Genomic DNA, 57,671 nt, shown 5'->3' with positions numbered 1-57,671 from the left:
GGTACATTATGGGTTCGATTCCTATACGCTCTACCAAATACTTCAAAACTGTTGTTTTGAAGTATTTTTTTTATTTAAAAGTTAAGAGTTTTTAAATAAATATACATAGAAATTGTGGTATAACTTAAAATAGGTGAATTGATATCTTTAAAATGTGATATAATTTAGCTAGTTAACGATACATAACCTTATGTTATTTAGAAAATTAAATAGAAGGTGAATTTAGAAGGAGAAGACTTATGAATTTCTTAGAAAGCTTAAAATTAGTATGGCGTGAGCATATATGCAATTATAAGCAAATATTCCAAATGGCTCAAAAAGATCTTAAGAAGCAGTTTTCTGGAACTGCCCTTGGAATAGCATGGCCTATTATTAAAAACCTAATATTTGTTTTTGCTTATTGGTTTACAATTCAAGTTGGATTAAAGGGTGGAAAAAGTACAGAGCATGTACCTTATATGGCATGGCTTGTAGTAGGACTACTACCTTGGTTCTTTATAAGAGATACTTTAGTTCCGGCTGCAAGTTCAATAAGAAAAAATAAATATTTAGTTACTAAGATGGTTTTTCCAGTGTCTACAATACCAACTTTTAAAGTATTGTCAGCATTCATTAGTAGTTTTATGTTTGTAGGGATAGGATTTTTAGTATGTTTTGCATATGGTATATTTCCGAATATCTACTGGATTCAAATAATTTATTATGCAGTAGCTGCGGGAATTTTATTAGTTGCGATATCTTTAACTACGTCAGCATTGGTTGTTGTAAGTAGAGATTTAGAGTTTCTATTAAACTCTATAATCGTATTAATATTCTGGGTGAGTCCAATTTTATGGCCAATCGAGAATTTACATGGAACTATAAAAATGATAGTAAAATTAAACCCATTTTTTTATATTATAGAAGGATTTAGAGAATCTATGCTTTATGGAAAATGGTTCTTCGAGAGTCCAGTTTTAACAGCTTACTTCTGGGTAGTTGTAATAATTTTATTTGTAATTGGTGTATTTTTCCATGGTAAATTAAGAGATTACTTTGCAGACATTTTATAATGTTTATAGAAGGAGATTATAATTATGTACGCTATTAAATTAAATAATATATGTAAAACATATAGAATATATCAAAAACCATTTAAGAGGGTTATGGATTTAATATTCAATCAAAAAAATTATATTGAATATAACGCTCTTACAAATATAGATGTGAATATTGAAAAAGGAGAAGCTGTCGGAGTTTTAGGTAAAAATGGGGCAGGTAAATCTACTCTTTTAAAAATAATAACAGGTGTTGTAGCACCAACTTCAGGAAGTTGTGAAATTGAAGGTAAAATATCGGCTATACTTGAGTTAAACTCAGGATTCGATGATGAACTAACAGGATATGAGAACATATTTGTTAAAGGGGCTATACTAGGGTATACGAAAAGCGAGATAGAAGCTAAAGTAGAAGATATTATAGACTTTGCTGATATCGGAGACTATATATACCAACCAGTTAGAACTTATTCAAGCGGAATGAAGTCAAGATTAGGGTTTGCAATTTCTGTAAATGTTGACCCTGATGTTTTGATAGTTGACGAAGCACTAGCTGTTGGAGACGATATTTTTAAAACAAAATGTTTAAGAAAAATGAGTGAATTTAGAAAATCTGGTAAAACAATATTTTTCGTAAGTCACTCTCTTTATACAGTATCATCTTTCTGTACTAAATGTATGTGGATTAAAGATGGTCACTTAATAGATTATGGAGATACTTGTGATATACTCCCTAAATACGAAACGTTTTTAAAAGAAGAAAAAGCAAAAGAAACTAAAAAGAAAAAGGCAGTAAAGAAGGTTGCTATAGATAAAAAAGACTTTATAGAAGTTAAGAACTTTAAATTTAAAGATGGTTCTAAATTCAAATATAAAGATTATATAGAATATTCATTTGATTACATCATAAAGCAAGAAATGCCAGGATTAAAATGGTCATTTACTATAAGAGATGCAGATACAAATGAAATATATAGCAGTGATAAAATGGAAGAATCATATTTAGTTCAAAATGATTTGGGGGAACATTCTATCAAAATAAGATTAAAGCCTGATTTATTACCTGGAAAGTATATGCTTTCAGGAGAACTTAGAGAAGGAACAGGTATTTTCTTTGTAGGATATTCAAATAAGAGAAGTTTTGAAGTCACAGGAAAAGAAGATACTTCCGGTAAGGGAATAATATATGTTGAACACGAAGTAATTTCTAATAATTAGGAGAGTTAATTATGAAAAGAGTTCTTGGATATATAGACGAATTAGAGTGGGTCGATGAAACAGGTCGACTGTATCTTGGCGGGTACGCCTTCGTTGAGGGAGAATCTATAAATTTAGACCATAGAGTTAAAAAATCGCTTATTATAAAAAATAAAGATAAAAAGTATTATATACCTGCGCAAAATGTTTTTAGAAGTGATATAACAGAGCAATGTGGAGAAGGTAAACATAATTACGATTACTCAGGTTTTTACGGGTTTATAGATTTAGAATTTATTGATAATATGGGACCTTTATCACAAGGTACATGGGAGATATCAATATATATAAATGCTAACGGTGAAGAAATAGAGCACCCTTTAAATTATTTAGGAGACCCTAAAGTTAAAAAGCAAAAATTCTTGGCTTTAAATAGTTATAAAAGAGCTAAAAGTTTAAGAATAAAGGGATCTAAAGGAAGACTTGTTGTAGAATCTATAAATAAAAAGGTTTCTTTAAAAGAATATTTCAAGCTTGTAAAAAGTCAAAGTAAAACAGTTAAAAAGTTTAAAAAATACATTAAAAAACAAAAAAGAAAGCTCGGAAATAAATCTCTACAATTTGTATACTTCTTTACTAAAAGAATGAAAATAAGAAATAATAGAGTAGTATTTTTATCAGATAGTAGGGTTGATTTTTCAGGTAACTTTGAATTCATTCATAAAGAACTTTTAAGTAGGGGTGGATATGAGATAAATCATATACTAAAACCTAGTATAACAGCACCTAGAAGCTTAAAAGATATGTATTCTTTAGTTTATTATATTTCAACTAGCAGATACATCTTACTTGATGATTATTATCCTCAAATATACAAATTCAAAATCAGAGAAGGCGTTGATGTTATCCAATTATGGCATGCAACAGGAGCTTTTAAAACTTTTGGATTTAGTAGACTTGGTAAAAAAGGTGGTCCAAAAGCAAGGTCTAAAAACCACAGAAACTACACTAAGGCTATAGTTAGTTCTGAATCAATAAGATCTCACTACGCTGAAGCTTTTGGAATTTCAGAAAATTCAGTAGTTTCAACTGGTGTGCCTAGAACAGATATATTCTTTGATGAAGAATATAAAGATAAAACTATAGAAACTTTATATAGCAAATATCCTAGTTTAAAGGATAAAAAAGTTATATTATTTGCACCAACCTTTAGAGGGAATGGACAAAAGTCAGCTTATTATGATTTTGATAAATTTGATTTAGAAAAATTAAGGAAAGAATTTGGAGAAGACTATAAAGTAATAGTTAAATTACATCCATTTATAAATACTCCATTTGTTATTCCTGAAAGCTCAAAAGATTTCGTTATAGATTTATCATCTGAAAGAGAAATAAATGATTTACTATTTATAACAGATATTTTAATAACAGATTATTCTTCAGTATGTTTTGAATGTTCATTACTTAAAAAGCCTATGATATTCTTTGCATACGATTTAGATGAATATATAGCAAGTAGAGATTTCTACTATCCTTATGAAACTTTCGTACCAGGACCTATTGTAAAAAATATAGATGGTATGATAAAAGTAATAAAAGAAGAAAATTTTGAACTTGATAAGTTAGATAAATTTAGAAAAACATTCTTTGATCAATTTGACGGAAAATCTACTCAAAGAGTTGTTGATCAATTATTAAAGATAGAAGAGTAAAAATACTTTTAAGGAGTGAAATTATGATTTACGCAGAGATTTTAGCTGGTGGAAAAGGAACACGTATGGGAAATACGGAGATGCCAAAACAATTTTTAAAAATAGGAGAAAAACCTATAATAATTCATACTTTAGAGACTTTTTTAGTTAACACTAAAATAAACAAAGTAATAGTAACTACACCTAGTCAATGGATTCAACACACAAATGATTTAATTAATAAATATATCCCAAAAGATATGAGAGAGAGATTAAAGGTTTGTGCTGGAGGTTCTGATAGAAACGAATCAATAATGAACGGAATAAAATTTATTGAATCAAATTATGGAATAAATGAAGAAGATATTATAGTAACACACGATGCTGTAAGACCTTTCTTAACTCATAGAATAATAGAAGATAACATAAAAGCTGCACTTGAGTTTGGTGCTTGTGATACTGTAGTGCCAGCTTTTGATACTATAGTAGAATCAGTAGATTCAGAAAATATAAGTAGTATACCTAGAAGAGATTTTATGTATCAAGGTCAAACTCCTCAAAGTTTCAACATAACTAAATTAGTAGGAATGTATAATGCATTAACTAAAGAAGAAAAAGAAATTTTAACTGATGCTGCTAAGATATTTGTTGTTAAAGGTGAAAAAGTAAAATTAGTTAACGGGGAAGTTTATAACATGAAAATAACTACTCCATACGATTTAAAATTAGCTAATGCCTTAATAAAGGAAGACTTATAAGATGATTAATAAAGTATATAGATTAATAGCAGCGAAACAAATAACAGTTGAGTTTGAAGATAGATCTTTAGGTGGCAATGGAATAATTGTAAGACCTACAAGACTTTCAGTTTGTGCAGCAGACCAAAGATACTACACAGGAACTAGAGGAAAAGAAGCTATGAAGAAAAAGCTTCCAATGGCTTTAATTCATGAGGGAGTTGGAGAAGTTGTTTACGATCCAGAAGGAGAATTTAAACCTGGTGATACAGTAGTAATGATTCCAAACACTCCAACAGAAGACGATAATATAATTGCAGAAAACTATCTAAGAAGTAGTAAATTTAGAGCTAGTGGATTTGATGGATTTATGCAACAATACGTATTCATGGGAAGAGACAGAATAATAAAATACGATAAGATAAATCACGATGTTGCATCATTTTTAGAACTTATAAGTGTGTCAATGCACTCTATAGATAGATTTGATAAAAAATCACATTCAAGAAGAGATGTTTTAGGAGTTTGGGGAGATGGTAATGTTGGGTTCATCACAGCATTAATACTTAAAAAGAAATTTCCAGATTCTAAAATCGTAGTATTCGGTAAGAACGAAGAAAAGCTTAACTTCTTCTCATTTGTAGATGGAACTTACCAAATAGATAATATACCAGACGACTTAAAAATAGATCACGCATTTGAAGCTGTTGGTGGAAAAGCAAGTGAATATGCAATAGATCAAATAATAGATTATATAAATCCAGAAGGAACAATAGCTATACTTGGAGTTTCAGAAAATCCTGTTCCTATAAATACTAGAATGGTATTAGAAAAAGGGTTAAGTATCGTAGGTAGCAGTAGAAGTGGTAGAGTAGATTTTAAAGCTGCAGTTGATTTCTTAGAAGAGCATGAAGATGCACAAAATCAACTTGAAAAACTTATATCAGCAGTTATAGATGTAAACGGAATTGAAGATATAGTTAAAGGTTTTGAGCATGATCTAACAACGCCATTTAAAACAGTTTTAAACTGGAGAATATAATTGTAAGCTAATATACTTTGGGCCCTTTATTAAAAGGGTCCTTATTTTTGATTTATAGCGGGAGGAAGTTTATGAAAACTTTAGAAAGATTAATATTAAAATACCTTCTTAGAATAGTTTATTATGTTTCATATATAGTTCCAGTTAAAAAGAGGATTGTATTTGCAACATATAGAAAAGGTACTATGAATGGTAATTACCAATATATATATTCTGAGATACAAGAAAGTCAAATAGATTATAAATGTGTATTCTTATTTCAAAAATACCAAGGTGGATTAAGTGGAACTATAAAGTATTTTCTTCATATGATGAGAGCAACTTTCTATTTAGCTACATCAGAGTTTTTCTTAATAGATGATTTCTATTTTCCAGTTTACGTAGTAAACAATCTTAGAAAAGGGACAGAAGTAGTTCAAGTGTGGCATGCATGTGGGGCATTTAAAAAATTCGGATTTAGCATTTTAGACAAAAACTATGGTGCGGATAACAATTACGTAAAATATATTCCTATCCATAGTAACTACACTCACGTATTAGTAAGTTCTGATGAAGTTAAAAAATACTATGCAGAAGCTTTTAATATGAAAGAAGAAAATATAGACCCTATAGGAATTCCAAGAACTGATATTTTCTTTAATGAAGGATTAAAGAAGATTGCAAAAGAAAAAGTTTATTCAAGATATCCAAAGCTTAGAGATAAAAAGCTAGTTCTTTATGCGCCAACTTTCAGAGGAACAAGTCAATCAGATGCGAAGATGAGTATAAACTTCGATATTTCAAGATTAGTTAATTCTCTTCCAGAAGATTATATATTAGGTTTTAAAATGCATCCATTTGTGAAAGATACAGGGAATGTAGATAACGATAGAGTTATAAACTTATCAGACTATGAAGCTATAAATGACATACTAGTCATGACTGATATGCTAATAACTGATTATTCATCTATAGTATTTGAATATTCATTACTTGAAAGACCTATGATTTTCTATGCTGATGATTTAGATACTTATATTGATGAAAGAGATTTTTATTATGATTATGAAAGCTTTGTTCCAGGTCCTATAGTGAAAAATACAGATGAACTTTTAGATGTTTTAGAAAAAGATTGCGACTATGAAAAGATTAGAGAATTTAAAAATAAATTTTTCGATTATACAGATGGAAAAGCTTCAAAGAGATTTGTGGATAGGATTATATTAAAGAAAGATAAGTAGGTGATTTTATGAAGAAGGTTTTATTTATTTCTTCAACTGGGGGACATTTATCAGAGCTTATGCAATTAAAACCTATTTTTTCAAATTTTGATTATCATATAATAACTGAAAAGACAGATACAACTATAAAATTAAAAAAAGAATACGGAAAAAGAATAGATTATTTAGTTTATGGTGCTAGAAATTATATGCTTAGCTATATGTTTAAGTTCCCATACAACATATTAAAATCTGTTTATCTGTATTTTAAAATAAAACCAGACGTTATAGTTACGACAGGGGCACACACAGCTGTTCCTATGTGTTATATAGCTAAGTTTTTCAAAAAGAAGGTAATATTTATAGAGACGTTTGCTAGAGTAAAGTCTACAAGTATGTCAGGTAGAATGATAACTAAAATAGCTGATAAATTTTTAGTGCAGCACGAAGAAATGCTAGATGTGTATGATAACTCTATATATGAAGGAGATTTATATTAATGATATTTGTTATATTAGGAACTCATGAGTTATCTTTTGTTAGATTATTAAATTATCTTGAAAAGATGGATATAAAAGAAGACGTAGTGATTCAATCAGGTAATACACCTTTTACTTCAAAAAAATATAAAGTTATTCCTTTTTTAGCTCAAGGAGAGTTTGATGAATATATAAATAAAAGTGATTTAGTTATTACTCACGGGGGAGTAGGCTCTATATTTACTGCATTTAAATATAATAAAAAAGTTATAACTATGCCAAGGTTATCAAAATATAATGAGCATAATGATGACCACCAATTAGAGATATGCGAAAAATTTGATAGGGAAGGCTATACTAAAAATTGTACAGACTATGATACGTTAGAAAAATCAATAAAAACTTATAAGGACATAGAATTTAAAAAATATAAGTTTGATAATAGTAGGATTTTAAACTATTTAAATAAAATAATTTTAGAGTAATAGGTTTAAAATTATTTTATAAGGTTAATCTAATAATATATTTAAGAGTAAGGAGACATGCTTATGTACGATACCTTAATAACATTATTAGATAAACATAACGAAAGCATTATAATAATTTCAAAAAAGTATAATATAAAAAATATTAAAGTTCTAGAGAGGCATCCTCAAAATACTCAATTTAAAGAATCTATAAATGAAATGTTTACTAATAACTTAGATGCAAATATTGAATTTATAAAGATATCTGATTTGAGTGAAGACTTAAAAGGTTTATTAAAGGGAAAAGTTTTAATAAATCTCACAGGTGGTAAAAGGATAGACTCTTTAGAACTTTTTAAATTATCCTTAGAATTAAACATAGATAGAGTTTATTTAGATATATTGGAGAAAAAAGAATATTTCTTGGGAAATGGAGAAAAAAATATTTTAAAAGATATTGATTTAAATATAGAAGATATATTAAATAGTGGGGGAAATGATTTGATTTATGATTCTTCTAACCTTTCATACAAAGAAGATATAAAAAGATATACAAAATTAATATTTAATAATATAGAACTTTGGCACAAATATAAACAACGAGTTTCTGATACTAGTATATTTGAACACCTTTATAAAGATCCAAGGTACGTTATAATCCATAAAGAAAAATTAGAAAAAGAAGAGTTAAAATTATTAAACAAAATACTTTTAAGTCTAAAAGAAGAAGGAAAGATAAAATTAAGAGATGAAAAAGACACTATAAAAGTAGAATTTTTAAATGATTATTTAAAAGGGTTTATCTTTAAGAGTGGAACTTGGCTTGAAGTATTTACTGAAAATACAATAAAAGAAATAGAAGATGTAGACGATGTTAAAAGTGGGCTTATATTTTTGTGGAACAAATACGACGATGTTGTTAGAAATGAGCTAGATGTAGTTGCAGTTAAAGATTCAAATATGATATGTATATCTTGTAAAGACAGTGAAAAATACGATGAGAATGCATTAAACGAGCTTAGTATTTATAGTGAAAGGCTTGGAGGAAACAAAACAAAAAAGATTTTGGTCTCAACTAAAAATCCTTCAAAGCAAACTATAGAAAAACGAGCTAAAGAGATGGGAATATCTTTAGTTATACTAAATAAAGATAGAGAAAAATTTAAAAATGAACTTAAAAGTATTATAAATAAATAAAAGAAGCTAATAATTAAATTAGCTTCTTTTTGTTCCGATTTTTTCTCCAAATAATACTCTAGTTTCGTATCCAAGAAGAGATTGCTCAACTATATCTTTATCGATTTTAACTACACCCTTTTTAAAGAAAAGGATAGTAGTAGAACCTCCAAATTTAAAATAACCTTTTTCTTCGCCACGGTTTACACGTTTAAAAGGTGTATAGCTTTGAATTATAGTTCCAACACAGGTTGCTCCAACTTCTACATATATTATATCTCCGAAATTATCTGATTTAAATAAAGACCATTCACGTTTGTTTTGACAGAATAATTTAGGTATCCTATCTAATGCGATAGGATTAACAGAATAGTAGCTACCAGGGATTTTTGTTATGTTACCTGGAATTCCAGAATCTATAAAGTGATATCTATGATAATCAGTCGGACAAAGCCTACAGATTAAACAAGTTCCACCTTCGTATTCTTTAGCTATTTCATCATTTTTTAAAAGTTCTTTTAGGCTGTATTTAAAGCCTTTTACTTGAACTATATTATTCATATCAATATCTTCATAAGCTAAAAGTCTACAATCAACTGGAGAAATTAAGACATTTTTATCTTCGGGAATAGGTCTAGAAGTAGATTTTAATTTTCTTGCAAAGAATTCATTGAAGTTTTTAAACTCACCTGCATCTTTAGCATATAAATCCATATCTATATTAAAATCATATATAAATTCAGGGATTTTTTTTCTACTTAATTTAGTATTACAGAAAGAACCGTAAAGCTTAGATGGTAATTTCTTTTTTATTATCATCTTAGTTACTTTTTTACCTACAGGTGATTCGTAGCACCAAGCAAGGTACTTTTTACCTGCAACTTTTTCTTCTTCATATTTTTTAGTATCTCTATTATAAACAAGTATCATAGTATACTCCTTTAGATTTATTAAGACTTTTTTTCGAAATATATAATAAAGTATAGAATAAAGTATATACATATGCAAGGAATAAAAAAATGGATTTGAAAAAATAGGGAGATTAATGTAAACTTAATAAGTATGTATTTAATTTACATTAAAAAAATAATGTAAATTAAAGGTGTTTATGATAGAATGGATATAGTTAAAAATATAACAAAGGCATAAAAATTTAAAATTACAGAGGTTTTAAGTTTAAGATAAATGGAGGTCTTTATTAGAATGAAAAAGTTATTTATTAATGAAAAAGAGATAGAAGTAGCAGAAGGTACATCGATATTAGATGCTGCAAGAGCAAATGGTATAGACGATATTGCAACACTTTGTTACTTAAAAGAATGTGGAAATGTTGGAAAATGCGGGGTATGTGCCGTAGAGATAGAAGGAAAACCAAACTTAGCTTTAGCTTGTTTAACTAAAGTAGAAGATGGAATGGTTGTTAGAACTAATACAGAAAAAGTTCAAGAAAGAGTTAAGATGAGAGTTTCAACTTTACTTAACAAACATGAATTTAAATGTGGACCTTGTCCAAGAAGAGAAAACTGTGAGTTCTTAAAATTAGTTATAAAAACTAAAGCAAGAGCAACAACACCTTTCTTACCAACACCAGAAGAAAAAGAAAAATTAGTTGATGAAAGAAGTAAATCAATTGTTATAGATAGATCTAAATGTGTTTTATGTGGAAGATGTCAAGCTAGCTGTAAAACTAAGTCAGGTACAGAAGTTATAAAAGTAGCTAACTTTAACGGAGTAAGACAAGTAGCACCAGATGCTGAAAAATGTTTTGATGATACAGATTGTATATTATGTGGTCAATGTGTAACTGCATGTCCAGTTGCAGCATTAAAAGAAAAAAGCCACATAGAAAGAGTTGAAGAAGCTCTTCAAGATCCTGAAAAGCACGTATTAGTTGCTATGGCACCTTCAGTAAGAACTGCCTTAGGTGAGTTATTTAAGATGGGTTACGGAGTAGATGTAACAGGTAAAATCTATACTGCATTAAGAGAATTAGGTTTTGATAAAGTATTTGATATTAACTTTGGAGCAGATATGACTATAATGGAAGAAGCTACAGAGCTTATTCAAAGAATAAAGAATGGCGGACCATTCCCAATGCTAACTTCATGTTGCCCAGGATGGGTTAGACAAGTAGAAAACTACTACCCAGAATTAATAGAAAACTTATCATCAGCAAAATCACCACAACAAATATTTGGTGCAGCTACTAAGACTTATTATCCAAAAATTTCAGGTGTAGAGCCTAAAAACGTATATACAGTAACAGTTATGCCTTGTACTGCTAAAAAATACGAAGCTGATAGAGAAGAGATGGAAGTTAACGGTTTAAGAGAAATCGATGCTGTTATAACTACTAGAGAATTAGCTAAAATGATTAAAGATAGAAAAATAAACTTCGCTGGATTAGAAGATAGCGATGCAGACCCAGCTATGGGAGAATACACAGGAGCTGCAACAATATTTGGAGCAACTGGTGGAGTTATGGAAGCTGCTCTTAGAACAGCTAAAGACTTCGTTGAAAATACTAACTTAGCTGAAATTGACTACGAAGAAGTTAGAGGATTAAAAGGAATAAAAGATGCGACTGTATCTATAGATGGAGTAGAGTACAATGTTGCTGTTATAAATGGTTCTTCTAATCTTTTTGAATTTATTGAAAGTGGAAGAATGAAAGAAAAAGACTACCACTTTATAGAAGTTATGGCATGTCCAGGTGGATGTGTAGATGGTGGTGGACAGCCACATGTAAGTGCAGAAGAGAGAGAAAAACATAACATAAGAGCTTTAAGAGCATCTGTACTTTACAACCAAGATAAGAAATTAAACAAGAGAAAATCACACGAAAACGAAGCTTTATTAAAAATGTATAAAGAGTTTATGGGAGAGCCAGGACACGGTGTAGCACATGAACTATTACACAGAAAATATAAGAAAAAAGATAAAAAATCAGAAGAAATAGTTTAAAATTAATGATATAATAACTTTAAACATGCGCCTCATATTTTATATGTGGCGCTTTTTTTCTAAGGAGGAAGGGAATACATATGAAAATTTTAGCAAGTGATTTAGATGGAACTCTAATGATTGATCAAAAAATTTCACCGAAGGATTTAGAGGGAATTCAAAAGTTAAGGGAACAAGGACATAAATTTGTAGTATCTACAGGAAGAACTGTAAATGGAATGAAGGAAGTTTTTGATAACTATGATTTAGAATGTGATTATATGGTTTTAAATAATGGAGCAGTTGTTTTAGATGGCGATGGAAAAAAGATTATAAGCAAAACTATAGATAAAGATATTCTAATAAAAATAGTAGAAGAATTTCACGACAAAGAAGAAACTTTAATTTATTTCGATTACGGACAAGCTATAGGATTAATAAATAATCCTAATGTAGATATAAAAAACTCTGAGTTTTTATCATTTATTCCAGCAAATGTTATGGAAGTTTCAGAAGTTAAGGATTTAAATAAAGATGCATCTATAATAGGAGTTTTTGCAAGTGATAAGTCAGTTGAGAGAGCAGAAAAAATTAAAGAGAGATTATATGAACTATTAGGTGATGATTTAGCTATGTTTAGAAATCAATATTTTATTGATATAATGCCTAAAGGATGTTCTAAAGGAAATGGATTAAGAGAAGTTTTAAGACTTGAAAATAAAGAGTTAAAAGATTTATATACAGTTGGAGACTCTTTAAATGATATATCAATGCTTGAAATTACAGAAAATAGTTATACCTTTAATAGAGCAGAAGAAATAATAAAAGATATTGCAAATAATCATATAGATTTCGTTCATGAAATAGTAGATGAAATCATATAAATAGTTTAATGATATTTAATAATTATTTGTGAATAATACTTGTTTTTAAACAGTGTATGAACAACTGTTTAAAACAAGTATTTTTTATTATTAATGTGATAAAATTTTATAAATAAGATAAAAATGAGTAGTAAAACTTATTTTAGAAAACAATAAATATAAGAAATATTTTTTGGGAGGAAGTTTATGAAAGGGAAAGTATATAAATTGCTTGAACGAATAAACTACCCTATTTTAGCAGTTATATTAGTTATAGTTATTGGAAGTTTAACATTATTTTTTAAACCATATGTTGGTATGGCAAATAACGGTGATTTTTATAGGATAATGATAAATAATAATTTGTATTATCCAGACAAAGAACAAACAGATAAAGATTATTTTAATTATTTTGAAAAGGATTATGGTATAAGCGAATTTTATAATGATAACCCTAAGATGCTTGTATCAACTCAATCGCTCGTAATAAAACCTGCAATATTTTTAGATAAAGTTTTCACGGGAAACGATAACTTATTTGATATAAGGTTTTTAGGAGCGATTCTTTTAGTTATCCATGCTATAGCAGCATATCTTATCATAAAAGGGCTTACATTTGATTTAAAAAGTCCCTTTAAAAAATTGATACTCACTCTTTTATATGTTTTGATTTTTATGGATACAGGTTATATAGCTTACTTTAATTCATTCTTTGGAGAAGGTGTAAATATACCTTTCTTTTTGCTTAGTATAGGCATAATGATATGTATGATTAAATTTAACAAAGTAACTTGGTATAATATTATTTTATTTTCAGTAATAACCTATATATTTATAGGATCAAAGCAACAATTAGCACCTACAGGAATTCTTGTAGCCATTTTGATTTTTAGGATGATAAGATTTGATAAAAAAAATAGTGTCGCAATTATAGGCTTTTTTACTATAATTGCACTAATACTAGGATCCTTATTTTTATATAAGAAAATCGAAGGAGATTTTGATTATATAAATAGGTATCATGCTTTAAATAGAGGGATTTTATTATATGAAAGTGATCCAGAAAAAATATTAGAAGAGATGGGTATAAATAAACAATATGCACTTCTTCAAGGAACAAATTATTTTGAAACTATTTCTCAAATAAATTTAAAAGATGAAAATTTAAAAAAAGATTATTATGATCATTTTACAATGGGAAAAATAGTAGCATATTATGTAAAACATCCATCAAAAATTTATAAAATGGCGAAGATTGGGTTTAAAAATGCCTATTATATAAGACCAGCTGTTTTAGGTAACTATGAAAGAAGTGCGGGAAAAGAGCCAGGTGAGAAAAGCTATTTCTTTGCAGCATGGAGTTCATTTAAAACTTATCTTTTACCGAAGAATTTAAATCTTTCTATAGTATATATAATAATTTTATCTTGGCCTGTAATGAAGATATATTTTAGAGAAAGAAAAGATAAAAATGGAATAGAGAGCCTTATGGGAGAAATTTTTATTTATATATTCTTAGTTGGACTTTTGCAGATAATTGCATCTTTAGTAGGTGCAGGAGATGCAGATTTAACTAAACATGAATTTATGTATAATATGAGTTTTGATATGATGGCAATTCTATTTACCTACTCATACTTTAAACTAAAAGAAGAAAGGGAGGCGAAATAAGTGAATTCTTTAGATATAAGAAAAAAAGTAGACCTTAGTATAACAACGCTTATTGCATTTTTCTTTGCACTTGGACTTAGCTTTAGTATTTTAAATTTTAAACAAGGGTATGAAAACTATACTTTGTTTCTAGTTGCAATGCTAGTAACTATAGTTAGCTATTATACAAATGTAACATTTGCATTACTAACTGTATTAGTAGTTGATTTCGGTTATATAACATTTAAACTATACCAATATATAATTCATGGAATAGAGATAGATTTCAATACTTACTTTTGGCTTGCATTTATTTTTATAGCAGCATTAGTTACATCTATTTTGTCAGTTAATATAAACAAATTACAAAAGGAAGTAAAAGATTTAGATATAAAAAATAAAAACTTAGTTATGATAGATGAAGAAACTAACCTTAGAAACTTAAAATCATTTATGAATGAGATGCCTATTTATATTAGTATGACAAAAAGGCATAAGGAGCTTCCATTAACATTAATGATTACTAAATTAAAGTATAGTGAAAACATCAAAAATATATTAGGCAAAGAAGAGTATAGAAAAGTTATGAAGAAAATCACAGCAGCAATAGAAGAAGTATTAAGAGATGAAGATAGAAAATATGTCTTAAACGAAGACTCATTTGCTTTTATTTTAATCACAAATAACGAAGGTGCAAAAGTAGTAAAAGGCAGAATAAAGAAGAGAATAGATGAAATTGCAATAAGTGAAAGTGAGGTTACAGGAAGGCTTGTAAAACTAGAATTGCAAACAGGATTTTTAGAATGGAACCCTGAAATAAAGAATACGTTAGAGTTTTTAGAACGTGCGGAGTCTCAATTAGAATATGATGTTTAAAAAGAAAAATATTTTTATGATTTTTTGCTTTTTTGCAATAATATTTAGTTTTAAACCTGTTTACGCAATAGAAAAGAGTGAAAGTACGTTAATTTTATTTGATACTTACAATAGATATGGAATAGATGAAGATATATTAAATGAAGTTAATATAATTGCTATGAAAGCAAGCGATGAAGTAGCTTTTAAAAATTACAAGTTTTATAAAGAAGGAGATATATTTAAATATAAAAATATAATAATTCTAAACAATAACAGTGATGATATAGGAAAAAATCTGAAATCTGATTTAATTAAATACAAAGGCAAGAAGATCGGGATAGGTCAAAAGGTTGATGGGCTTAATATAAGTTTAGATGATTTTTCAAATAGTAAAATAAAATCAGAAAGTCAAATTATAAAATATATAAACGGTAAAGGTGCTTTAGATAAAGAAAAGTTTTTAGTTCTAGAGGATGTGGATGCATTTATGGATTTAAATTCCTTGATAGAAAAGATAGATTTTTTAAATAATAGAGGTATTCCGTTTATCTTAGATGTAAGACCAGTTTATTTAAATACTGATTTATCTTCTATGGGTAAGTTTTGTGAATCGTTAAGGTATGCTCAGTCTAAGGGTGGATTTATTATATTAGATACACCTTACATAGAATTAAAAGATAAAGTTACTTCAAAAGAAGTGATAGACTCTATGAGTTTAGGGTATAGCAAATTAGTCGATTATAAGGTTTATCCTATAGCAGTAACTATTCCAGATTGGCTAATGTATAGAGGAGAATTAAATGATTTTTTAGAATCAAGTAATACACTTTTTATTAAAAATGATGAAAAATCACCTTTAGAGATAAGTGAATTTAATAATCCTAAGATAGAAAATATAATTACTTATTTTAATTATTCTAAAGATAAAAACATAGAAGAATTAAAACTTGGCAGTGATTTTGCAGTTGCTATTAAAGCTAATATAGATAATAAAGAGTTTGAAAAAAATATAAATAATATTTCTGATATTGTTAATTTCAAAAATCCTGAGGATCTAAAAACAAGTATAAAAATAGATGGCAAAGAAATTAAATCAAGCGAACTTGGAATTTATCTAAATGGAAGTGATGTTACTCAAAATAGGTTTATAAATAATGAAGAATTCAAAAAAACTATATCAAACACAGAGAATAAAAAAGAGGATACAGGAATTGATATTAGTAAGTTTAGTAAAGTTGTAATTATGTTTGCAATAGTAGCGTGCGGTATTTTTATAATTATAGCTATATTAAGCAAAAAAATGGATAGGAAGAAGTACTTTAAATAAGGAGAAAGATAATGAATATTTTTGATTATTTAGCTATTTATTCATTAATAGTTATTTGGATAATCATATTTATAAATGTGCTTTTAGTTATAGGAGGGTATATTTATTATACAAAGATAGAAAAACTAAAGTTAAAAGAAGAATTAGATGAATATCCTTTTGTAACTATAATGGTACCAGCTCACAACGAATCAAAAGTAATAAGAAAAACTGTAGAGGCATTATTAGATTTTGATTACCCGAGTGATAGATATGAAGTAATAGTTATAAATGATAACTCAAGTGATAATTCCCATGAAATATTAACTAATATTCAAAAAGAAAAACCAGATAAAAATTTAATAGTTATAAGTACAGATAGTATAACTGGGGGAAAAGGAAAATCAACAGCATTAAATATTGGATTTAAAGAGAGCAAAGGGGAATATATCGCAATTTATGATGCTGACAATACTCCGGAAAAATCAGCACTTAAATACTTAGTTCAAACTCTACAAGAAGATGATAGCTTAGGGGCTGTTATAGGAAAATTCAGATGTAGAAATAAAAGAAAAAATTTATTAACTAAATTTATAAATATAGAAACGTTAACATTCCAATGGATGGCTCAAGCTGGAAGATGGCAGTTTTTAAATCTATGCACCATTCCAGGAACTAATTTTATAATGAGAAGAAGCATTGTAGAAGAAATAGGTGGATGGGATACTAAAGCCGTCACAGAAGATACAGAACTTAGCTTTAGAATATATAGGATGGGATATAAAATAAAATTTATGCCAAAGGCAGTAACTTGGGAACAAGAGCCTCAAACACTTAAAGTATGGATAAAGCAAAGAACAAGATGGGCTGAAGGAAACACATATGTAGTAATTAAGAATTTCAAATATTTATTTAGAAAAGATGCAGGGGTAACAAGGTTTGATATTTTGTATTACTCTATGATTTACTTCTTATTTTTATCAGCTAGTATAATCTCTGATGGATTATTTATATTAGGAGGTCTTAGTTTAATTACCTTACACTTAAGCGGATATAGCCTTTTCTTTTGGATTTTAGCTATTTTAGTATTTATTCTTTCTATAATGGTGGCGATATCTACAGAAAAAGGGGAACTGACAATAAAAAATACTTTTATAATCTTTCTAATGTACTTTTTTTATTGCAAGCTTTGGGCAGTTGTAGCTATTTTGGGATTTTATAGATATATAAAATTTACACTATTAAAAAGAGAAGTAAAATGGTATAAAACAGAAAGGTTTTAGAAGGGAGGAGATCCTATGATAATAAAAAGAAATAAAATTTTTAAATTTATTATAGCTTTATTTATATTTACAATAGGAATCATGAGTTTTGGATATAAGGAAGCAGATGCAATCATAAACCCTAAAAATATAACAAAACAAACGGGGCAAAAAACATTTCCGATAGGAAATGATGTAGTATTTAGAGGTGTATTTTCATCTCATAGTTGGTTTTTTAATACCGAAAAGGAAAACTTCTGGAGTATAAATTCTGCAGAACTTGAGTTTAACTATAGTATAAATCAAATACTGGATAAAAGTGCTAAGGCATATTTAACTTTTTCGGTAAATGGAATTCCGTTTAAATCTCAAGAAGTTAAATATAAAAAGGATACTACAAATCAAACTATAAAATTAACTGTACCAAAAAAATTAATAAAACAAGGCAGTAATGAAATAAAGGTTGAATCTTACTCTAGAATTTCAGATTTACCTTGCGTTGATGATGTAAATAATGCAAACTGGTTAACGATAGACAAAAGTACAAAGATAGTAGTTAATTTTAATAAATTAAGAGCAGATAATATGATATCTAATTTTCCATATCCTTTTATTGAGGTTTCAGATGAGAAAGAAGATAATACACAAATATTAATACCAGATAAAAATAATAATAGTGAAGTTGCGGATTCACTTATGTTAAACACATATCTTGGAGGTCTTATAAAAGATCAAAAATATAATGGAACTATATCTAAATATAGTGACATGTCAAAAGATAAAAACACTATTTTTATAGGACTTTATGATAATCTTCCAAAGGAACTTAAAAAAGAAGTTAATGGTGGAAAAGATATCTCGGATAGTGAAGGAATATTAAAGCTTATAGATTCACCATACACAAAAAATGATAATACTAAAGTACTTATAATAACTGCAAAAAATGATAAATATTTAGAAAAAGCAGTTAAAACTATGATGAATGAAAGTATAGTAAAGCAGCTAAATATAAGCGAATACAAAGTAACAGAAAATGTAGATGAACTAGATAAATTAGATAAAGACGTAGATAAGGTTAAGTTTAGCAAACTTGCAGGAGATAATATCCTTTTAAAAGGACCTTTTAGAAGAAGCGTTAATTTAGGTTATGCTATACCTAAAAATAAAACATTAGCAGTTGGAGGGCAAGTTTCATTAAACTTTAGATATTCAGAAAACCTTGATTTTGATAGATCGTTAGTAACTGTTTATATAAATAAAGTACCTATAGGAAGTAAGAAGCTTACGCAAGATAAGGCAAATGGAGATTCAGTAGTATTTAATATACCAAATGATATTAAAGATACAAGTTACCTAGATATAGAAGTTGCCTTTGACTTAGAGATGAAAAATACTTGGTGCGAAAAAAGGCAAGAAGAAACACCTTGGGCTTACGTAACTGGGGATTCAAATATTTATATTCCAACAGCAGATAATACAAATTATTACTTTAAGCAATACCCTAATCCATTTATAAAAGATGATAATTTAAATGATATTTTATTAGTAGTTCCAAAAGATATTAATTCAAGCGATTTAAATGCTCTTGGAAATATGTTCTCCTATATAGGAAATGATGTTCACTATAATAGAGGAAGTTTAACTGTAGCATCTGGAGATAACGTAGGAGATCTAAAAAATGATAAAAATATAATAGTTTACGGAACTCCAAAAAATAATGAGTTTATCAAAGAGATAAATAATAACTTATGGTTTAAATACAAAGATAACTTTACTGCATTTGACTCAAATGCAAAAGAATTCTTAACAGACCCTTACAGTAAAGAGATATCAACATTCCAATTAGATGTTTCACCATTTAATGCACAAAGAGGAATGCTTGTTATGACAGCACCAAACGAAAATATATTAAAAGATTCACTAGAATATATATCAACAGATAAAGTGTATAAATTAAATGGTGATTCAGCTATTATAGATTCTTATGGTAATGTTAAAAACTTTAAGATGAAAGAAGAAAAGGATACAAAGCCTGTTTTTGATAAATTTAAAGAAGCAAGCACCTTAACAAAAGGACTTATAGGAGTCTTTGGATTATTCTTTATTTTAATAGTTGTTGCAGCTTTACTATATATAAACAAATACAAAAAAGATAGTGAAGAAGACACAACAAAATCACATAAAAAAACAATAAAAAAATTATTTAAAAAATAAAAAAATACCTAGGCTAATAAAGCCTAGGTATTTTTAATTACTTAGTTTCTAAGTATTCGTCGTAAGACATTTGTTTATCTATTATAGTTCCATCTTCTTTAATTTCAATAATTCTGTTTGCCACAGTTTGGATAAACTCGTGGTCGTGAGAAGAGAATAAAACTACGCTATTAAAATCTTTAAGACCGTTATTTACAGCCGTTATTGATTCTAAGTCTAAGTGGTTAGTAGGTTGGTCTAACATAAGAACGTTAGCGTTTGAAAGCATCATTCTTGAAAGCATACATCTAACCTTTTCTCCTCCTGAAAGTACAGAAGCTTCTTTAAGTGCTTCCTCTCCTGAGAATAACATTCTTCCAAGGAAACCTCTTATGTAACTTTCTGACTTCTCTTCTGAGTATTGTCTAAGCCAATCAACTAATGAAAGGTTACAGTCATTAAAGAACTCTGAGTTATCTTTAGGGAAGTAAGAAGTTGTTATAGTTACACCCCATTTGAAATCTCCAGAATCTGCTTCCATTTCGTTGTTTAATATTTTAAATAATGATGTTATAGCTCTTTCGTTTGAACCAACTAAAGCTATTTTATCTTCTTTATTAACTCTTAAGTTTACATCTTTAAGTACAACTTCTCCATCAATAGTTTTATTTAAGCCTTGAATAACTAGTATGTCGTTACCAACTTCTCTTTCAGGCTTGAAACCAACGAAAGGATATCTTCTAGTTGAAGGTTGAATGTCGTCTAAAGTTATTTTATCTAAAAGTTTCTTTCTTGATGTAGCTTGCTTAGATTTAGAAGCGTTAGCACTAAATCTTGCGATAAAGTCTTGAAGTTCTTTAATTTTCTCTTCTTTTTTCTTATTTTGGTCTTTAGCCATTTGAAGAGCTAATTGACTTGACTCGTACCAGAAGTCGTAGTTACCAACATAGATTTTTATCTTTCCAAAATCAACGTCAGCAATATTAGTACAAACTTTGTTTAAGAAGTGTCTATCATGTGATACTACGATAACAGTTCCTTCAAAGTTTATTAAGAATTCTTCAAGCCAGTTTATAGATTTTATATCTAAGTGGTTTGTAGGCTCATCAAGGATAAGTATACCTGGGTTACCGAATAAGGCTTGAGCTAAAAGTACTTTAACCTTCTCTGCACCTGTTAATTCAGAAACATTTTTAAAGTGTAATTCAGTACCAATTCCAAGTCCTTGTAGTAATGATGAAGCTTCTGATTCTGCTTCCCATCCATTCATATCAGCGAACTCACCTTCAAGTTCTGAAGCTTTTATTCCGTCTTCATCTGAGAAATCAGGTTTTGCATATAGGGCATCTTTTTCTTGCATGATTTGGTATAATCTAGCGTTACCCATAATAACAGTTTGAAGTACTTCAAACTCATCATATTCAAAGTGGTCTTGTTTTAAAACAGACATTCTAGCATTTGGAGCTATAGATACATCTCCAGTATTTGGTTCAACTTCTCCTGAAAGTATCTTAAGGAATGTACTTTTTCCAGCACCATTAGCACCAATTACGCCGTAGCAGTTTCCTGGAGTAAACTTTAAATTAACATCTTCGAAAAGTTTACGTCCACCATATCTTAAACTAACATTTGATACAGTAATCAATCTTATTCTACCTCATTTCATAATATATTCATCTGCATATTATAACATATAACTCGAAAAAATGCCTGTTTCAAAAAAAGAGTTAAAAATAATGTTATGTATATAGAAATTTGTTATAAAAGTTAACTTAATAAAATAGATTTAAATATAGAGTTTTTATAGATGGAGGGTTATATGAGGGGGTTATTTATAAAGAGTATTTTAGATAATACAGAAGGACTATTTAGTGAAGCTAGAAAAGGTAAAAAGACCAATATATTTTTGGTAATATTTTTACCTGTAATAATAATGTTTCTATCTGGGATATTACTTTCAGGTGCATTTTATATTTTTGCAATAGCTGCAAGCTTTGTTCCTGAAATTATAAAGTACGCATTTCAGATTAATTTAATAACTTCGACAGGAATAACTATATTACTGTATTTTCTATTTGTTAAGTTTATTGAAAAGAGGAGTATAAGTTCTCTTGGACTTAAGTTAGAAAAAGGATTTATATTTAAATATCTTAAAGGCTTTTTAATAGGAATTCTTATGATAGAAGTTGTTACTGTTATTATAGTAGGTTCTGGCAATGGAGTATTTGAAATCAAGGGAAAGCTAAATTTAGAGTTTTTAGTTCCTTTAATAATTACAATGATAGCTTGGATTATTCAAGGTGCATCAGAAGAAATAATGATAAGAGGACATATGCTACCAAAGCTTGGAGTTAAGGTTGGAGCAGTTTTGGCAATTATAATATCATCATCTTATTTTGGGTTGCTTCACTTAGGAAATCCTGGAGTATCTAAGATATCTATTTTAAATTTGATATTATTTGGAGTATTTTCAGCGGTGTATGCACTACAAGAAAAAAGTATATTAGGGGTTTGTGCACTTCATAGTGCTTGGAACTTTGCACAAGGTAATATATTTGGTTTTTTAGTAAGCGGTCTTAAAGCTGAAGGTGGTTCAATTATGGTTACTACTGTAACAGATAATGAAATAATAACAGGAGGAGCCTTTGGACCTGAAGGTGGGCTTGCAGTAACTATTGTTTTAGTAGTTGGTGTGATTTTAGTATCTTTTTATGCATTTAAAAAAGGAAGTTCAAGATATAAATAAAAGATAGCTTTTTAGCTATCTTTTATTTTTGAGGTATATATTTTTTTAGACTTAAAATAATTAATTGCTTTCTCATCTACTTTGTCTTTAATAGATTTAGTATCTACTTTGTTAAGTGCAGATTTATAACTTCCTTTAAATAAATCTTTTGCATCGGCTGTAGAAGCTGGGAAGTTATAGCTTGATATTATATACTTATCATTAATTTTACTAAGAGTTATAGTACCAATAAATTCTCCACCTGAATTATCATAGGCAGTATTATTATAGACTTTAAAAGACATACTAAATCCGTATACGTATGCAATTATCTTATCTGTTTTTGCCCTTGTTCCTATAAGGGCATGTTCTTCAAAAGTTGGTATAGAAGAGTTAGATAAATTAGCCTGCTCTTTTAAGCAATCAGATATTAAATTATTTAATTTATTAGAGTCAATCATATCTTTAGCCTTATTTAAATCTTTAGTGTAAGTTACAAATATAGTACAGATGATAATTAAAATAACTAATAAGAACTTTTTCACTTAAAAACCTCCTATACTTTTATATAATATGAAGTATAGAATAAACTAAAGCTTAAAAGGTGAAGAAACGGATACTATTAGTAACAGAGTAGTTACAAGAAAAGGTGTATAATATATGCATATTAACTTTTGGGAGGAATAAAAATGGCAAAGATTCAAAAAACCAATGCTATGAGAATATTAGATAAGAATAAAATTGAATATAATTCATTAACATACGATGCTACAGACGGTCATATAGATGGGGCGGCAGTTGCAAAAAAAACTGGGCAAGCACCTGAAACTGTATATAAAACGTTAGTTACTGTAGGAAGTTCTAAAGAACTTTATGTATTTGTAATACCTGTTTTAGATGAATTAGACTTAAAAAAAGTAGCAAAGGCGGCTCTAGAAAAAAAAGTTGAGATGATTCATGTGAAAGATATAAATAAATTTACAGGGTACATAAGAGGAGGGTGTTCTCCTATAGGTATGAAGAAAAACTACAAAACATTCATACAAAAAGAAGGATATGACCTAGAAAAGATAGTTTTTAGTGGTGGTAAAATCGGACTTCAAATAGAGATGAACCCAAAAGATATAGAAAAAGCTATAAATGTTTCTTTCGTAGATATAGTTAAATAAAAAAATAGACCAACCGAAATTTTCGGTTGGTCTTTATATATTAAATTATAAAACATAAAAGAAAACAGATAAAAAGTGACATAGGGTTCCAAGCATTATGAAAATGTGGAATATCTCGTGGTTCCCAAAAGAACCTATTTTAATTTTTTCAGATTTTAAGGCGTAAATAACACCTCCGATTGTATACATTATTCCTCCTAAAACTAAAAGTATAAAACCTCCTGTAGGTAATACTTTTGAAAGAGGGTAAATAGCAAAGATTGCAAACCAACCTACAGCTATATACATTACGCTAGAAACCCATTTAGGGCATGTTACCCAAAACATTTTAAAGATTATTCCAGCAATACCGAAAGATAAAACAGCAGTAAAAAGAATATAGCCGACCTTGTTATGTAGTGCAATCAAGCAATAAGGTGCATAAGATCCTGCTATAAGGATAAAAATCATAGAGTGATCTAATTTTTTAAGGTTTTTTATTACTTTATCTGTTGAGATTACTGAGTGATAAGTAGCTGATGCACTATAAAGTAATATCATACTTATTCCAAAAGCGATAGAAGACACTATAGAAACTGCAGTTCCTATATCAAATATAGATTTTAAAGTCAGGGCTATAAGAGCTAATACTGAAAGGATAGCGCCTATAAAATGTGTTAATCCGTTAATTGGTTCTCTTAAATATTTTTCCATTTGAATTACCTCCAAAACAGCATGTAGTTTTTAAAACTACATCTTATAGTCTTATTATATGATAATATATTAAAAAAGGTCAAAACTAATTATTCCCTAAAAAAGATTGATTTATCCAAATTATGTTATAATACCTTGAAATATCTCTTAAATACTATTATTATTAAAATATATACTACTACAGGTAGTTTTTAAAACTAGATTGGAGGGTCCTATGAACAAAAATGAGATTTTAAGTTACTTAGACCAATTAGAATTAGATAAAAACATTACTCTAGACGAGATTCCAGAGATAGATTTATATATGGATCAAGTTATTCAATTATTTGAAAATAAATTTGATAGCACTAAAAGAAATGAAGATGATAAAGTGCTTACAAAGACTATGATAAATAATTACGCTAAAGGAAAACTTCTTATTCCTATAAAAAATAAGAAGTATTCAAAAGAGCATCTTATACTTATAAGCCTTATATATAATTTAAAAACTGGTTTATCTATAGGTGATATAAAAGAGGCATTAAATGAAATAGTAGAAAAGAATGAGACGGAAGAAGAGATACTTTTAAGAGAAGTATATAAAGAATATGTTAAAGGATCAGAAGATGATTTAAAAGAATTCAAATCTAGTTTAGATAAGAAGATAAATAAAATAAACGATTCAGAAAAGATAAATGAAGAGTATGAAAAGAAATTATTACTTCTTTTATCTATGATTAATATGAGCAATATGTATAAAAGAATGAGCGAAAAACTTATAGATGAGTATTTTAAAAAATAACATAAAAGGGAGAGTATCAAATGAAAGATTTAAATGATTTAAAAAGAGAACTCTACAAGATAGATGGAAGAGGATATAAAGCCTATAAAAGCCTTGAAGGGGATTATAAATTCTCAAATTATGTTCTTCATATAGATCACGTACAAGGTGATCCCTTTGCATCACCATCAAGAATAAGGGTAAGTCTTAATTCTAATTTAAATAAAATACCAGAAGAACTTTTTGATACAAATAACAAAAGAATTGCTGTTTGTGATTTTTTAACAAGAACATTTAATAAAAATATAAATAAGTATGCAGGAAGAGTAAGTGGTTCTGGAAAAAGTGGAATAATTAATATAAGTAGATGTACTCAAGAGATTTTAGATAGAACGGCTGTAACGATAGATAAAGAAAAGCTAGAAGCTAGATTTGAAGTTGGTTTTCCAGCTAGAGGCAGAAGTGTTTTAGCAAAAGAATTAGAAAAAATACTTTATGAGTTTTTACCTAAAATAGTAGAAAACAGTTTGATTTATAACAATATAGATAAAGATAAGCTTATAAATAGAGTAAAACTTGTTGAAGATCAAGAGTTTATAAGAAAAGAGTTAAAGAAATTGGATTTAGTAGCTTTTGTAGCTAACGGATCAATACTTCCTAGGGAGAGTGGAGTTTCAGAAAAGCCTTTAAAAGAAGCTAAAAGATTTAAATCCCCTAAAAATTTAGAAGTAACTTTAAACTTACCAAACAAAGGTGAAATTAAGGGGATGGGAATAAAAAAAGGTATAACTATAATAGTTGGTGGAGGATACCACGGAAAATCAACTCTTTTAAACGCTTTAGAACTTGGAGTATACAACCACATAGAAGGTGATGGAAGAGAATATGTTATATCTAATGATGATGCTGTTAAAGTTAGAGCAGAGGACGGTAGGGCTATAACTAAAGATGATATATCATTATTTATAAGTAATCTTCCAAACGGTAAAGATACAGTAAAATTCACTAGTGAAAATGCAAGTGGAAGTACATCACAAGCTGCAAATATAGTTGAAGCTATTGAATCTGGAACTAAACTATTACTTATAGATGAGGATACATCTGCAACTAACTTTATGATAAGAGATGATGTTATGCAAAGATTAGTTTCTAAAGAAGAGGAACCTATAACTCCTTTTATAGAATTAGTTAAAAGCATATATGAAAAGAAAGATATATCTACTATATTAGTAGTTGGAAGTTCAGGAGATTACTTTGATATTGCAGATACTGTAATTCAAATGGATGCATACGAACCTAAAAATGTTACAGAGAAAGCAAAAGAACTTTCAACAGGTCTTATTCTTAAAAGAATAGAAGGAAAAGATATTAAAATTAATATAAATTTTGAGAGAAAAATATTAAAAGGTTCAGTAGAAAAAGGTCCAAAAGGAATTAAAATAAAGACGCTTGGAAAAGACGGATTAAGCATAAACAGAGAAGATATAGACTTAAGGTCAGTTGAACAAATAGTAGATAGAGAGCAAGTTACAGCTATAGGAAATTTAATTAAGTTTGCAGAAGAAAACATAATTGATAACAATAAAACTTTAATAGAAGTTACTGATAAACTAATTAAACAAATAGAAAATAAAGGGCTTATATCTATAAATACTACAAAAGGTGGAGTAGGAAACCTTTCTATGCCTAGAAGGTTTGAGATAATGGCTGCCTTTAATAGATATAGAAAATTAAAGATAAAATAAAAAAAGTTATACCACAAAACAAGTGGTATAACTTTTTTTATATATTATATTTAAAATTAATCTTTTATTTTATACTTCATACTTAAAGGCTCAATTAAAAATAAGCCTATAGCTGCAAGTAATATAAAAGGAATATAAAAAGTAACTATTCCATACATATCTAAAATTTGAGATATTCCATAGATAATAACCATATAAATTCCCGTAACAAAGGTACTATATAAAGTTGCTATAAGAGGGGTATTACAGTTTGGACATTTAGTAACTCTTCTCATAGAAACATCATTCATATTAAATCCCTTATTACATTTAGGACAAGTCTTTTCTTTATTAAAAATTTTTTTAAGCAAAAAATCACCACCAATATTAGTTCTTTTTAGGAAAATTATAACATAAAAGCAATTCCTTAAGAAAGTAAAGGAATTGCTTTAAAATCATTTATATTAAATTCTATAATTTAAAAAATTAAATTTGCAAGTAAAACTATCACTGGTAAAGTAACTAAAGTTCTTTCTATAAACAGTATTATTAAATCCTTAATGTTTATTGGGATCTTAGAACCAAGTAAAAGTCCACCAACTTCTGACATGTATATAAGTTGAGTTACAGAAACTGCAGCTATTATAAATCTAGTCATATCGCTTGCTATGTTAACTGCCATAACTGAAGGTAAGAACATATCAGCAAAGCCTATTACAAGTGTTTGAGATGCAGCAGCAGCCTCAGGGACTTGTAATAAATTAAGTAGTGGTATAAATGGTGCACCAAGCATTTGGAATACAGATGTGTATTCAGAAATTATAAGTGCTAAGCCTCCCATAGCCATAACTATCGCTAAAACTCCAATCCACATATCTAAAACATTTTTAACACCTGCTATTACAAATTGTTTTGGATGAGTATTAGAATTTGCTTTTTTAAGAGCATTTTCTAATCCAAATGAAAATGGCGTATAGCCTTCTGGTATAACTTCAAGATTTTTAGTTTCTTGATCGTTATAGTAAGTATCTGGTTTTCTTGATAGTGGTGGTATTCTAGGGATTATTATAGCAGCTACTATACCTGCAAAAGTTACTGTTAAGTAAAATGGAACGAATAAATGCGCAAGGCCTACGTTAGTTAAAACTATTAAACTAAAGGTAATTGAAACAGCTGAAAAAGTAGTTCCGATAACAGCAGCTTCTCTTTTAGAATAAAAACCTTGTTCATATTGTTTTGAAGTAAGTAATATACCAATACTTCCGTCTCCAAGCCAAGATGCTATACAATCTATTGAAGAACGACCAGGTAAATTAAAAATAGGTCTCATAACTTTAGTAAGAAGTGCACCTACAAATTCTAATAAACCGAAGTCTAAAAGTAAAGGTAATAAAAATCCTGCAAATAAAAATACTGAAATTAAGCTAGGTAAAAGATCGTTTAAAACTAAGCCTGCAGTATTTTTAGACCAAATAAACTCAGGGCCAATTTCAAAGTAGGCACAGATTACAAATACAGTACCAATTATTCTTAAAACAAACCAAAAAGGAGTAACATCGAAAAGACGATTAAAAAATTCAAATCTACTAGCAGTATCTATCTTTGCTATTCTTAATATCTTTACGATTAAGCTTCCTAAAGAAGATATTGAAATTAAAACAAGTGCAAAAGTTAAAAGATTATCACCTAAAAGATTTAAAAAGTTCTTAGATAAAACAGCTATAGGAATAGTTATTTCACCATTTACGTTTATAGGAATCATAAATAAAAAGATACCTATTAAAGATGGTAGTAAAAATTTTAAAAATGAAACTTCTCCATATTTTGCTTTTAATAATTTGATTGAAATATTTTTAGTCGTGGTGCTTTCCATAATTTTCTCCCCTTTATTGTGATTATTTATGCAAATTAAATTAATATATATACATAATTCTTATATTAATTTTAATATAAAACGAGATAAAAAGCTAGTATTTTTTTAATGAAATCCATTAATTTATGAATAAAATATTTTATAAATGCATAAAAATACATATTTGTTTTATAAAATGGAAAACCTTCCGAATGATTACACGTATTAATAAATTAATTAAGCAGATACTATTAGTGTAAATTAAATTGATAAGGAGAGTGTTTAGAATGAAAAAAAATGCTATACAAAACGTAGAATGTTCATTATCAGATTTAAAAGAGGCTAAAGCAGACTTAGAGCAAGCGGTAAGTACTGTAGAAAAAGCAAGTAACAAAGAAATGATTCAAAAATCATTAGACTCAGTTTGTAACACAATAAAAGATTTAGAATGTACTATAAATAACTACCAAGAAAAATAATTTTCTTAAAAAAAGAACTCCTGATTAGTTAAACTAATCAGGAGTTTTTATATAAAAAAGGACTATTATATTAAAAACATTTAGGGGATAAATAATTTTAATATAATAGTCAGGGGATGCAAAAATTATTTTGAAGTTTTCATTTCGTCTTCCATTTGTTTTTCTAATTTTTTAGCATATTCTTTTTCATCTTTTTCTTCTTCTTTTTCTTCTTTATCTAATTCTTCATTGATTTTTTTACCTAATTTTTCAGCAGCTTTTTCATCTTCTTTCCAAGCTTTACTGTTTTCATCAGTTACATGTAAATCAACTTTTGCTTTATTTTCTATTTCATCTTTTAAAGCTTCTACTTTTGGTGAATGTTTATGTTCATTTTGTTTTTCTAATTTTTTAGCTTCCTCATCTAATTTGAATTCGTGTTCTGCTTTTTTGATATCATTTCCTATTTTACTCATATAAATCATTCCTTTCATTTCTTCCTTTTATGACTTTATTATAACAACTAAAATAGCAAAAAAAATATTTATAAATCAAAATTAACAGTTATTGTAATAACCTTTAATAATTACAAAAAATAGTTCATAAACTTACTGGTTTATTAACTAATAGTAACGAGGATTAACAAATTTATTTTTAGGTTAAATATAAAATAAAAATAATTAATGCGAAAATATTGGTATAAATTTGTATTTGGATAACCCTTAACTTATAATGAAATAAATGTAATTTTAAGGGGGGAATAGATTATAACTGCTTAAGGGGATAGTGAAAATAAAAAACATCATATTAAGTTAAGCGAGTATAGAAGAAAAACCAGGGGGATAAAAAATGAAAGAAATACATTATGATATATCATGCAAAGATGTTTCAATGAATTGTGAAATGAATTACAATACTAAATTTTTTAAAGTGCTTAGATGTGTGATGAAATTTTGTCTAGCCATATTATTAATTATCGCTTTATTAATAATTATGGCTATGTTTATAACGCCTAAGAGTATGGATTTAATGCTGATTATTTTTAGTATGTGTATAACAATTATGCCGATAATTATTTTTAAGGCGAGTTGTACTTTAAAAGGAATGTGTTCATCATTAAGAGTACTTGCAAGTATAAAATTTTATAAGAGATCTATATATTATGATGATGAAAACATTATAATATATACAAAAATTTTAAATTTTAAAATTAAAAATAAGATTAAAATTGAAAATATAAAAGAATATAATAATTTATATTTTTTAAAGGCACCTAGAAATAGGACATGTATGAAAGATTTTAATAATATAGTTTTAATACCTAAAACAGTATTTAAAAATGAAGATGATGAAAATGACTTTAAAAGGTATTTTTATTTAAACATGAAAGATGATTTTGAAAAAGTAGATGAAGATTTTGATTGTTCTGTAGATACGAGTAATTTAAAAAAAGAAAAGACTTATGCTTTGATATGTGTTTTTTGTATGATAACTTATTTTTTTATAATAACAATAATATAGGTTATAAATAGTTTATATTAATAAATTAGAGGTGGTAACAGTTTATCATCTCTAATTTTTTTCTTTAGATTAAATTCTAATAAATTTATAAAGTATAATAGAAAAGATTATAATAAAAAGATATAAGATTGATGTTAATAAAGCTGATTCCGAAACAATTTCGAAATCAGCTTTTTGAATTTATATTTATAGAGCACTTGATTACTTTATATCTTGCGTTTCAAATAATAATTTTCCTAGTGATATAATGACAATTGGAATTATTATTATAATTCCTGCTGTAATTATAGTTTGGAGTTCTTTAACACCATTAGATATATCTAATACTGTATTCAACCAAAATGTTTGTGATAATGTGAGGAATAGCCCCATTATAAAAGTCGAAATTACTGTTGCAATAGTTCCATCCCTTATAATAATAGGTACAAGGAATGTTATACTAGCAATACATAATGAAAATAATATATTAATTAGTATATATATTATAGTAAATGTTAGTTCAGACTTGTCAAAAGGAACTCCCCATCCATAAAAAATTGTATAGATTCCACCGTTAATAATAATATTAAAAATTATTATTATTAAACACCCTATTAAATATGATAAAAATTTACTACTTAAAATAGAAAATCTACTATGTCCTGATACGATTAAATGGAATATAGTTCTTTTTGAAAATTCATTACCAATAAACATTCCTGAGAAAATAGCACAAGATATTAATGAAAATATTGCTGTAGATTCATCTAAAAGATTTTCACGGCCTGTAGGATTACCATGGAAATATATAGTGATAGTTCCTATTATAATAATTAACAATAATGTAAGTTTCAATTCTTTACTATATTTAAGTTTATATAATTCTGCCTTTAAGATATTATACATTTATTCGCCCCCAATGCTTTTTAAAAAATAAGATTCTAAGCTATCACCTTTTATTGTTATTTCTTTTGCATATATATTATTAAGAGCTAAGCACTCATTTATCTGAGAACCTTTTTCTATATGATCATATATTTTTAAAATATTATTTGGATAACCGATAATTTTTTTTATATTCAATGAATTCTTTAAGATATTTATTGCCTCATCTATATTACTAACCTCGATAAATAAATGTTTTTTACATTTTTCATCTAATTCTAAAGCTGTAATTTCTTCAACAAGCTTACCTTTATGTATTATTCCATAACAAGTTGCAAGTTTATGTAGTTCACTTAGAATGTGGCTTGAAATAATTATTGTAATTCCTTTTTCTTTATTTAATTTAATTAAAAGTTCTCGAAGGTCTTTAATACCAGTTGGATCAAGTCCATTTAAGGGCTCATCTAATATTAATAATTCAGGATCTCCAAGCAAAGCAATTGCTAAACCCAATCTTTGCTTCATTCCTAAAGAAAAGTCTTTAGCTTTTTTATTCTTTGTGTCATTTAGGTTGACTAGTGATAAAAGTGTATCTGTACAATCTTTATCTAAAATACCTTTTTGAATTCTTTGGAACTCCAGATTTTGTTTAGCTGTCATTTCTAAATATAAAGCAGGAGTTTCTATAATAGATCCAAGCTTTGTTCTAGCTAGTGATATATTTTTTTCATCGTGTTTGTTGAACAATTCTATTTTTCCGCTAGATTTAAAAATTAAACCAGTTAGTATCTTAATTAATGTAGTTTTTCCAGCTCCATTTTCTCCAATAAGGCCATAGATTTCGCCACGTTTAATCTCAATATTTATATTTTTCAATATTGAAGTTTTTTTATAATCTTTATTTAGGTTTATCATTTTACAAATAATCTCATTCATTCCATCAACTCCCTATTAAATTTTATTTTAACATCTAATATATTTGCTAGCAAATTGAAAAATGATCACTTTTTTTACTCACTATTAATAATCTCTGATTTTTTGCTTTATATTAAATTCTAATAAATTTATAAAGAATAATAGAAAAGATTATAATAAAAAGATATAATAAAATCAGTTTAAAATAAATTTAATATCGAGGGGTCGAAAAAAATGAGCAATAGAAATCAAATCAAATCAGCAAAAAGAGTAGTTATTAAAGTAGGAACATCTACACTAACTTATGAAAATGGAAATATAAACTTAGGTAGAATAGAGAAATTAGCTAGAGTTATATCAGATTTAATGAATTCAGGAAAAGAAGTAGTACTTGTAACATCAGGAGCTATAGGTGTTGGAAGTAGTAAGTTAAAGCTTAAAGAAAAACCCCAAAGTATTAGAGAAAAGCAAGCTGTAGCAGCTATAGGGCAATGCGAACTTATGCATATTTATAGTAAGTTTTTCGGAGAGTATAGCCACACTGTCGGACAAGTTTTACTTACTAGAGATGTAGTTGAAGACGATCATATAAGAGAGAATGTTGTAAATACATTTGAAACTCTTTTAGAGATGGGAATTGTGCCTATAGTAAATGAAAATGATACAGTATCTATAGATGAAATAGAAAATATAGTTAAGTTTGGAGATAATGATAATCTTTCAGCAATAGTAGCATCACTTATAAGTGCGGACCTTTTAATAATATTATCAGATATAGATGGATTCTATGATAAAAATCCAAGAGAAAATGATGATGCAAAACTTTTAGAAGAAGTTTTAGAAATAACAGAGGAACTTGAAAATGCAGCAGGTGGTGCTGGAACAAACTTTGGAACTGGTGGGATGATAACTAAGCTTATGGCAGCTAAGGTTTCAAATAAGGCTGGAGTTAATATGGTTCTTGCAAACGGAGAGTGTCCTGAAGTTTTAAGAGATGTATTAGAAGGAAAAGAAATCGGAACATTATTTATAAGAGATAAAAAATAAGGAGGAGAGAATTTTGAGCGAATTAATAATTAAAGGTCAAAAAGCTAAAGAAGCATCTTATATATTAGGAAATTTAAAGACTTCTGAAAAGAATTTTGCTTTAAATAAGATGGCTGATAAATTAATAGAAAAATCTTTGGACATAATAAAAGAGAACAAAAAAGATTTAGATAAAGCTATAGAAAAAGGAACTTCTAAATCTATGTTAGATAGATTATCTTTAGATGAAGATAGAGTTAAAGGTATGGCAGACGGGCTTAGACAAGTTGCAGCTCTAAAAGACCCTGTAGGGGAAGTTATAGAGATGTGGAACGCAGAAAACGGTCTTCAAATCGGTAAAAAAAGAGTTCCTATGGGTGTTATAGGAATAATCTACGAAGCTAGACCAAACGTAACTTGTGATGCTGCAGGGCTTTGTTTAAAGACAGGAAATGCAGTTATATTAAGAGGCGGAAGTGAAGCTATAAATTCTAATATAGCTATAGTTAAAGTTTTAAGAGAAGGTTTAAAAGAAGCTGGAATCACAGAAGATGCCCTTCAACTTATAGAAAATACAAGCAGAGAGTTAGCTACAGAAATGATGAAATTAAACGACTATATAGATGTTTTAATTCCTAGAGGCGGTGCGGGTCTTATAAAAACTGTAGTTAATAACGCAACAGTACCAGTAATAGAAACTGGAACTGGAAACTGCCACATATATATAGATTCAGATTGTGATTTTGATATGGCAGAAGCTATAGTTATAAATGCAAAAACTTCTAGACCTGCTGTTTGTAATGCAGCTGAAAGTTTAGTTATACACGAAGATGTAGCTAAGGAAATATTACCAAGGCTTTCAAAAGCTTTAGAAGATAAAGGTGTAGTTTTAAAAGGAGATAAAAAATCTAGGGAAATAGTTTCTTCTATAGAAGAAGCTTTAGAAGAAGATTTTTATAAAGAGTTTTTAGATTATATAATGAGTGTAAAAATCGTTAAAGATATAGATGAAGCGATTTATCATATAAACAAACATAATACAGGACACTCAGAAGCAATAATAACAAACAGCTATGAAAATTCTCAAAAATTCTTACAAAGGATAGATGCCGCAGCTGTTTATGTTAATGCATCTACTAGATTTACAGATGGAGGAGAATTTGGATTTGGAGCAGAGATTGGAATAAGTACTCAAAAGCTTCATGCTAGAGGACCTATGGGACTTAAAGAACTTACAACAGTAAAATATATTATTTTTGGGAATGGTCAAATAAGATAATATTTTTTTAGAAAGGGATGAGTTTATGGATATACAAATCAAAAAATTTAATGAATTAACAGCGGAGGAACTATACAGCATAGTAGTAGCTAGAACAGAGGTATTTATTTGTGAGCAAAAAATCACAAGTGAAAATGAATTTGATGGTATTGATAGAGAAGCGTATCATGTATTTTTAAAAGAGGATGATAATACGAAGGCTTATTTAAGAATACTAAAAAAAGGTCTTAGCTACAAAGATGGAGTAGGTATAGGGAGAATGCTTGTGGTAAAGGAAGCAAGAAGAAGGGGCCTTGCACAGGAACTTCTTAAAGAAGCGGTTAGGTTTATTAAAGAAGAGTTTAAAGGGGAGAGAATATTACTTTCAGCACAGTTATACGTTAAAGATCTTTATGAATCAGTAGGGTTTACGCCTATATCTGATGTTTATGATGAAGTAGGAATTCCTCACATTAAAATGGAATATAAAGAAAGATAAAATTTTGGACTCGCAATAATGCGAGTCCTTTTTTAATAATAATAAGGGCGGTCAGTTCTACGAGAAAAATAGTAACTGCCTTAATTGTCTGAATATTCTATAATTTAATTATAATACTTTTATTTAGAAAAAGCAAATGAAACTGTTACAAGAAAAATATAGTTAAATATACAAAATATGGTATAATATAAGGGGTTATTTAATTTTTAGGGGGATAATTATGGGAAAAATTTTAAAAAATAAATTTATTTCATTATTTTTATGTATGGGAATAGTTGTAGCTCCGTTTTTAACAGGATGCAATTCAAAAGAAGTAAATTCTGATGCAAATAAACCTATAGCAAAAGGTGTTCAATGGGAAGTTAAAAAAGATAATAAAACTATGTATTTAATAGGGACTATGCATCCTATAAATCCAGATTATAATTATTTTTCTGATACTATAAATGATATTATAAAAAAGACTGATGTTTTAGGGGTAGAGATAGACCCACTTCCAAGTGATTACACAGAAGTTCAAGCTAATGCAGTATATTCAGGAAATGATACTATAGAAAAAGATTTAAACAAAAAAGAAATAGAATCATTAAAAGATATAAGCAAAAGTTTAGGATTAGATTATGAGAAGTTAAAATTCAATAAATCAAATTTTATAATTCAAAATATAAGTGCATGTATTTATACAGAAGCAAATTTAGTTATGGAAACCTTCGATGATAAGCTTATAGCTGTAGCTAAAAGTTCAGGAAAAGAAGTAAAGCAACTTGAAACTATACAAGATCAAATGAAGCTTTTAGAAAAAATACATGGAATAGATGCTCTAAAACTTATGCTTAAAGATTACTCAAAAGAAAGCTTTGAAGAATATAAAAAAAGCGATGTAGATTATTCTAAAAAGCTTATGGACTCGTATGCTAAAGGCGATGAAAAGTTTATGGAAGAAGCAGTAGCTATGCAAAAGGAGAACAAAGAAGCATATGATGCTATGATTTTAGATAGAAATGTAGCTATGGTTAAAAAGATGGAAAATTATTTTAAAGAGGATAAAACATATACTATAGCAGTTGGTGCACTGCATTTCTTTGGAGATGATAGTATAGTCTCTATGATGAAAGAAAAAGGTTATGAAGTTAATAAATTATAAAAGTAAGACTTAGTTTAAATATTTTAAACTAAGTCTTATTTAATTTAGACTAATCGCAAACTATAAAAATATAACATTTTTAACTAGGTTTGACTACAAGTTGAAATACTGGTATACCTTTATTAAAGAGATAATTGAATTAAGAAAGAAGTGAAAAAAGTGTGTACAGGATTAACTTTAGTAACTAAAGATGGAGAGCATCTGTTTGGCCGTAATATGGATATAGAATTTACCTTCGGACAAGCTGTTGGTATTGTTCCAAGAAATTTTGAATACATAAATATGTCAACAGGTGCAAAAGAAAAAACTAAAAATGCAATAATAGGAATGCTTACAATAATAGATGGACATCCAATGCTTGCAGATGGTTGTAATGAAAAAGGTTTAGCTATAGCAGGGCTTAATTTTCCGGGATATAACTACAACGAACCTGAATTAATTAGAGGAAAGGTAAATATTCCAGCGTATGACTTTATGTTATGGGTTTTATCTAATTTTGATGATTTAAATAGTGTAAAGGAAAAATTAGATTCAATAAACCTAATGGATACTCAGATAAATGAAAAAACACCTGCGCCAACTCTACATTGGATGATAACTGATAAAACAGGAGAAGCAATAGTAGTAGAACACACAAAACTAGGTTTAAAAGTGTTTGATAATAAGGTAGGTGTTTTAACTAACTCTCCAACCTTTGATTGGCATGAAACTAATTTAAGACAATACATGGGGATGTATGCAGATCAAGCAGGCGAAACAACTTGGGGTACTCAGGAGTTAAATCCACTAGGAGTAGGTGCAGGTAGTGTAGGGTTACCAGGTGATTTTACACCAGCATCAAGATTTGTAAGAGCTGCTTTTTTAAGACATTTTGCTTTAGATAATTGTAAAGATGAAGTTGATATAAGTGAGTTTTATCACATATTAAATAACGTGGCTATGGTAAAGGGTACAGTTAGAACTCCTCAGTATAAGAATGATATAACTGTTTACTCATCTTGTATGAACCTTGAAAAAGGAATATATAATTATAACACTTATGAAAATAATCAAATAAATGCTATAGATATGAATAAAGAAAACTTAGATGCAAAAGAAATTAAATTATTTGCATATAAAGATTCTTTAAATATAAATAATCAAAATTAGTGTTAATAGCTAGGTTTAATAATAAAAATAGAACCTGAAATATCAGGTTCTATTTTTTTATAATTTTATAGAAAAAATAAGTGATCTTTTATCTATATTATTAAAACTAATATCTGTAATAGATCTATTAGAATAAATATTTAATATAAGCCCAATAAGAAACATATTAGAAAAAATACTTACCTTACTGCTTGATAAAAATGGACTTATTGTATTTAAAAGAGGTGAAAAACCTAAATTACAAAGTAAAGTTAAAGCAAAGTTACAAGAAAGTATTGTAAATGCTGTTAATACAAGTGATTTACCATAACTATTTTTAATAGACCTTATATATTTAAATACCTTTACTAATAAAATTGTTATTAAGCTTATTAAAATAGCAAAGGGGATATAACCAAATCGACCTATAATGTATGTAAATATAAGTTCTGAATTTATAAGAGGAATACTTGATAAATCGATATTAGTAGCTTGTCCGATTAAGTTAGAGTTTGAAAGAACATGTTTAGTTAAAGAATAAATATAATATCCTTGAGATTCAGGGTTTGAAAAACTTAGTAGAGAAGTTAATCTATAAATTAAATAGTAGTTTTTAAATAAAACATAAAAACCAAAAGTAAAAATAGAAAAACTAAAACCTAAAAAATTTAATTTGCTTCCTCTTTTAAAGACTAATACAAAAATACAAACCAGATATATTATTAGTCCAGATAATGAATTTAAATTTAATATAAAGGCTAACGGTATAATAAGTCTAAAAGTTGCACTTGGTTTTTCTATTAGTATTCCATTTATAGAAATCAGTAGGGGAATGATTAAAAGTATTGTTATCATAGGTTTAGGAACTATACTTAAATATAAATTATAGTTAAAGAAATTTAAAAACAAACAAAATAAACTTATATAATAAATAGCATTAGAATATTTATATAAAAATTTTATATTTAAAAATCTATAAGTAATATATAAAACTAAAAAGCCTAAAGAATAAGCAAAGATAGAGTTATAGAAACTTTTTAGGTTAAATGCATCTGTAGATATTTTAGATATAGAAAATAGTATTGTTAAGCAAGCAACCGATAGTGATATAACTAAAGCCATTAAAAATACATCTAACTTTTTCTTGTGAACTAAGTTAAGTTCCTCTCCTATATCTTCAGAAGATCCCATTTCTAAAAGGGATTTTTCTAAAGCTGAATTTTCATCTAATCCTAAGGAGATATAGAAATAGAATTTATCTTCTATGTGGTTTAATAATTCTTCTCGTATTTCTAAATGCATATATTTATTCTTTACTTTAGAAATAGTATTATCTAAAAAAGATTTTACTTTATTGTTATCTTTAATATCCATTAAGAAGTACCCCCTAAAACTTTATTAACTGTTTTACTAAATAAACTCCATTCTTTTTCTTTAGTTTTAAGATATTTTTTACCTTCTTTAGTTATTGAATAATATTTTCTTTTTCTGTTTGTTTCACTTTCTTTCCAATAAGATTCTATTATTCCTTCGTTCTCTAGAGCATGAAGAATAGGGTATAACGTACCTTCTTTAAGTGAAAAAATTCCGTCAGAAGTAATTTCAATTGACTTTATCATTTGGTAACCATACATCTCTTCTTTATTTAATAAACCTAAGATTAAAAGAGATGTGCTTCCTTTTAATAATTCTTTATTCATAATAACCCCCTTATACATAGAAACTCGATACATAGATTATCTATGTATAATTTTAACAATTAAAAGTAAAAATGTAAATATAAAACAAATATAAATCTATAAAAAATGGTAAAATAAAATTAATTTAAACCTTAGGGAGGAAGTATGGATAAAAAATTTTATACATTAATTACAGGAGGCACTAAGGGGATAGGCTTTGAACTTGCAAAACTATTTGCAAAGGATTTAGAAAATCTTATTTTAGTAGCTAGAAATGAAGAGGAACTTAAAAAAACAAGAGAGTTTTTAATAGAGAAATATAATATAGAAGTTTTAGCAATTAGCTTAGATTTAAGTGTGGAAAACTCTATTTATAAGCTTATAAAATTTGTGGAAGAAAATAATTTTATTGTGGATAAATTAATAAATAATGCAGGGGTTGGAGATTTTGGATGTTTTAATGATACAGACATAGAAAAAGATAAAAATTTAATAGATATAAATATAGTGGCTTTAACAAATTTAACTAAATATTTCTTGAAAGGAATGGTTGAAAGAAAGGGCGGAGGAGTATTAAATGTAGCTTCTACAGCAGCCTTTGTAGGAGGACCTAAGATGAGCATATATTATTCATCAAAAGCATACGTATTAACTTTAACAGAGGCTATTCACGAAGAAGTTAAAGATAAAAATATAAAAGTATCTTGTCTTTGCCCTGGGCCCGTAAAAACAACTTTTCAAGAGAGAGCTGGAATTAAAAAATCAGAAAAAGCAAAGAAGTACCTTATGGATGCAAAAGATGTTGCAAAGGAAGGATATGAGGGTTTTAATATAAATAAAGCTATAATTATACCAGGATTTAAAAATAAACTTATGTATTTTGGGACGAAAATTTTACCTAGGGGTATAATTAGAAAAATTATCTTTGCTACTAATAAATAAAAAGGGAGAGAAAAGTATGTTTAAGGGCTATGTACTAGTTTCAGATATGGATGGAACACTTATTAACGATGAAAAAGAGATATCAAAAGAAAATATTGAAGCCATAGAAAGATTTATGGCAAATGGAGGACTATTTACTATTGCAACAGGTAGAAGAAGAAATGGTTACGATAGATATAGTAATTTATTTAAAGTTAGCTTACCTGTTATATTAAGTAATGGCGGGACTATATACGACTTTGAAAAAGAGGAGTCTATACATAAGGTTCATCTTGAAGAAGAAAGAAAAAGCATAATAGAGAAATTAATTGGTTCCAATTTAGATATTGAAATAACAATATGTAGTGAAGGAAAAAATTATGTTTTTAGAAAAAATAAATATACTGAAAGGTATGAAAAGCTAGGGTTTGAAGCTATATTTGATATTCCAGAAGATATTTTAAAAAGAGAGTGGGACTCTATACTTATAGCAGGAGATGAAGATATATTAGATTCTTTAGAAGGGGAGTTTAATTTAAAATATGATACTGAAATTCCAACTAGAACTGATAAAAACTATTTAGAAATAGTGCCAAAGGAAACTTCAAAAGGAAAGGCACTACAAATGTTAATAGAAAGATATAATTTAAAAGATTCTATAGTAATTGCAGTTGGAGATAATATGAACGATAAAGATATGATAGAAGTTGCAACATATGGATTTGCTATTAAAAATGGCAATGAAAGATTAATAAAAAATGCAAAATATCTAGCTCCAAATAATAACGAGCATGCTATAGCATATATAATAGAAAAGATTGAAGAAGGTTTAGATAAATAAAAAGATAAGGCATACTAAAAATTTAGTATGCCTTATCTTTTTATTAAATAAGACCTTGATTTTTTAAGAAATCTTTAGCGACGCTTTCAGGTGATTTTTGAAGCTCATCTACCTGATAGTTAAGGTCAGTCATAGTTTCATTATCTATTTTGCCGTTTAGCATATTAAAGATATCTTTTAATTCAGGGTGTTTTTCTATTATTCCGTTATTTACTATAGGAACAGCATAGTATGGTGAAAAGAAATTCTTATCATCTTCTAAAACTGTTAAGTTAAATTTCTTTAAAAGTCCATCTGTTCCAAAGGCGTCGATCACTTGACACTCGTTATTTTCAAGTGCTGAATACCTAAGGCTACCGTCCATAGCTTTAACGTTTTTAAAGTTTAAATCGTAGAAGTTTTTAAGTCCTATTAATCCATCTTCTCTATTTTCAAATTCAAGAGTTGGAGATAATAAAAGTTCATTACTCACTTTAGATAAATCAGAGATTGTCTTTATATTATATTTAGAGGCAATTTCTGGCATCATAGCTAAAGTATAAGTGTTATTAAATCCTAAAGGACTAAGAACATCTATATTGTATTTACTATTCATTTCTTCTTTAACTTTATCAAATGCTTTCTTTTCGTCTTTAATAGGCGATTCATTTAAAATATTTAAAAGAATAGTACCAGTATAATCTACATACATATCAAGATTTCCTGATTTTAAAGCATTAAAAGCAACAGAAGAACCACCAAGGTTTAGTTTTCTTTCTACGTTATAATCGGTGTGAGCTTCTATTAAATCAGCATACATATTACCTAAAATAAGTTGCTCTGTATAGTTTTTAGAACCTATAGTTATAGTTTCTTTTTTACTATCTATAAAAGACATAACAGAAGTTACTAGTATTACTAAAATTAAAATACCAGATACTATTTTTAATCCTATGAAATTTTTTTTTGAAGATCTAGGGTTAAGTCCTTTTGGAGTAACTAAAAGTTCTATCTTACCGAAGATATAATCTACTAGTAATGCAAGTAAACAAGCAGGTATAGCCCCAGCTAAAATCATGTTGTTATTAACAGTTTGAACTCCTGAGAATACTAAATAACCTAAACCACCAGCACCTATAAATGCAGCAAGTGTCATAAGACCTACAGCAGTTACAGCTGATATTCTAACCCCTGCCATTATCATAGGAAGTGCTAGAGGAAGTTGAATTTTAAATAAAGTTTGGTTTCTAGTTAAACCTATTCCTTTTGCAGATTCTAAGATAGTCGGATCAATTCTAGTAAGACCTGTAAATGTGTTTTTTACTATTGGAAGTAATGAATACATAACAACCATAAAAATAGCAGGTACACTACCTATCCCAAGAAGCGGTATTAATAGTCCTAAAAGAGCCATAGAAGGGACAGCTTGAACTAAATTAACAAAGCCTAAAATAGGTTTTCTAAGTTTAGAAACTCTAGATATAAGTATTCCTAAAGGAACTCCTATTAATATAGCGATAAATATAGCTGTTAATGTTAAAGTCATGTGCTGAATAAGTAAATCTAAAATTTCACCTTTTTTTGAAATTATAAAATCAAAAAAACTAGCCAAGTACGCTCACCTCCATATCGAGGAACTGCTCGCTTAAAACAGAAAGCAAACTACTTCTAGTAATAAGACCTACTAGCTTATTATCCTTTGAAGTAACAGGAATATAACCAACTGAATGTTCATTCATAACAGCAAGTATTTGAACTAAGGTATCATCTAAGTTAACTGTTAAAAGATTCCTACTCATTATATCTTTTAAAAGAGTAGATTTATCTAGTGAACGCTTGATATCTTTAAGTGTTACTATTCCAAGCAAAGTATTATCTTTGTCTGTAATAAGTAAGCTATCAACCTTACTAGTTCTCATAATTTCTATACCTTGAAGTATAGTTCTTGAACTTTTAATTGATACTGGATCTTTTATCATAATATCAGTAGCTTTTATAAATTCAGGGTTATTCCAAACTCTTTCAGTTCCTATAAAGTTTTTAATGAAATCATTAGATGGATTTCTTAAAATATTTTCAGGTGTATCGTATTGAGCAATTTTACCCTTGTGCATAATACAAATTTTATCTGCAATCTTTAAAGCTTCGTCCATATCGTGAGTGACGAAAACTATAGTTTTATGAAATTCTTCTTGAAGAGAAAATAATTCCTCTTGAAGAGCACTTCTAGTTATAGGATCTAATGCACTAAAAGGTTCATCCATAAGAATGATTTCAGCGTCAGTTGCAAAAGCACGAGCGACACCAACTCTTTGTTGTTGACCACCACTAAGTTCAACAGGGTATTTACTTAAATTTATATCAGGATCTAAACCTACCATCTTTAATAATTCAACAGTACGTTTTTCAATTTCTTCTATTGTTTTTTCTTTTTTTAATCTAGGAATAAGCTCGATATTTTCCTTTATTGTAAGATGTGGGAATAGACCCGTATTTTGAATGACATAGCCGATATGTCTTCTTAGATTAATTGGATTTTCTTTAGATAAAGGTTTGCCATCTATAAAAATTTCCCCAGAAGATGGCTCAATTAACTTATTGATTAATTTTAGTGTGGTGGTTTTACCACAGCCACTAGAGCCGATTATGACAACTAGACTACCTTTATCTATATTCAAGGAAATATCATCTAATATAAGATTATTTCCAAGTTTTTTAGATACATTTTTTATTTCAATCATATATAGCCTCCTTAAACTGACAACTTAAAAAATAAGTAAAGTTGTCACAATGAGTATATAAATATCATAACACTCATACAGTAACTGGAAAAGATTAATTTAGTATATAAGAGCATTTAGAAGTATATTATATGTATTTAGAGTATTAAGATAATATATTTTCTTTATCCCTATAAATAACAGAAAATTTCAAAATTAAGCTATATTTGAAGAAAAAAATCAATAAAAAAAGAACATTTCTTTTTGAAATGTTCTTTAATAATCTAAGCCCTAAATACAACTTCCTCTTTAGAAAACATCTTTTTAGTTATTATTACTGAAGCTAATACATAAATAATTTGCCAAACAAATACTACTGCTATGTGCGTTGGATTAAAAACTCCCGCCATAAGCTCTTTCATAAGTGCAACTGAATTTGCAACAGGTAGGTTAAAGATAAGCATAGACATATTTTTTGCATCCATAAACATAGGAACATAAGAGAGTATCATAACTGGCATTATAATTCCAGAAAGATAAGTTCCAGCTTCTTTTACTGATCTTGCAAAAATACTTATACTTATTTGAAGTGCACAAACTGCTAATAGTAAAAGCAAGCAAAGTAATATCATTATAGCTAGAGATTTTGGAGAGAGCATAAGTCCAAGGTCGGCATTAGCACCACTCATAAAGTTTGTTAAGGAGTAATAGATTGAACCTAAGCTAAGTATAAGGGCTAGTCCTGATACAACGCACATAGCTATTATCTTACCCCATAAAAGTGAATTTCTATTACATGACGTAGATAAAAGTGGTTCAAAAGTATTTCTTTCTTTTTCACCAGCACCTAAATCAGCTGCTATGGCAAGAGCTGGGGATAGCATAAATATTATTATAAAAGTTGGAACCATGCTTCCAAGCATTGATGAATTTCCATTTATTTCACCATTAGTGATTATTCCAGATTTTATATCAACATTGAATGGTTTTAATATTTTAGGGTCAATTCCAGATTGGACTAATCTATCACTTACTATTTTGCTTTCAAGACCTCTAAATAGTTCGTGAACTGTGTTAGAAGCTATTTGTGATTTATTTGAACTATCATCTACTAATATATCTACATTTAAATCTTTTTCTGATTTAACTCTTTCATCGAAGTTAGAAGGTATATTTATTATAAGTTGAATATCACCATCTTTTAAGGCTTCTTTAGGATCCTCTGGAGTTTTTATATTTATATTTTGCTGAGATTTTAAAATATTAGCTATACTAGAATTTGAATCACCTTGGATAACTATATTTATATTTTTATTTGCATCATCTACTGTATTTTCCATACTTTTATTAATAAACATAAAGATTAATGGGAATACGATTATAGGAAGCAATATTGAGAAGAAAATAGTTTTCCTATCTCTAAAAATATCTTTAAGTTCTTTTTTTAAAACTACTAAAAAACTATTCATGTTTAGCCCCTCCAATCAACTCTACAAACACATCTTCTAAATTATCATTATTATATTTCTCTTTTAAATCAGAAATAGTTGAATTTTCAAGTAAAACACCTTTGTGAATTATAATAACTCTATCACAAAGTTTTTCAACTTCTTGCATAGAGTGACTAGAAAAAAGAATAGTTTTACCTTCATTTTTACATCTAGTTATAAATTCATGAATAGTACGAACCGCACTAACATCAAGACCTGTACTAGGTTCATCAAATAGCATTACGTTTGGATTATGAACTATAGAACGAGCTATTGACACCTTTTGCTTCATTCCCCTAGAAAAAGTAGAAACTTTCTTTTTATCTAGATAATCTAACATATCAAATTGAGTTGCTAGTTCATTAATCCTAGTATCGGCTTCTTTATCATTCATACCATAAAGGTTAGCAAAGTATTTTAGATTTTCTCTTGCAGTTAGCCTGTCATATAAACCTACATCTCCCCCAAAAAGGATTCCAATTTCTTGTCTAACCTTTGTAGGTTCTTTAGAAGATGATATTCCATTTACTATAGAATCTCCAAAAGTTATTTTAAGCATAGTTGATATCATTCTTAAAGTAGTTGTTTTTCCAGCACCATTTTCACCAAGAAGACCAACTATTTCACCAGGATTTACTTTAAAAGATAAATCTTTTACTACAGTTGTCTTTTTAAATGTTTTAGTAAGATTATTTAAAATTAACATAAATGCCCCCTTGTTCTATTTGTAATTTTTTACCATAGTATAACATAAAGGAAAATTTTTGTAAACAGTATATAATACTGTTTTAAACATTTATATTAAACTCTTAATTGGAGGTTCTATAATTTTTAATAAGTAAATATAATATATAAAAGCCTTTAGGAGGGTATGTTTTGAAAAAGAAAACAATAGGGTTCATATTTATATGTTTAATAGGAGTTATCATATTTGGCTTTAAAGAAACTATAGATAATAATGAAAATGAAGATAGCACAATTCCATCAACTATAGTTTTCAATGTTTATGATGTAGATTCTAAAGATATGGAAGTTAAAAAAGAAACAGAACTTAGAATAGCTAGGAAAGATTATGATATTAAGGAATCTTTAGAAAGTATATTAAATACTATTTCAGAAGAAAAGTTTGAAGGATTAAAAATAGATGTAAAGTCTATAGTAAGTGAAGGTGAAAAAAGCATAGTAAATATAGATTTAAGAGATATAGAGGATAAGAGCTTTAAGGAAGATTATTTTAAAGGGGTAGAGAGAGGTGGAATAACAGAAAGCATTTTAATTGAAAATGTTCTTCAAAGAGAGTTTGAGGGGGAGTGGATAGACGGTGTTCGATTTACCTATAATGGTGAGAAAATAAAATATAATCATGTTCCGCTATTGGAATATGTTAATTATAGATAGGATTAATCTAAAGAAATATTTGACGTCTTATGTCATACTTTCTTTAGATTAATTTGTTACATAAAAAAGAAAATTAATAAAATTTGTAAAAAAATAATCTCTAGAACTTAGTAATAATGCGGTTTTTTAAATAATATACTGTTAACATAAGAAAATTATGTATTGACTTACGAACGAGTGTTCGATAAAATATAATCAAACGTTTGTTCGCATAAGAAGGAGTGTTAGTTATGAAATCAAATTCAGCAGTATTTGTTAAGTTAAATTATAAAACAATAGGGGAATTTAAAAGTTTAATAGTAGATAGAGAAGGAGACTTTAATAGTTCAGATAAATATTTAATGTGTGCTGGTAAGTACGATAAAAACGGTTGGACTATTGTATTTAAAGCTAAAGATTATAAAGAAGCAGAAGAGATAGTCAATAGAGAATCACGTAAAAAGTCTAAGCCATACTCTGCAACTGTATATAATAGTAATAGAAAAATTTTCTCTTAAAAAAATAAGGATATATTTCTAAAAGAAATATACCCTAAACATCATATTGAATATTTGAAATAACTAAAGATAATTCGTCTACTAGGCTAACTGTGTTTCCTATAAGACTTGAATTTTTTTCGCTTTTTATGATTTTAATATATGGTCTAAGTGGGTAGTTTGGAATTGTTTCTTGAACAACGCCTATATCACCATTACTTAATTCTACTATAGTTCCAAAAGGAAAAGGAACTATAACCTTAGAGAAAACTCTAACCATTTCAAAATCAAAGGCCTTGTCGGCATTTGCCATTATATACTCTAGTGCATCGCTTGCACAAAGAGCTCTTCTATAAGGCCTATTAGAAGTTAAGGCATCATAAACATCTGCAATAGCTACTATTCTAGCTAAATTATTTATTTTATTTCCAGATAATCCGTTAGGATATCCAGTTCCATCAATCTTTTCGTGGTGTTGATGGATTATTAACTTACTTGCCGTCGTAATATTACAATTCTTACTTATGTAATCATATCCCTTTTGGGGATGCTCTTTCATTATTTGGAATTCGTCGTAAGTAAGAGGTCCTTGTTTTACTATTATTTCTTTTGGTATAAGAACTTTACCAATATCATGTATAAGCCCACCAACACAGAGATTCACAAGATCTCTTTTAGGTAACTTTAGGCCAACCCCTAAAACAACAGATATTATAGCAACATTTACAGAATGTTGGTATGTGTAATTATCCATACTTTTTATATCTACTAAAGAAACTAAAAGGTTTTTGTTATTTAAAATATTATCTAGTAGTTCTTCTGCGATACTATGAATTGAGTTAAAGTATTCATCGCATTGTTTAAGTTGTTCATATTTCCCCTTTGGTGTGATTGGTGTGCAAGAAATAAGTCTTTCGACATTGTTGAAAGTTTCTTTTAAAACTTGAACAGATTTCTGACGAAGTTCAGGTTTTATAATGTCATCAATTTCTAAATCACTATATTTATCTACTATATAAATAGATAATATGTTTACTCTTTTAATTCTTAGAATAAGATTTTCAGTTAAAGTAATACCTGCTTTTAAAAGAACTCGACCATCATTGTCGTATAAAGTTTTCCCAAGTAAAGATCCCCCTCTAACGCACTCTATAGGAACTAATCTCATCATGCACCTCATAAAACACTTTCTTAATATTAATTATACATAAAAAAATATCAATATTCTACAATATGTAAAAAATAATAGTTCATTACAAAGTACATAAAAATTAGTTTATTTAATATTTTTAAACTAATTAAATAAACTTATCAATAAAAAAATAAACATTATTTATGATAATTTGTTAAAATGAGAGTAAAACAAAAAGAGATACATATTTTTATGTATCTCTAAATTATTTTATAGGTCTAATATATTTTTTTCATAAGAGCTATAAAGGTCTCTAAGGTCTTTCATTTTATCTTCAAGTTCTACATAAAGGTCTGAAGCTTTTTCATAATCTTCTATAGAAAATGCATTTTTAATTTTTGTAAATAACGACTTATTGTTTGAAGTATCTTTCATAATATAATGTCTTAATTTATTAATTTCAGTCCAATTATAGATATCTAAATCTAAAGCCTTATCTAGTGAGTGAAGAGCTCTATAGTTTCTTACTAAATCCATATAATTATTTATAACTCTATGTTGGATTTCCATAGACCACCTTGAAAGAGATCCTATTTTAAAGCTTTCGATTATCTTATCATTAAATTCAGGGTTTCTCTTTAGGCAATTTAATTTATCTTTATTAGTATCAAGTTGATTTAAGTTTTCAAAAACTGTTCTAGGAACAAATCCGAAATAAGAATTTCTCTCTTCTTCAGTAAAGTGTTCAAAAACATCATATTCACTTCTGTAAGCTCTATCTTTTTCAAGGTAAGTTGCATCTTCTCCAGCTTTTTTTGATAATTCATTTAATAATTCATCTTGAGATTTATTATTAGTTGCTGCATAACAAATACCATCTAACATAGCAAGGTAAGATACGGCCATAGCTATATAAGTATTTGTATGTGGGTTTGGAGATCTTAATTCAAATCTTGTAGCTAGTGGATTTTCAAAATCACGTATAAGACCTATTAATATTGTTCTATTTCTTGATGGATTTTCTGGGGCTAGTCCAAGTGAAGTAACTGTACATACAGGGGCTTCGAAACCTGGTTTTAGTCTCTTAAGTGAATTATTAGTTGAAGATATAAATGGATTCATAACTTCATAGTTTTTAAGCATACCCATTAAAGCACCATAGCCTATTTTACTTAAATAATGGTCCTTTGGTACGTGGAACATATTAATTCTTCTTCCGTCTTTAAGCTTAGCACTAACTCCAAGGTGTACGTGCATACCAGAACCTGCAACATCTTCTATAGGTTTTGCCATAAATGTAACATCAAGACCATTTCTTCTGAAAGTCTCAGCTATAAGAATTCTTATAAATAATTCATTATCAGCAGCTTGAAGTGCAGAAGAATACTTCCAATCTATTTCTAATTGTTCAGTTATATGGTTGAATTTTCCGCTAGATTCAAGTTTTGCACGAACTCCACCAACTTCTTTGTGACCCATTTCAGGTTCAAAGCCATACTTTTCCATAAGTTCAAGTGTTTTTTCAAGTGCCGTTCTAACATTACCTTTAGTACGATTCCAATAATGCTCGCAAAGGTGTTGTGAAGTTGAAAGGTCTTCTATATTTGCTGTATCGTTTGGAGTTTTTACCCAGAATTCAAGTTCGGTTGCAGAAGTTATCACTAGTTCCTCTATATCATCTTTAGTGATATTATAGCAATCTAAGATACTAGGATTAGTATCAAAAAGATTTAAAAGAGTTGATTTGAATGTTTCTATTGAAGATTTTAAGATGTTTCTAGAGTCTACAGCTTTGCTATTGTGATGTAAGAAACAAGGTATTCTTAAAGTACCAACAGGTTTGTTTGTTATAGGGTCTATATTATCGTAATTATAGTCAACAAACCAATTACATTCTAAATCTGCAATCATATCGACTTTAGCATCGTTAAGAGTTGCTATTTTAGGTAGGACAACCGATGAACCGTCAGTCTGAACAGCTACACCATGTAAGAAAGCTTCCATATCGTCTAAAAAAAGTTTAACTGGTATTTTTTCGTCAGTATCATTGCCGGCAAGATCTATACCTACTAATGAAACAAATCTAATTTGTGGATTTTCTAATAGTATTTTTGATAAGTCTTCTTTGTTATGAAGATTGCTAGGTATTGTATAAATCATATTTTCAATCATAAGTCGTATTCTACACATAAAAGAATAATAAGTGTAGAAATGTTCACATCCTTCCATATAAAGTCGAATAAAAATCAATAAATAGATGATAACATTCGCAATATTTAAAAAGATTTTACTATAATTAGTGATTATAGTCAATAATTGAATTTATAGTATTAAGATAAAGTATTAAAATTAAATTTATATATAGATTTATTTATTTTAAAGTAATAAAATTAAAAGCAAGATGATAATAGACAGGAGTGATTAAGCTTTGGATAAGAAGGATATGCCAATAGGATTTTTTGATTCAGGAGTTGGAGGATTAAGCGTTTTAAGAGAAGCGTTAAAACTTATGCCAAATGAAGATTACATATATTTTGGGGATTCAAAAAATGCTCCTTATGGAACAAGAGATATGAAAGAAGTTAGAGATTTAACATTTGATGCAGTTCATTTTTTATTTGATAAAGGTGCAAAAGCTATAGTAGTAGCTTGTAATACAGCAACTAGTGCAGCTGTTTCTGAACTTAGAAGAACGTATAAAGATGTACCTATAGTAGGGATAGAACCAGCAGTTAAACCAGCAGTTAAGCTAGGAAAAAAAGGAAAGATAGTAATAATGGCAACTCCTTTTACTTTAAAACAAGAAAAGTTTAAAAGTTTAATGAGCAAATATGAAAGAGATGCAGAAATAGTACCGATGCCTTGCGCTGGACTTGTTGAATTTATTGAAAAAGGTGATTTAGGTAGCCAAGATGTCTATAATTATCTAAAAGATAAATTCAAAGATTTTAATAAAGGTGATATAGCCTCTGTTGTTTTAGGGTGTACTCACTATCCATTTATAAGAGAGACTTTAAGCGAAGTTTTAGGAGATGAAGTTTCTATTATAGATGGAGGAGAAGGGACTGTTAATGAGGTTAAGAGGAGACTGGAATTAGCAGATTTATTAACAGATAGAAAAGAAAAAGGAAAAATTTCTTTTTATAATTCTTGTGAAAGAGAAGAAATTTTAGAGTTAAGTAAGAAACTTATAAAATATTAGGAAATTTATTTAAAAGTGGAGATTAAATCTTCACTTTTTTTTATTATGTGCATAGTATAAAGTGAGTATTATTAATGATTTAATAACATACATATAGATGAGAAAGAAAAATTCCTCGAAATGTTTGTTAAATAGTTGACAAACATTTTGGGGTTTGGTATATTATAGGTGAAGAGAGAATTGTCAGAAAATTTGAAAAAGACAATTAATTTAAAAATTTTAAGAGGTGATTTATTATGATGATTAATGTAAGAGAATTTTTAGGAAACAACTTTGGTATAGAGGATGCAATAGTTTTAAGAGAAGAGATTAAGAAAAATTTAAATGATGGAGTTACTTTAGATTTTACTGGAATGGAAAGAGTACCTAGTACATTTTTAACTTGTCTATTCAGTGACCTAATAAACAAAAATGGAAGAGAAGCTATTTTTAACGCTATAAATGTTAATAACTTAACAAACTACAGCGATTTTGCAAGAGTTGTAATGGGAACTACATTCTTAAATTAATTATGAGGTAACAGAATGAGTGAAAAATTAATATTATATGAAAAGCTACTGTCTTTTAATTATTAAGATAGTAGCTTTTTATGTTTTAAAACCTAAATATATAGATAGAAAACATATTTTTAATTTTTAATAAAACGCTTTCTTTATAAATAGAAGTAAATGATATATAATTTCAGTATATATACCTATTATCTTTAAGTTTAGATATAAGTGAATTTATATATATAATTAAGGATAATATTAATAATATAGTTTTAATAACGAGAGGAGATTTTAATTATGAAAAATCCAATAGTAACATTTGAAATGGAAAACGGAGGAGTTATAAAAGCAGAATTATATCCAGAGATAGCTCCAAACACAGTTAAAAACTTTGTAGACCTAGTAGAAAGAGGATTTTATGATGGATTAATCTTCCATAGAGTAATACCAGGATTTATGATCCAAGGTGGATGCCCAGAAGGAACAGGAATGGGTGGCCCTGGATATGGAATAAAAGGTGAATTTAGATCAAACGGATTTAAAAATGATTTAAAACATAGTAAAGGTGTTTTATCAATGGCTAGAGCTATGCACCCAGATTCAGCAGGAAGCCAATTCTTTATGATGGTAGCAGATGCTCCACATTTAGACGGTCAATACGCAGCTTTTGGAAAAGTTATAGAAGGTCAAAATATTGCAGATGAAGTTGTAAAACAAAAAACTGATATGTATGATAGACCTTACGAAGATCAAGTTATGAAGAAGGTTACAGTTGATTTAGGAGACTACAAACACGAAGAACCTGAAGTAATAGAAGAGTAAAGAAGGTATTTGTTATGCAAAGAAATAAATGTATGTTAGTTCACGGTCTTTCAAAAGATGAAATTAATTCTTTAAGACTTTTAGGTAAAGTAAAGGAAATTACTCCTGAAAAAGTTACATTAAAGATTAAGCATATAGCAAATGACGAGTATGAAGAAGAGGATTTAATAATAGAAGAAGTTCCAAACGAAAAAGCAATATTATTTAACGATTTTTCTGATGCTGAAGTTCAAGCTATCATTAAAAAAGTTAGAAATGCTGTAAAAGGTGGAGTATTAGCTGTTGTAACACCTCTATCTAATAACTGGTCATTTAAATATTTAATTAATCATCTTATTGAAGAAAGAGAGATGTATTTAAAAGGACAAAAGGGGAGATAAGACTTGAGTAGAGTTGGAAACAAAATAAAAGAAGCTAGACTTAAAGCGAATATGCCTCAAAAAGTCTTAGCAAAAAAGCTAGGTGTTTCTGAAAAATATCTAAACGATGTTGAACTTGGAAGAAAAGTAGTTCAAGAATCTTTTATAACGAGAGCATCTAAGGTATTAAATACAGATTTAAATGATATCAGTATGGTAGTTACTGATGAGGACTTAATGAATGAAAGAAGAGAATTAGAAAAAAGCAAACCTAAAGTTAAAACTAAAATAGAAAAGGATGCTGTTTGGGAAAATGCATTTTCAAGTGTATTAAAAAATGTTCCTATCTACGATTATTCTTTAAGAAAAGCATTAAGTTATAAAGAACTTCCTATTCATTCAAACAAAGTAGAAGGATATGCTCAAGATAAAGTACTTTATTTAAAAGTACAAGATGATGAGATGTCTGGATTTAGAATGATAGAAAATGATTTAGTTTTCGGTCATCTAGTAACAGAGATGAATGGAAATGGTTTTTATCTTATAAACTACAAAGGTGAAAATAAAATAAGAGAGCTTAGAAGACTTGATAGTGTTAAGGTTCTAGTTATGAGTAATGGGGGAAGACCTATGACTGAAACTATGAACGTACAAGACATTAATGTAATAGCAAAGCTTGATAGAGTTGAAATAATACTTTAATAGAAAAAACATCTAAACAAAGGTTTAGGTGTTTTTTTATTTATCGCAAAATTATTCTTTAAATCATATTATATAAGGTTTAAAAATAAATTTTGGAGAAAATAATATGAAAAATAAATTAGGTGGATTTTTAAATATCTTAAAGGACATAGATAGAAATCTTGCAGAAAAGATTAATTTGTTTCCAAATAAACTGATAAATAAAAGCGAAATTGAAGTTGTTATAATAAGTGGGGATAATGTGAATAAAATAAAAGAAAATGTGGATAACTTAGGGGGAAGGTATGAAGATTTAGGTTATGGATATGGAATAGTTAATATTCCTGTGGATAAACTTAGAGAATTAGAGAGTGTTAGAACTATTCAATATATAGAATTACCTAAAACTTTGTATACTAGTGATTATGAAAGCAATCGTGCTATTTGTGTACAGCAAGCTCAAAGTACTTTTGATACATTAGGAGAAGGTGTAGAAGTTGGATTTATTGATACTGGAATAGACTATATGCATCCTGCCTTTAGAAACTTAGATGGTACTACTAGGGTAGATTATATTTGGGATTTAAGTTTAGGTGGTAAAGTATTTGATAAAATCAAAATAAATGAAGCTATTTCAAAAGATGATACTAGTATAGTTCCATCTTTTGATTTGATTGGACACGGAACTCATGTAGCGGGGATAGCTTGCGCTGGTGGAAATATTCCTGTAAATCAGTATGGAGTAGCTCCTAAATCATCAATTATGATGGTAAAGGCAACTAGAGGAAAGTTTACTATAAGTACTCAAATAATGAGAGGAATAAAGTTTTTAATAGATAGATCTAAAGAATTAGATAAACCTTTAGTTATAAACATAAGTTTAAGTACTAATGATGGAGCCCATAACGGTTCATCTCTTTTAGAAAAATATATAAGTACAGTTTGTGATTTAGAGAGAGTAACTATAGTTATAGCGGCAGGAAACGAGGGTAGTGCAGCTCATCATGTAGGTGGAATTCTGAGGAATTCACAAAATATAGATATAAATGTAGCTAGTGATGAAAAATCAATAGAATTAGAATTATACCAAGAGGTTTTGCCGGATTTAAGTATTCAAATAACTGCACCAACAGGTAAAAAGAGTGAGGTTATTATATTAAAAACTGGATTAAATGAAGGGGTAGTAGATGGGAATAAGATTATTGTGTATGTATCTGGACCTAAACCTTTTGATTTAGTAGGAGAAGTTATAATCAGTATAGTTTCAAAAGGAGAGTACTTAACAGAGGGAACTTGGAAACTAACTTTAAATGTAATAAACGAATATAAAGGAAATTATGATATTTGGCTTCCTATTTCAGAAGGGCTTAATAAAAATACTAAGTTCTTAGCACCAACTATTGAAAATACTCTTGGAATACCAGCTACAGTTAGCAATGTAATATCTGTAGGAAGTTATAACAGTATTACAAATAGTATATCACCTTTTAGTGGACGAGGAAGTATATTTAGAGGAGTTAAGAAACCGGACATAATAGCGCCAGGTGAAAATATCAGTTCAACTATTCCAGATAGAAGCTTTGATTCTAAGACAGGAACTTCTATGGCGGCTCCTCATATTACAGGGGTTTCAGCACTTTTTATGGAATGGGGGATAGTTAAGGGAAATGATAAATTTTTGTTTGGTGAAAGGCTAAAGCACTATTTAGTAAAGAGTGCTAAGAGAAATAGAAGAGATGAGATATATCCTAATATAATTTGGGGGTACGGAACAGCTTGTGCTTACGATTCCTTTGAACTCTTAAGAGAAGATTTAAACTTGCCACAAAATAGTATGAGATCTGATGAAAGGCTAAGAAAAATAATAGAGTACGCAGGTGATATAAGTGTAGTTACAGAAAAATATCCAGAAATAAAAATATATGATTTAGATGACAAAATTGCCGTTATAGATTATCCAGATAGTTTAGATATAGAAAAGATTCAAACTGAATTTAAAAATAGAATAGTTTATGTTGAAAATTCACCGGTATATACCTTAAACGAAATATCACCAGTTGAAGCATCGGGGGCTTACCTTTTTAATAATAATCCTTATTTAAATTTAAATGGTAGAGGAGTTTTAGTTGGAATAATAGATACAGGAATAGACTTTTTAAGTAGTGAGTTTATGAGAGAAGATGATACCACAAGGATAGAGTCTATCTGGGATCAAAGCGTAGAAGATTCTAATAATAAAAATTCACAGATGTTTGGGTCTGTTTATAGTAAAGAAGATATAAATGAAGCTATAAAATTAAAATCATCAGGAGGCGATCCATATCAAAAGGTAAATTCTAAAGATTTTATAGGACACGGAACTGCTGTAGCTGGAATAATAGGGGCTAGAGGGATAAACAAAGAAATAGCTGGGGCAGCACCTGATTCTGATTTTATTATAGTAAAGCTTAAAGAGGCAAGTAAAAGGTATCAAGAGGATTTTGGACTAGATTCTGTGGGTGAAGGAAGATACGAAAATACAGATATATTACTAGGAATAAGATATATTTTTGAAGAAATAAGAAGGATAAAAAGGCCAGCTATAATATATGTTCCTTTAGGGACCAATATAGGTTCCCATGATGGAAGTGCTATGATTGAAAGATATATAGATGAATTATCTAAGATTAGGGGACTTGCTATAGTTACTTGTGTAGGAAATGAAGGAGACTCAGCAACTCATACTAAAGGAGTTTTAGAAAATACAAGTGATAACAAAACTATAGAACTTAGTGTTGGTAAAGGACAGAGGAATTTAAATTTTGAAATTTGGTTTAGAAAACCAGATAAGGTATCCTTATCTATAATATCTCCATCAGGTGAAATTATAGAAAAAATACCAGCTAAACTAAAACAAACTGAAGAAGTTAGATTTATTTTTGAAGGAACTACTATGAATATATCTTATGTTATACCAGAGGAAATAACAGGAGATGAAGTTATTAAAATTAAAATAAAAAATTTGAAAGAGGGAATATGGCAATTTAGGTTATTTGGGGACTATATAGTTGATGGAAGATATGATTCTTGGATTCCGCAAAGAGTATTATTAGACCCTGAAACAAAGTTTCTAAATCCAAGTCAATATAATACAATACAAATACCAGCAACAGCTAGAAAAACATTAGTATCTGCTTATTACAATCAAAACAATAATGCTACTGTAGGTCAATCAGGAAGAGGATATACAAGAGATGGAAGAGTAAAACCTGATATAGCTGCAGGTGGTATAAATGCAAAGGTATTAGCACCAGGCGGGGGGGTAAATGTCGCTTCAGGTTCTTCTATAGGAGGAGCGGTATTTGCAGGATGCGCAGCTCTTTTAATGCAGTGGGGGATAGTTGAAGATAACGACCCTAATATGTACTCAACTAAGCTAAACACATATATGATTAGGGGAGCTAGAATGAGAGAGGGAGATATGTATCCAAACAGAGAGTGGGGATATGGAATGCTTGATATGAAGGGAATATTTGATAATATTAGAGCTTCTAGTTCAAGAAACAATTCTGAATACAAAGTTGGTAACTTATTTATAAGAAAACCATTATAATCACAAAACTAAAGGTTAAGCATAAGATGTCTATAAGATAGAAATGTTTAAG

General features: G+C 28.3%; 54 protein-coding genes and 1 tRNA gene (1 of these 55 cut by a window edge). 38 read left to right on the top strand and 17 right to left on the bottom strand.

The features are described from left to right. The 10 genes from INR60_RS13520 to INR60_RS13475 form a co-directional block, all read left to right on the top strand. Positions 1–36: transfer RNA gene (locus tag INR60_RS13520), tRNA-Arg, on the top strand; it begins 39 nt to the left of the window's first position. A gap of 203 nt (positions 37–239) precedes the next feature. Next, complete coding sequence (locus tag INR60_RS13515; protein ID WP_194192033.1) at positions 240–1,052, top strand: ABC transporter permease; 813 nt, start codon at positions 240–242, stop codon at positions 1,050–1,052. 24 nt (positions 1,053–1,076) lie between these two features. Then, entirely contained in the window at positions 1,077–2,255 is a 1,179-nt protein-coding gene (locus INR60_RS13510; RefSeq protein ID WP_194192032.1) for an ABC transporter ATP-binding protein, read from the top strand. A gap of 11 nt (positions 2,256–2,266) precedes the next feature. Continuing rightward, positions 2,267–3,946, top strand: coding sequence for a CDP-glycerol glycerophosphotransferase family protein (locus INR60_RS13505; protein WP_194192031.1), 1,680 nt, complete (start codon positions 2,267–2,269; stop codon positions 3,944–3,946). A gap of 23 nt (positions 3,947–3,969) precedes the next feature. Continuing rightward, a complete protein-coding gene (locus tag INR60_RS13500) occupies positions 3,970–4,683 on the top strand; it encodes an IspD/TarI family cytidylyltransferase (protein ID WP_194192030.1) in 714 nt (237 codons plus the stop codon). A 1-nt stretch (position 4,684) separates the two neighbouring features. Beyond that, a complete protein-coding gene (locus INR60_RS13495) occupies positions 4,685–5,704 on the top strand; it encodes a zinc-binding dehydrogenase (protein WP_194192029.1) in 1,020 nt (339 codons plus the stop codon). Positions 5,705–5,775: 71 nt separating this feature from the next. Next, the gene (locus INR60_RS13490) at positions 5,776–6,924 is read left to right on the top strand and encodes a CDP-glycerol glycerophosphotransferase family protein (protein ID WP_194192028.1); all 1,149 of its coding nucleotides are present in this window, start codon (positions 5,776–5,778) and stop codon (positions 6,922–6,924) included. 8 nt (positions 6,925–6,932) lie between these two features. Further along, the gene (pssD, locus tag INR60_RS13485; protein ID WP_194192027.1) at positions 6,933–7,403 is read left to right on the top strand and encodes a PssD/Cps14F family polysaccharide biosynthesis glycosyltransferase; all 471 of its coding nucleotides are present in this window, start codon (positions 6,933–6,935) and stop codon (positions 7,401–7,403) included. Next, positions 7,403–7,867: a PssE/Cps14G family polysaccharide biosynthesis glycosyltransferase gene (gene pssE, locus INR60_RS13480; protein ID WP_194192026.1), complete on the top strand. Its 465-nt coding sequence runs from the start codon at positions 7,403–7,405 to the stop codon at positions 7,865–7,867. The genes pssD and pssE overlap by 1 nt, the downstream gene beginning before the upstream one ends. A gap of 63 nt (positions 7,868–7,930) precedes the next feature. After that, positions 7,931–9,046, top strand: coding sequence for a Card1-like endonuclease domain-containing protein (locus INR60_RS13475; RefSeq protein ID WP_194192025.1), 1,116 nt, complete (start codon positions 7,931–7,933; stop codon positions 9,044–9,046). A gap of 18 nt (positions 9,047–9,064) precedes the next feature. Here INR60_RS13475 and INR60_RS13470 read toward each other — a convergent pair whose 3' ends face one another. Beyond that, positions 9,065–9,955 (bottom strand): phosphatidylserine decarboxylase, encoded by an 891-nt coding sequence (locus tag INR60_RS13470; protein ID WP_194192024.1) that lies wholly within the window; start codon positions 9,953–9,955, stop codon positions 9,065–9,067. Positions 9,956–10,228: 273 nt separating this feature from the next. On the opposite strand from INR60_RS13470, the gene INR60_RS13465 reads away from it, so the two are divergent. The 7 genes from INR60_RS13465 to INR60_RS13435 all read left to right on the top strand — a co-directional run bounded on the left by INR60_RS13465 (position 10,229) and on the right by INR60_RS13435 (position 20,121). Beyond that, the gene (locus INR60_RS13465) at positions 10,229–11,989 is read left to right on the top strand and encodes a ferredoxin hydrogenase (RefSeq protein ID WP_194192023.1); all 1,761 of its coding nucleotides are present in this window, start codon (positions 10,229–10,231) and stop codon (positions 11,987–11,989) included. Positions 11,990–12,069: 80 nt separating this feature from the next. Continuing rightward, entirely contained in the window at positions 12,070–12,852 is a 783-nt protein-coding gene (locus tag INR60_RS13460; protein WP_194192022.1) for a Cof-type HAD-IIB family hydrolase, read from the top strand. A gap of 186 nt (positions 12,853–13,038) precedes the next feature. After that, positions 13,039–14,502: a glycan biosynthesis hexose transferase WsfD gene (wsfD, locus tag INR60_RS13455; RefSeq protein ID WP_194192021.1), complete on the top strand. Its 1,464-nt coding sequence runs from the start codon at positions 13,039–13,041 to the stop codon at positions 14,500–14,502. Continuing rightward, positions 14,503–15,357 (top strand): diguanylate cyclase domain-containing protein, encoded by an 855-nt coding sequence (locus tag INR60_RS17660; RefSeq protein WP_194192020.1) that lies wholly within the window; start codon positions 14,503–14,505, stop codon positions 15,355–15,357. 16 nt (positions 15,358–15,373) lie between these two features. Beyond that, a complete protein-coding gene (locus INR60_RS13445; protein WP_194192019.1) occupies positions 15,374–16,666 on the top strand; it encodes a DUF2334 domain-containing protein in 1,293 nt (430 codons plus the stop codon). A gap of 11 nt (positions 16,667–16,677) precedes the next feature. Further along, entirely contained in the window at positions 16,678–17,928 is a 1,251-nt protein-coding gene (locus tag INR60_RS13440; protein WP_194192018.1) for a glycosyltransferase family 2 protein, read from the top strand. 15 nt (positions 17,929–17,943) lie between these two features. Continuing rightward, positions 17,944–20,121 (top strand): cellulose biosynthesis cyclic di-GMP-binding regulatory protein BcsB, encoded by a 2,178-nt coding sequence (locus INR60_RS13435; protein ID WP_194192017.1) that lies wholly within the window; start codon positions 17,944–17,946, stop codon positions 20,119–20,121. A 37-nt stretch (positions 20,122–20,158) separates the two neighbouring features. Here INR60_RS13435 and INR60_RS13430 read toward each other — a convergent pair whose 3' ends face one another. Further along, a complete protein-coding gene (locus tag INR60_RS13430) occupies positions 20,159–21,745 on the bottom strand; it encodes an ABC-F family ATP-binding cassette domain-containing protein (protein WP_194192016.1) in 1,587 nt (528 codons plus the stop codon). A gap of 174 nt (positions 21,746–21,919) precedes the next feature. Between INR60_RS13430 and INR60_RS13425 the strand changes: the two genes are divergently transcribed. After that, the gene (locus INR60_RS13425) at positions 21,920–22,846 is read left to right on the top strand and encodes a CPBP family intramembrane glutamic endopeptidase (protein ID WP_194192015.1); all 927 of its coding nucleotides are present in this window, start codon (positions 21,920–21,922) and stop codon (positions 22,844–22,846) included. A gap of 11 nt (positions 22,847–22,857) precedes the next feature. Here the strand turns inward: INR60_RS13425 and INR60_RS13420 are convergent, their stop codons facing one another. Further along, positions 22,858–23,370, bottom strand: a complete 513-nt coding sequence (locus INR60_RS13420) for a hypothetical protein (RefSeq protein WP_194192014.1) — start codon at positions 23,368–23,370, stop codon at positions 22,858–22,860. A gap of 144 nt (positions 23,371–23,514) precedes the next feature. Here INR60_RS13420 and ybaK point away from each other — a divergent pair, with 144 nt between their 5' ends. Beyond that, the gene (gene ybaK, locus INR60_RS13415) at positions 23,515–23,994 is read left to right on the top strand and encodes a Cys-tRNA(Pro) deacylase (RefSeq protein ID WP_194192013.1); all 480 of its coding nucleotides are present in this window, start codon (positions 23,515–23,517) and stop codon (positions 23,992–23,994) included. Between the two features lie 45 nt (positions 23,995–24,039). On the opposite strand, the gene trhA is transcribed toward ybaK, so the two are convergent. After that, the gene (gene trhA, locus INR60_RS13410) at positions 24,040–24,687 is read right to left on the bottom strand and encodes a PAQR family membrane homeostasis protein TrhA (RefSeq protein ID WP_194192012.1); all 648 of its coding nucleotides are present in this window, start codon (positions 24,685–24,687) and stop codon (positions 24,040–24,042) included. Between the two features lie 214 nt (positions 24,688–24,901). Here trhA and INR60_RS13405 point away from each other — a divergent pair, with 214 nt between their 5' ends. Both INR60_RS13405 and INR60_RS13400 read left to right on the top strand, forming a co-directional pair. Continuing rightward, positions 24,902–25,468, top strand: coding sequence for a DUF1836 domain-containing protein (locus INR60_RS13405; RefSeq protein ID WP_194192011.1), 567 nt, complete (start codon positions 24,902–24,904; stop codon positions 25,466–25,468). Positions 25,469–25,488: 20 nt separating this feature from the next. Beyond that, positions 25,489–27,192, top strand: a complete 1,704-nt coding sequence (locus INR60_RS13400) for an ABC-ATPase domain-containing protein (protein WP_194192010.1) — start codon at positions 25,489–25,491, stop codon at positions 27,190–27,192. A gap of 56 nt (positions 27,193–27,248) precedes the next feature. On the opposite strand, the gene INR60_RS13395 is transcribed toward INR60_RS13400, so the two are convergent. Both INR60_RS13395 and INR60_RS13390 read right to left on the bottom strand, forming a co-directional pair. Continuing rightward, positions 27,249–27,542 (bottom strand): hypothetical protein, encoded by a 294-nt coding sequence (locus INR60_RS13395; RefSeq protein WP_194192009.1) that lies wholly within the window; start codon positions 27,540–27,542, stop codon positions 27,249–27,251. A gap of 107 nt (positions 27,543–27,649) precedes the next feature. After that, on the bottom strand, positions 27,650–29,044 hold the full coding sequence (locus INR60_RS13390; RefSeq protein WP_194192008.1) for a YjiH family protein: 1,395 nt from the start codon (positions 29,042–29,044) through the stop codon (positions 27,650–27,652). Positions 29,045–29,310: 266 nt separating this feature from the next. On the opposite strand from INR60_RS13390, the gene INR60_RS13385 reads away from it, so the two are divergent. Beyond that, positions 29,311–29,502 carry a hypothetical protein gene (locus tag INR60_RS13385; protein ID WP_194192007.1) on the top strand — a complete coding sequence of 64 codons (192 nt, stop codon included), beginning with the start codon at positions 29,311–29,313 and terminating at the stop codon, positions 29,500–29,502. Positions 29,503–29,627: 125 nt separating this feature from the next. On the opposite strand, the gene INR60_RS17435 is transcribed toward INR60_RS13385, so the two are convergent. Beyond that, the gene (locus tag INR60_RS17435) at positions 29,628–29,975 is read right to left on the bottom strand and encodes a hypothetical protein (protein WP_238480453.1); all 348 of its coding nucleotides are present in this window, start codon (positions 29,973–29,975) and stop codon (positions 29,628–29,630) included. Positions 29,976–30,330: 355 nt separating this feature from the next. On the opposite strand from INR60_RS17435, the gene INR60_RS13375 reads away from it, so the two are divergent. Beyond that, on the top strand, positions 30,331–31,002 hold the full coding sequence (locus tag INR60_RS13375) for a hypothetical protein (protein WP_194192006.1): 672 nt from the start codon (positions 30,331–30,333) through the stop codon (positions 31,000–31,002). 201 nt (positions 31,003–31,203) lie between these two features. Here the strand turns inward: INR60_RS13375 and INR60_RS13370 are convergent, their stop codons facing one another. Continuing rightward, positions 31,204–31,887 (bottom strand): DUF2705 family protein, encoded by a 684-nt coding sequence (locus INR60_RS13370; protein WP_194192005.1) that lies wholly within the window; start codon positions 31,885–31,887, stop codon positions 31,204–31,206. After that, on the bottom strand, positions 31,888–32,802 hold the full coding sequence (locus INR60_RS13365; RefSeq protein WP_194192004.1) for an ABC transporter ATP-binding protein: 915 nt from the start codon (positions 32,800–32,802) through the stop codon (positions 31,888–31,890). A 213-nt stretch (positions 32,803–33,015) separates the two neighbouring features. Between INR60_RS13365 and proB the strand changes: the two genes are divergently transcribed. From proB to bsh, 5 genes are all read left to right on the top strand, one after another. Continuing rightward, a complete protein-coding gene (proB, locus tag INR60_RS13360; protein ID WP_194192003.1) occupies positions 33,016–33,828 on the top strand; it encodes a glutamate 5-kinase in 813 nt (270 codons plus the stop codon). Between the two features lie 13 nt (positions 33,829–33,841). Then, a complete protein-coding gene (locus INR60_RS13355; protein ID WP_194192002.1) occupies positions 33,842–35,086 on the top strand; it encodes a glutamate-5-semialdehyde dehydrogenase in 1,245 nt (414 codons plus the stop codon). Positions 35,087–35,111: 25 nt separating this feature from the next. Then, the gene (locus INR60_RS13350; RefSeq protein ID WP_194192001.1) at positions 35,112–35,564 is read left to right on the top strand and encodes a GNAT family N-acetyltransferase; all 453 of its coding nucleotides are present in this window, start codon (positions 35,112–35,114) and stop codon (positions 35,562–35,564) included. 220 nt (positions 35,565–35,784) lie between these two features. Then, positions 35,785–36,708, top strand: a complete 924-nt coding sequence (locus INR60_RS13345; protein WP_194192000.1) for a TraB/GumN family protein — start codon at positions 35,785–35,787, stop codon at positions 36,706–36,708. Positions 36,709–36,867: 159 nt separating this feature from the next. After that, complete coding sequence (gene bsh, locus INR60_RS13340; RefSeq protein ID WP_194191999.1) at positions 36,868–37,857, top strand: choloylglycine hydrolase; 990 nt, start codon at positions 36,868–36,870, stop codon at positions 37,855–37,857. Positions 37,858–37,914: 57 nt separating this feature from the next. Here the strand turns inward: bsh and INR60_RS13335 are convergent, their stop codons facing one another. Both INR60_RS13335 and INR60_RS13330 read right to left on the bottom strand, forming a co-directional pair. Further along, entirely contained in the window at positions 37,915–39,210 is a 1,296-nt protein-coding gene (locus tag INR60_RS13335; RefSeq protein WP_194191998.1) for an FtsW/RodA/SpoVE family cell cycle protein, read from the bottom strand. Continuing rightward, positions 39,210–39,536: a PadR family transcriptional regulator gene (locus INR60_RS13330; RefSeq protein ID WP_238480452.1), complete on the bottom strand. Its 327-nt coding sequence runs from the start codon at positions 39,534–39,536 to the stop codon at positions 39,210–39,212. Before INR60_RS13330 ends, INR60_RS13335 begins: the two co-directional genes overlap by 1 nt. Before the next feature lie 144 nt (positions 39,537–39,680). Between INR60_RS13330 and INR60_RS13325 the strand changes: the two genes are divergently transcribed. Next, on the top strand, positions 39,681–40,457 hold the full coding sequence (locus tag INR60_RS13325) for an SDR family NAD(P)-dependent oxidoreductase (RefSeq protein ID WP_194191996.1): 777 nt from the start codon (positions 39,681–39,683) through the stop codon (positions 40,455–40,457). A 16-nt stretch (positions 40,458–40,473) separates the two neighbouring features. Further along, positions 40,474–41,277: a Cof-type HAD-IIB family hydrolase gene (locus INR60_RS13320; RefSeq protein WP_194191995.1), complete on the top strand. Its 804-nt coding sequence runs from the start codon at positions 40,474–40,476 to the stop codon at positions 41,275–41,277. Between the two features lie 43 nt (positions 41,278–41,320). Here the strand turns inward: INR60_RS13320 and INR60_RS13315 are convergent, their stop codons facing one another. The 4 genes from INR60_RS13315 to INR60_RS13300 all read right to left on the bottom strand — a co-directional run bounded on the left by INR60_RS13315 (position 41,321) and on the right by INR60_RS13300 (position 46,172). Next, a complete protein-coding gene (locus INR60_RS13315) occupies positions 41,321–42,868 on the bottom strand; it encodes an ABC transporter permease/substrate-binding protein (protein WP_338015015.1) in 1,548 nt (515 codons plus the stop codon). Continuing rightward, positions 42,861–43,997: a betaine/proline/choline family ABC transporter ATP-binding protein gene (locus INR60_RS13310; protein WP_194191994.1), complete on the bottom strand. Its 1,137-nt coding sequence runs from the start codon at positions 43,995–43,997 to the stop codon at positions 42,861–42,863. The genes INR60_RS13315 and INR60_RS13310 overlap by 8 nt, the downstream gene beginning before the upstream one ends. Before the next feature lie 263 nt (positions 43,998–44,260). Beyond that, the gene (locus tag INR60_RS13305; RefSeq protein ID WP_194191993.1) at positions 44,261–45,445 is read right to left on the bottom strand and encodes an ABC transporter permease; all 1,185 of its coding nucleotides are present in this window, start codon (positions 45,443–45,445) and stop codon (positions 44,261–44,263) included. Further along, positions 45,438–46,172 carry an ABC transporter ATP-binding protein gene (locus INR60_RS13300; RefSeq protein WP_194191992.1) on the bottom strand — a complete coding sequence of 245 codons (735 nt, stop codon included), beginning with the start codon at positions 46,170–46,172 and terminating at the stop codon, positions 45,438–45,440. The genes INR60_RS13305 and INR60_RS13300 overlap by 8 nt, the downstream gene beginning before the upstream one ends. 170 nt (positions 46,173–46,342) lie before the next feature. On the opposite strand from INR60_RS13300, the gene INR60_RS13295 reads away from it, so the two are divergent. Further along, a complete protein-coding gene (locus INR60_RS13295) occupies positions 46,343–46,864 on the top strand; it encodes a hypothetical protein (RefSeq protein ID WP_194191991.1) in 522 nt (173 codons plus the stop codon). Between the two features lie 230 nt (positions 46,865–47,094). Continuing rightward, positions 47,095–47,361 carry a hypothetical protein gene (locus INR60_RS13290; RefSeq protein ID WP_194191990.1) on the top strand — a complete coding sequence of 89 codons (267 nt, stop codon included), beginning with the start codon at positions 47,095–47,097 and terminating at the stop codon, positions 47,359–47,361. A gap of 34 nt (positions 47,362–47,395) precedes the next feature. Here INR60_RS13290 and INR60_RS13285 read toward each other — a convergent pair whose 3' ends face one another. Both INR60_RS13285 and INR60_RS13280 read right to left on the bottom strand, forming a co-directional pair. After that, complete coding sequence (locus tag INR60_RS13285) at positions 47,396–48,508, bottom strand: HD-GYP domain-containing protein (RefSeq protein WP_194191989.1); 1,113 nt, start codon at positions 48,506–48,508, stop codon at positions 47,396–47,398. 234 nt (positions 48,509–48,742) lie between these two features. Further along, positions 48,743–50,644 carry a type I glutamate--ammonia ligase gene (locus tag INR60_RS13280; RefSeq protein WP_194192060.1) on the bottom strand — a complete coding sequence of 634 codons (1,902 nt, stop codon included), beginning with the start codon at positions 50,642–50,644 and terminating at the stop codon, positions 48,743–48,745. Between the two features lie 271 nt (positions 50,645–50,915). Between INR60_RS13280 and murI the strand changes: the two genes are divergently transcribed. From murI to INR60_RS13250, 6 genes are all read left to right on the top strand, one after another. Then, the gene (murI, locus tag INR60_RS13275; protein ID WP_194192059.1) at positions 50,916–51,674 is read left to right on the top strand and encodes a glutamate racemase; all 759 of its coding nucleotides are present in this window, start codon (positions 50,916–50,918) and stop codon (positions 51,672–51,674) included. A gap of 236 nt (positions 51,675–51,910) precedes the next feature. Further along, the gene (locus tag INR60_RS13270) at positions 51,911–52,183 is read left to right on the top strand and encodes an STAS-like domain-containing protein (protein WP_194191988.1); all 273 of its coding nucleotides are present in this window, start codon (positions 51,911–51,913) and stop codon (positions 52,181–52,183) included. Between the two features lie 279 nt (positions 52,184–52,462). Beyond that, positions 52,463–52,987 carry a peptidylprolyl isomerase gene (locus INR60_RS13265; protein WP_194191987.1) on the top strand — a complete coding sequence of 175 codons (525 nt, stop codon included), beginning with the start codon at positions 52,463–52,465 and terminating at the stop codon, positions 52,985–52,987. A gap of 14 nt (positions 52,988–53,001) precedes the next feature. Continuing rightward, positions 53,002–53,367 carry a DUF3783 domain-containing protein gene (locus INR60_RS13260; protein ID WP_194191986.1) on the top strand — a complete coding sequence of 122 codons (366 nt, stop codon included), beginning with the start codon at positions 53,002–53,004 and terminating at the stop codon, positions 53,365–53,367. Between the two features lie 3 nt (positions 53,368–53,370). Further along, positions 53,371–54,048, top strand: coding sequence for a helix-turn-helix domain-containing protein (locus INR60_RS13255; RefSeq protein WP_194191985.1), 678 nt, complete (start codon positions 53,371–53,373; stop codon positions 54,046–54,048). Positions 54,049–54,154: 106 nt separating this feature from the next. Next, positions 54,155–57,619: a S8 family peptidase gene (locus tag INR60_RS13250; RefSeq protein ID WP_194191984.1), complete on the top strand. Its 3,465-nt coding sequence runs from the start codon at positions 54,155–54,157 to the stop codon at positions 57,617–57,619. Positions 57,620–57,671 lie beyond the last annotated feature (52 nt).

It is taken from the genome of Clostridium chrysemydis (assembly GCF_015234215.1).
Classification (GTDB): Bacteria; Bacillota; Clostridia; order Clostridiales; family Clostridiaceae; genus Clostridium; species Clostridium chrysemydis.
This window is presented reverse-complemented; position numbering and strand designations above follow the sequence as displayed.

Excerpts from the sequence above, each read along its gene's own strand:
- INR60_RS13350 (WP_194192001.1), top strand. The coding sequence starts at position 35,112 with ATGGATATACAAATCAAAAAATTTAATGAATTAACAGCGGAGGAACTA.
- INR60_RS13290 (WP_194191990.1), top strand. The coding sequence starts at position 47,095 with ATGAAATCAAATTCAGCAGTATTTGTTAAGTTAAATTATAAAACAATA.
- INR60_RS13280 (WP_194192060.1), bottom strand. The coding sequence starts at position 50,644 with ATGATTGAAAATATGATTTATACAATACCTAGCAATCTTCATAACAAA.
- INR60_RS13465 (WP_194192023.1), top strand. The coding sequence starts at position 10,229 with ATGAAAAAGTTATTTATTAATGAAAAAGAGATAGAAGTAGCAGAAGGT.
- INR60_RS13500 (WP_194192030.1), top strand. The coding sequence starts at position 3,970 with ATGATTTACGCAGAGATTTTAGCTGGTGGAAAAGGAACACGTATGGGA.
- INR60_RS13440 (WP_194192018.1), top strand. The coding sequence starts at position 16,678 with ATGAATATTTTTGATTATTTAGCTATTTATTCATTAATAGTTATTTGG.
- INR60_RS13475 (WP_194192025.1), top strand. The coding sequence starts at position 7,931 with ATGTACGATACCTTAATAACATTATTAGATAAACATAACGAAAGCATT.
- INR60_RS13375 (WP_194192006.1), top strand. The coding sequence starts at position 30,331 with ATGAAAGAAATACATTATGATATATCATGCAAAGATGTTTCAATGAAT.
- pssE (WP_194192026.1), top strand. The coding sequence starts at position 7,403 with ATGATATTTGTTATATTAGGAACTCATGAGTTATCTTTTGTTAGATTA.
- INR60_RS13405 (WP_194192011.1), top strand. The coding sequence starts at position 24,902 with ATGAACAAAAATGAGATTTTAAGTTACTTAGACCAATTAGAATTAGAT.
- INR60_RS13365 (WP_194192004.1), bottom strand. The coding sequence starts at position 32,802 with ATGAATGAGATTATTTGTAAAATGATAAACCTAAATAAAGATTATAAA.
- murI (WP_194192059.1), top strand. The coding sequence starts at position 50,916 with ATGCCAATAGGATTTTTTGATTCAGGAGTTGGAGGATTAAGCGTTTTA.
- INR60_RS13490 (WP_194192028.1), top strand. The coding sequence starts at position 5,776 with ATGAAAACTTTAGAAAGATTAATATTAAAATACCTTCTTAGAATAGTT.
- proB (WP_194192003.1), top strand. The coding sequence starts at position 33,016 with ATGAGCAATAGAAATCAAATCAAATCAGCAAAAAGAGTAGTTATTAAA.
- ybaK (WP_194192013.1), top strand. The coding sequence starts at position 23,515 with ATGGCAAAGATTCAAAAAACCAATGCTATGAGAATATTAGATAAGAAT.
- INR60_RS13400 (WP_194192010.1), top strand. The coding sequence starts at position 25,489 with ATGAAAGATTTAAATGATTTAAAAAGAGAACTCTACAAGATAGATGGA.
- INR60_RS13285 (WP_194191989.1), bottom strand. The coding sequence starts at position 48,508 with ATGAGATTAGTTCCTATAGAGTGCGTTAGAGGGGGATCTTTACTTGGG.
- INR60_RS17435 (WP_238480453.1), bottom strand. The coding sequence starts at position 29,975 with ATGAAAGGAATGATTTATATGAGTAAAATAGGAAATGATATCAAAAAA.
- INR60_RS13425 (WP_194192015.1), top strand. The coding sequence starts at position 21,920 with ATGAGGGGGTTATTTATAAAGAGTATTTTAGATAATACAGAAGGACTA.
- INR60_RS13310 (WP_194191994.1), bottom strand. The coding sequence starts at position 43,997 with ATGATTGAAATAAAAAATGTATCTAAAAAACTTGGAAATAATCTTATA.
- INR60_RS13460 (WP_194192022.1), top strand. The coding sequence starts at position 12,070 with ATGAAAATTTTAGCAAGTGATTTAGATGGAACTCTAATGATTGATCAA.
- INR60_RS13515 (WP_194192033.1), top strand. The coding sequence starts at position 240 with ATGAATTTCTTAGAAAGCTTAAAATTAGTATGGCGTGAGCATATATGC.
- INR60_RS13330 (WP_238480452.1), bottom strand. The coding sequence starts at position 39,536 with ATGAATAAAGAATTATTAAAAGGAAGCACATCTCTTTTAATCTTAGGT.
- INR60_RS13445 (WP_194192019.1), top strand. The coding sequence starts at position 15,374 with ATGATTTTTTGCTTTTTTGCAATAATATTTAGTTTTAAACCTGTTTAC.
- INR60_RS13335 (WP_194191998.1), bottom strand. The coding sequence starts at position 39,210 with ATGGATATTAAAGATAACAATAAAGTAAAATCTTTTTTAGATAATACT.
- INR60_RS13265 (WP_194191987.1), top strand. The coding sequence starts at position 52,463 with ATGAAAAATCCAATAGTAACATTTGAAATGGAAAACGGAGGAGTTATA.
- INR60_RS13260 (WP_194191986.1), top strand. The coding sequence starts at position 53,002 with ATGCAAAGAAATAAATGTATGTTAGTTCACGGTCTTTCAAAAGATGAA.
- pssD (WP_194192027.1), top strand. The coding sequence starts at position 6,933 with ATGAAGAAGGTTTTATTTATTTCTTCAACTGGGGGACATTTATCAGAG.
- INR60_RS13505 (WP_194192031.1), top strand. The coding sequence starts at position 2,267 with ATGAAAAGAGTTCTTGGATATATAGACGAATTAGAGTGGGTCGATGAA.
- trhA (WP_194192012.1), bottom strand. The coding sequence starts at position 24,687 with ATGGAAAAATATTTAAGAGAACCAATTAACGGATTAACACATTTTATA.
- INR60_RS13470 (WP_194192024.1), bottom strand. The coding sequence starts at position 9,955 with ATGATACTTGTTTATAATAGAGATACTAAAAAATATGAAGAAGAAAAA.
- INR60_RS13495 (WP_194192029.1), top strand. The coding sequence starts at position 4,685 with ATGATTAATAAAGTATATAGATTAATAGCAGCGAAACAAATAACAGTT.
- wsfD (WP_194192021.1), top strand. The coding sequence starts at position 13,039 with ATGAAAGGGAAAGTATATAAATTGCTTGAACGAATAAACTACCCTATT.
- INR60_RS13435 (WP_194192017.1), top strand. The coding sequence starts at position 17,944 with ATGATAATAAAAAGAAATAAAATTTTTAAATTTATTATAGCTTTATTT.
- INR60_RS13325 (WP_194191996.1), top strand. The coding sequence starts at position 39,681 with ATGGATAAAAAATTTTATACATTAATTACAGGAGGCACTAAGGGGATA.
- INR60_RS13300 (WP_194191992.1), bottom strand. The coding sequence starts at position 46,172 with ATGTTAATTTTAAATAATCTTACTAAAACATTTAAAAAGACAACTGTA.
- INR60_RS13385 (WP_194192007.1), top strand. The coding sequence starts at position 29,311 with ATGAAAAAAAATGCTATACAAAACGTAGAATGTTCATTATCAGATTTA.
- INR60_RS13345 (WP_194192000.1), top strand. The coding sequence starts at position 35,785 with ATGGGAAAAATTTTAAAAAATAAATTTATTTCATTATTTTTATGTATG.
- INR60_RS13250 (WP_194191984.1), top strand. The coding sequence starts at position 54,155 with ATGAAAAATAAATTAGGTGGATTTTTAAATATCTTAAAGGACATAGAT.
- INR60_RS13370 (WP_194192005.1), bottom strand. The coding sequence starts at position 31,887 with ATGTATAATATCTTAAAGGCAGAATTATATAAACTTAAATATAGTAAA.
- INR60_RS13510 (WP_194192032.1), top strand. The coding sequence starts at position 1,077 with ATGTACGCTATTAAATTAAATAATATATGTAAAACATATAGAATATAT.
- INR60_RS13305 (WP_194191993.1), bottom strand. The coding sequence starts at position 45,445 with ATGAATAGTTTTTTAGTAGTTTTAAAAAAAGAACTTAAAGATATTTTT.
- INR60_RS13320 (WP_194191995.1), top strand. The coding sequence starts at position 40,474 with ATGTTTAAGGGCTATGTACTAGTTTCAGATATGGATGGAACACTTATT.
- INR60_RS13270 (WP_194191988.1), top strand. The coding sequence starts at position 51,911 with ATGATGATTAATGTAAGAGAATTTTTAGGAAACAACTTTGGTATAGAG.
- INR60_RS13390 (WP_194192008.1), bottom strand. The coding sequence starts at position 29,044 with ATGGAAAGCACCACGACTAAAAATATTTCAATCAAATTATTAAAAGCA.